Genomic DNA, 40,629 nt, shown 5'->3' on the forward strand with positions numbered 1-40,629 from the left:
CCAGTAATAGTTTCTCTTGAATCAAAAAAGTAAATAATAGGCTTAACTGGAACTCGCCCCGAACCTAGAGAGGGCTTGATTCTAATATGGGGGTACTTTTTTAAAACTCCTGTTTCAGTTATCACTTTTTCTAATGATTGATATAAACCTTGAATACCTTCATTGGAACGAGTGTCATTATCAGAGCGATACCCTTCATGGCTCTTAATAAAGCTATTTATACATTTTGAAATTTTATTCATTTTTATATCCTTATAAAGTAATTCAACACTTACGAATCCACTCTTGTATCTCAGTTAACCGCCAGCCAATACTACCAGCTGTTAGAGCAACACGAGCAGGAAATTTTCCAGCACGCTCTAGACGCGAAAGAGTTGTCCTTGATAACCCAGCATTTCATTTACAGCATTTCATTTATTGGGGTCAGAGTAAACTTTCTGCCCCACGATATTGTCTATGCTATTTCTACGACGAAATTCAGTTATTACTTCCTAGTAATCTTATCCAGATATCCCATGGCGAAGGCCGACAACACAAAAGTGATGTGGATGAGTAGATACCACATGATTTTGTCATTCGCGATATTTTAAACAAGTGGGGTCAGATCAAACTTTTTACCTCACTATTTATAGTATCTGGGTGATTAATATCTTCTATTGCTTAAAAGCATTTAACTATGCTGCCATACTTAAATCTTGGGCGTAAGTGTTAAAAGTAGTAGCTTAGGCTGATTCTGAAAAGGTGAACCATCAGCATTTGTGAGACGACCGTCCATCCCATGGACGGGATGTTCGAGCCCTCATGGATGAGTTTACGGCGTGTCGGTGAGTGAATGTCATGGTGAGCCTGTCATAGTAGTCAATTCGTTACGAAATTATCGTTGTAAACTATTACTAAATTATCTCGAGACAATAATAGTTATTTCCCCTTACCGTTTGCCGTTTTATGCCTTTTTTTGTCTTTTACCCAAATGACTGAGCCGTTGGTTTTTTTCATATCAAAAAGATCTATAGATGCGAATAAATCACTCAGCTTCTTGAAGCCATAATTACGTTGATCAAAGGAGGCATGATTAGAAATATGAGTACCTATAGGTCCTAACATTGCCCATCCGTCATCTTCCTCTACAGCTTCAATAGCTTGCCTCAATAAACTGATGAGCTTTGTGTTCTTGTTTAAGCTTTTAGTGGCTGTAGGTAATGGAATATCTTCACTTGGGTCATCATCGAGAAATAAAAATCGAGAACAACTATTCACAAATGGCATAGGAGCTTTGCGCTCTCCAAACCCGATGATGGTTTTACCATCAGCCAGTGCTCTAGTGACTAAGGGGGTAAAATCGCAATCTGATGAGACTAAACAAATAACATCTACATCTTTTGTATATAAAACATCCATAACATCAATAACCAGTGCCATGTCTGTGGCGTTTTTACCTTTAGTTAAATCGAATTGCTGGATGGGTTGAATTGCATACTCATGCAGCACATCTTCCCAAGTTTTTAAATTAGCGTTTTTCCAATTACCGTAAGCCTTACGTATATTTACCACACCATAGCGAGCAAGTTCTGATAACACTTTATCAATTTTCTTAGCAGGAGCATTATCAGCATCAATAAATACTGCGATTTTATCCTTATCTTTCATGTTGACGTCCTAGTCTGAGGATCAGAGTTAATGATTAAATAATTCGTTTTTCAAATCCACAATCCACACAATTCAATGTGTAGGTTTCTTTGCGCTTAGTGACTTTGGTATTTTTACTCATGCATTGTGGGCATGGTAATTTCATCGATGTATTTTTGCTGCATTGGTTACAGTTGATGTAGTAACCGAATTTGCCATACATGGGTGTATATTGTGTTGATTCACCGCAATATTTACAGCTTAGTATGGGGTGTTGGTCTGGCGCTAATGTGTTTACTGGTACAAGCGGTGCAAGTGTTGCCACACTTGCACCATTAGATTGAGCTAGATGATTAGTGGGCGCTAACGCTGGTTGGAGCTCTGGTTTAAGTTCTGGTGTATTTGGTATCGGCTGGATTTGCTTTAGTTGTACCGGAGCACCGTTAACTTGTTGAATATTTGAATCAATATGCTGACTAATGATGAAGTGACCTATCGAATCGAGTTCTTCTTTGTCGAAGTAAGGTCGGGTGTCATATACATTAACGATTCGTATGAACTTATTTCTAAGTTTCATCATCTTTTTGAGCTTATCTACCAAAAACTCAGATTTTACTAATTGGTCTGATACCACTTTAGGCATGGTCTTTCTATCAATGATGGCATCACTCGATACTACGCACAGATGATCCCAACAACGGCCACCGAACCCTTGTTTTATTCCCAAAAATTTTTCTAAAATTTCAAGTCGATGATGATCGAGTAATGCATGAAATAAATCTTGCTGTAATTCAACTTGCTTGATGGGCGAAGACATACCTGACCATTGGCTGTTATAACTGCGTGTCCATTCGCCTTGTTTGTTCACTTTAACGTGACCTTTAATGCTTTTTGATTCAATTAGCACAAAGCCATAGGTATACACGATCAAGTGATCGATTTGAGCCGTTTCATCATTAAAGCTAAATTTGAAGTCGTTAATAACCAGTACTTCAGGATGATCTTTAAATGCACGGCGTAAGAAGAAAGCTACATCTTGTTCCTGTTTTTGACCCGCAATCGTTTGCGGCGTTTTGGTCATTTGTAGTGTTTTAGTTTTAAGAATCATTTACCAACAGCATCCATTCATAACTTGATAATAATCAAGCTCATAATATCTATGATGCTGATAAAAAAGCCAGTGTTAATTTTAAAAGTAGGGCGTAATCGATTCGATAGTGTAACAACCTACACTTATAACTCGTTTGGCGACTTAGATAATTAAAAAGTGTACTTAGCTACACTTTTTTTGATCTTGACAGGGGAGATTACAATAAAGTGTAGGTTGTTACACTTTGCTGTTGAAATATCAAGCATTCAGGGCTAAAGTGTAGCAAAGTACACTTTGGACTAACGTTATGACACCTGCACTCAATCAACAATCCTTGGGTTTACTCATTAAAGAAACCAGAACAAATGCAGCACTGACTCAAGATGTGGCGGCGATGCTGTGTGGCGTGACCAAAAAGACCTTGATCCGTGTTGAGAAAGGCAATGATGTTTATATTTCGACAGTGTTCAAAATTCTGAATGCTCTGGGGATTAGTATTGATGTAGCGCAGAATCATAATGCTGATCCTAAAGTGTGGTACTAATCGATAGTAAATAAAAAGCCCTGATGCTGTTATGTATCAGGGCTTTTTATTTGGAGATGGATGGTTATTTCCGCGTAATCTTATCCAGATATCCCATGGCGAAGGCCGATAACACGAAGGTGATGTGGATGAGTAGATACCACATGATCTTGTCGTTTTCGATGTTTTCGGCATTCATAAATACTTTGAGTAGGTGAATCGATGAAATCGCCACAATAGAGGCGGCCACTTTGTTTTTAAGTGAACCTGAATCCATCTTGCCTAGCCAGCTGAGCTTTTCACTGTTTTCGCCCACATCAAGCTGTGATACGAAGTTTTCATAACCTGAAAACATCACCATGATGAGCAGGCCTCCGACTAAGGTGATGTCGATGAGTGATAGGGTGATCAACACCAAGTCAACTTCTGCGATGGTGAAAATAATGGGTATGATGTGAAAGATCTCTTGAAAGAACTTTATGCCTAAGGCGAGTAAGACTAAGCTTAATCCCAAATAAATAGGCGCCATGATCCAGCGCGATGCATACATCAATCTTTCAAACACTTTTTCCATAAAAAATTTAACCCTTCAGATAAAATACGCTAGAAATCAATCGAACCACTCATGGTAAAACAATAACATGATGAACTTTAGCTGTGCTTGCATACTGTAGCAAGCATGTTGAGGTGTCATCTATACACTTTGCGCGATGCATAGTGTATTTCATAATGTCTGTAGACGTTAGGTTTTTGTGGGGGTGAGCCTAGGGGGAAGTCATTTTTTTGCCGCAAACCTTATAAGAGCTTGATATGGGTAATGTGAGTTATTCGATGTAGATAACGTTTTTTGTATTTATACACCCCTGTTAATTTAGCTAAAGCGAATAAAACCAATTGATTAATCAGTATGGTTACCGTTAACTAAATCCGTCTTTGCCCCTGTTTTCTAAAGGTTTTAGCATCAAAGTCGATATAAATATTAGCCTGCTATGCAAGGAGCAACCATTGAATATTTTAGGCGTAAACTCAACGACTTCGGTGACAGATAACCTGCAAAAAGTGTCAGTTAGATTACGATCTACTATTGCACCACAGGGGACATTGAACACTCAAGTTGAAGCGACAGATAAGGTGTCTATTTCAAATGAGGCGCAAAAAAAGCTGTCTTCTGAATTAAGTTCTACAATGCGTAATAATGCTCGTGGTGCAACATCACCGCAGACAAAGCAAGTCGATACGCGCACTGAAATAGAAAAGAAAATTGATCAGTTAAAAGAAGATATTAAAGAGTTACAAGCGCAACGTCGAGAGTTGATTGGTGACAATTCAGAAGAAGCTGAATTGCAGCGAAAAGTGTTAGATCATCAAATTACTATGCTTAATACACAGCTCATTTCCTTATTTAAAATACAAAAGGAAGCGCAGAAATAATTTACTGGCGTTAGAGCATGACGTATGTGACAGAGTATAATCGGCAAGCGTAAACGGTATTGCGCCATCCTCATTTATTCTGTTTTACTCCTAAATATTTAATTGATCCATTTAATGTTTTTCTCATTAATGACCTGTAATTCGGCTCGGATATTTTGTTTATGTTCTCCGTTCAAGTGCAGGCGGTTACATATTGTTTACATAAGGTGTTGCGTTTATCATCGGTATTCGCTGACGTATTTATGGAATAACATAATGGAATATCGCAACATGCTGCTGGTCGCCAGCACCTCTCTTCTGTTAGCTGCCTGCAGTCAACACACGTTCAAAATACCTGAAGCTCAAACTCAACATCATCAAGCTAATCCTTCGGACCAAATAGTCTGGGCTATTAATAGTGGCGGCGATGCCTATCTTTCTTCAGACGGGATTCAATATCAGGCTGACGCTATAAAAATGGCCAGTGGCGATGCGAGTCATGTTGTTATCGCCAAGGGGACGATACTTGGCACTCAAGATCCAAACTTGTATTTGTCTTCTCGCCAGGGTGAAACTATTGCTTACCAGCAGCCACTAGCGAATGGTACTTATAGTGTGACGTTACGCTTTGCCGAAGACCAATGGACCCAGGAAGGCAAAAGACAATTCTCGGTGTGGATCGAAGGCCAGCAGCGTATTCCTGTTATTGATGTCGTTAACGATCGCGACGGGCGTAATATGACCTCCTATGACATCAGTGTGCCAAATGTTGAGCTTGAAGATGGTCAATTGAATATTGATTTCAAAGCCGCAACCGGCAAGGCCAGCATTAGTGCCATTGTGGTTCGTAAACCTTATCAGGTAGATAAAGACTGGCAACTGCTTTGGCAAGATGAGTTTAATCAGGATGGCCGAGTCGATGAGACTAAGTGGAACTATGAGCTGTGGGCACCCAAACGTGTTAATGAAGAACTGCAACGCTATACTGATCGCAGCGAAAACGTGCGTCAACAAGGCGGAAATTTGATCATTGAAGCGCGACGTGATTTCTTTCAAGGTGATGAATACTCGTCGGCGCGCATTACTTCAGCCGGTAAAGGTGATTTACTTTATGGGCGAGTGGAAGTGAGGGCTAAACTGCCTGACGGCTTAGGCACTTGGCCAGCGATTTGGATGATGCCAAGTGATTTTGATGCTTATGCCGAATCCTGTGAAGATCCTACCGATGAGCAAAAACTGTGTAATAGCTGGCCCAATTCTGGCGAGATAGACATTTTGGAACACGTTGGTTTTGACGAGGGGCGCATACATTCTACTATGCACAATAAAGCCTTTTTCTGGAAAAACTTTAAGCAACGCAAAGGCGCGCTTTATGAGCCGGATGTTACCCATAACTTTCATCTGTATGCGATGGAATGGAGCCCAGAGCGCATAGATGTGTTTATCGATGACACTCTATATTTTTCGTATATCAATGATCACCAAGGCTGGCAATCATGGCCGTTTGATAAACCGTTTCATGTCATTCTTAATATTGCCGTAGGCGGTGGATGGGGTGGTATTAAAGGGGTTGCTGACGATATCTGGCCGAAACAAATGCTAATTGATTACGTACGTTTGTATCAAAAAAAGTCACTAACCTGAACTCGGACCGATTGATATTTTGAGTGCTCTTTAGCAAAACCTCAACAGATAAAGTGGCATTAACTCAATGCAATTAGATAGGCACATCGAAAAAGTGTTAGATAAAGACTAGCGATAAAATTGAGCGAAGTGATTAATAGACACATCGAATAATAGATACCTTTACCATTAAGAAGAGATCCGTCAGGGTAGACGTTATAGCCATTTAAATAATCTGCTGATTATCGCCGCCATTTTTAATCTAGGCCTCAGGTTGGTTGATTACACTTGTTACTTAGTGATGTATTTTAACTTTAAAAGAAGGACTTATCGTTATGGATAAACATAATTTACACGCAGCTCGTAAAATACCTTGGGTTGCGATAAGTGTCATTGCATCCATAGCCTTGCTGCTTGGACTCTTGCTCATGCTGATGCCCAAGGGTTTTAAAGGTACTCACGAGCAAATCGGTACGGGTAAGCCTGCGGTAGTCTTTGTTTATAATCCTAACCTTGTGTCGAGTACCACCCAGACTGAACAGATGAATGAAGCTCGCTCTCATCTTGGTGATAACGTGTTTTTTCTGCTTGCCAGAGAGGCTACTCCTGAGGGAGAGGCGTTCATCGCTAAATACCGAGCGAGACCTAATGAGCTATTACTCTTTGATCCAGCAGGAGTCCTAATTAAAAGACAAGCTGCGGTGATAGGTGCGAATGAGCTCATGCTGTGGGTACGTTAGTCATTTAACGTCATTGTTATCAGTGATTAATTGAGCGGTTAAGTAAAACGCTAAAAAAAGCCTCGCTATAGAAGGGAAATGGGGGGCTTTTAGCATTTGGGATTATCTTACTGAGCGACGACTTACTTTGTTGTTAACCATTAGAGAATAGTCGTTAGTGATTTCTCATTCCTTATTTCTCAATCGTGCGATTTGATATATGATGCGCCACCCTAAATTTGCCTATGTCGCCGATCCCTTTATATGTCTACCAATGCCCTTTATACCGATTTGTCCGGTTATTACGATTTAATGTGCTGTGACATTAACTATCAGCAGCAAAGCAATAGCATAGTGCGCTTGCATCAGTTTTTGGGTAACAGCGGTAAACAGCATTTAGATTTAGCCTGTGGTACTGGGCCGCACGTGAGGCATTTTATCGATTTAGGGTTTCAAAGCAGTGGTCTGGATATCAATCAACCTATGCTTGATATTGCGATGCGTCGTTGTCCTGAAGCGCAGTTTAGTTTGCAAAATATGACAGAGTTTTATGTTGAACAAAAACTCGATTTGATCACCTGTTTTTTGTACTCCATTCATTACTCTCCAGGTACCGAGGCGCTTAAAGCCTGCATTGCGAGTGTGTATAAAGCATTAAATACTGGTGGCCTGTTTTGTTTCAACACAGTTGATAAACATAAAATCAATAACAAGGCGTCAGTGCGCCACAGCGCCGAGTTTGCGGGCAGCCAGTTTGTGTTTGAATCTGGCTGGCATTATCAGGGGGAGGGTGAAATGCAGTCGCTTAATGTCAGCATTGCCAAAACTGATGCTGATAAGACTCAGCAATGGCAAGATTCCCATGCGATGGTCGCCACCAGTTTTACTGAACTCGAAGCCTTGTTAAGCCCGTACTTCGATGTGCAAATATTTGAACACGATTACGACAAAATCATCCCGTGGGATTTAGCTTCAGGCAACGCCTTGTTTGTGTGTACGAAACGTGAGATTGAGTAGCTAAGGTTTTTAGCGGTCATTCGCTATTGCTAGTGAGCCGGAATACAACGTTGATTTTTAGACAATAAATAAGCGGTTGAGAGTAAAACTTTTATACATGGGCTTTTAAAATGTGAGTGATCTCATTTAATTTTGCCGCATGCCAGTGAATTTTCACCAGTTTCAAGTACCTATTTATATTGGCTTAAGTGCATAAAAATAGGCATTTGAATATGGCCAGCCATCATCAGTAACAATGGCTGTTGATGAGGGATTACTGTGCGGTATCAGTAAATTCTGCTTGAACCTTGTCTAATTCTTGCTGGTTTTTAAGCTCGGTTTGTTGCTGTTTTTTAATGCTGACTTCTTCTACTAGTGCCGCTTGTCTTTGTTTAAGGCTGTATTTCTCATCTTTGGTTAGAAACTTAAACGCTTTTTCATTGGCAAGTGCATACGCAACGACATCTTCGCCTTTTACTCTGCGTTCATCCACTCGTTTTGAAAAACGATCGTTATCTCGAGCTTTGCGCTCTTCGGCATTTAACTTACTCATTGGTGTATCCTCATTAGTTAATCACGGTAGGCTTCACTACGCTCAGTCAAATAAATGAGATGCACATTCATAAAGCTGATCGGCGCATTTTAGCATAAGTTGGCTTGTTAGCCTGTAATACATGGCGTCTGAGTAAACTTTATCATCTGTTGGTGGCTTCTAGAGGCAGTTCAGCTATCCGTTACCTGTAAGGATCAATCATTAAAGCTGTTTAAGGCCATCGCGATATCATGAGTCGCTTTCTTAGCGCGCGCACTGAGTTTTGTGATTGAAATAAAGCCATGCATGCAATCGTCATAATGCTGGTGTTGTGTATTGATGCCTGCTGCTTTTAGGCGCTGGGCATATGCAATGCCGTCGTCTCTTAATGGATCGTAACCTAGGGTTAATATGTAGCTTTTTGGCGATTCGCTGATGTCTTTTGCTAGTAGTGGGCTCACTAATGGCAGGGTGACTTCGTCGAGAGAATTCAAATAATGCAGCCTGAAATAATCCATCAGATCGCGGGTGAGTATTAACTGCTTATTGAAACGGCGATAAGACTCGGTTAAGCCTTGCAAGTCGACCATTGGGTAGATCAAAAACTGAAATGCAGGAGTTACTTTGGCCTGTACTGGTAGTGACGTTTGTAATGAATTTAAGCCGATAATACAAGCCAGATATCCGCCTGCGCTATCACCACCCACACCGATATATTGTGGATTGATATTCAGTTGTTGATGATTGTCATTGATATAGTTCCACGCCTCGATGGCATCACAAATCGGGATTGGGAATTTATGTTCTGGGGCCAGTCGATAACCAACTGAGATGATGTTCATCTTGCCGTGTTTAGCCAGATAGCGGCAAAAGTGATCGTGGGTGTTAATACTGCCAATAACGCCGCCGCCGCCATGAAAGTACACTAAGGTTCTTTGAGGTTTGTTGGCGCTAGGACAGTAAATGCGTAGCTTGATGGTGTTATTGATGTGCAGGTTATCAGCTGTGTCTGTGGCATCGCCGCGATGATTCGTGCTCACTGGAATGACTAACTCGACAATCTTATCCATTTCAATTTTAGTCAGCCCAAGTACTCGATCCATCGCTAGAAATACATACCTGAATAATGTTACTGGCAACTTGTATAACGGCGCTAATGATAACCACTTGGCGACCATTAATTGTTTAGCTTCAAGCTGGGATGCTTGCAGTGGTTTGCCTGGTAGCGGTTCGTTTAGTGATGATGTTGGTTGATTAAGGTTATCCATTTCTATGGCCTTTTTTATTATTGTGAACTGATTAGAACCACATGTTTATCGACTTAACCACTTCATCACCAAGCGATTGATAAACGTAGGTGATACGTTACTTAATCGATGCAATAGGCCATAAAAAACACTGACCGTTCTATGGGTTTTAGGGTGTTTCACTTGTTTATCAATCACAGCGACTACGTGTTCAGCAGTAATGTTCACACCGAGTCGTTGCATGACTTTGGCGGTGTGTTTCTGTGCCTTAAGCATATTGGTTGCCACAAAAGGCGGCATGACATCACATACTCTTATGCCGTACTTTTGCCACTCAAGTTCCAGCGCCTCGGTAAGCGCTTTTACGGCAAACTTACTCGCCGAATAGCTGGCTAATTCTGGTACGCCATAATCGCTACTGGCTGATGACATATTGATAATAGTACTCGTGCCAGTATTTTTTAAATATGGCCATGCAGCATGACACAGATTCATGACCCCGATGACATTGACACTTAATGTGCGCTGATGATGTTCTATAGAGATGTCTTCAAATGGGCCAATTTCCAATATGCCGGCATTGTTAAGTAATACCGCCAAGCAATGATTATGTTCCGCACAAAATTTAGTCATAGCGTGTTGTACTTGTGACACATCAGTGACATCCAGCTGAAACAAGCGTATTCGAGTTCTATCCCATATTTCGGTGGCTTGTGTTAATTGCGCTAAATTGATGTCGGCCATACCGACCCAATAGCCTTTTTTATGAAAGTGCCGAGCAGCGGCTAAGCCAATTCCAGAAGCCGCGCCGGTAATAAATATCGTGTTGTTATTCATGATAAAACCTGGTTGCTTTTAGTACGAGTGAATCAGTACAAGTGAAAAGGTGGCTAAGCCAATTAGAATGACCGGGTATTAAGGTGTTCCATCTGCGGCTGTTTCATTTCATCAACCCAGCGCTGCCAAGTGTAGGGCCATAAAATAGGGTCACCATCGGCATCTAAATACCAGCTTTGGCATCCTCCAACCCAGCTAGTGCCCTTTAACCCTTCTTTTACGTAGGCATTAAAATCGTCAATGGCTTGTTGTTTGGCTTCAAACTCATCAAATTGATGCTCACGCCATTTATCGATCAATTTAATCACGTAGTCAGTTTGAACCTCGCTCATGGCGATAACCGAAAAGTTACCAATAGGTGTGTTGGGGCCGAGCATTAAAAAGAAGTTAGGGTAGTCGCTGAGTAACATTGACCGATATGCTTTAATTTTATGAGCCCACGCCTTATCAATGTGCAAATTGTTGCGGCCAATTAGATTCATTGGGCGCATAAAATTAAATGCATTAAATCCTGTCGACAGCACCAATACATCGAGGTCATGGTGTGTACCGTCTTTAGTGATAATGCCTGTTGCAGTTATGCGTTCAATGGCCTCTGTTATTAACTCAGCATTGGGTTTTTGAATGGCTTTATAAAAAGTGGTGTTGATAATGACCCGTTTGCAGCCTACTTGATAATGAGGTCGCAGCTTTTCGCGTAAAGTTTGGTCTTTAATGCTTAATCTTAAGTTGGCTTTACACAAAAAATTTAACACATGTTTTTGGATAAAGTGTCCAGTTACCGCTTTGGTAAAAAAATGTTCTAGAAAAAACTTACCAGTATTTCGGTGGATTTTGGTAATGATGGGAAAGCGAGCCATCAGTTTGCGGCTGGTTTTTGAAAAGGTAAAATCGGGTAAGTGCATTAACCATTGTGGTGTGCGCTGAAAAACCGAGACCTTAGCACCAGTATTAATCAATTCAGGAATGGCTTGTGCCGCCGTTGACCCAGTACCGATTACCCCAACCCGAGTTGAGGCTGATATATCGACGTCGTGGTTCCATTGGGCGGTATGAAATGTGGTGCCTTTAAAATCAGCTAATCCAGGAATGTCTGGAAATTGCGGATGGTGCAAAATGCCCGTGGCGCAAACAATAAAATCGGCGATATAGGTTTGTTGTTGGCTGGTTTTTACTGTCCATTTGCCATTGGCATAGTGTGCATCGGTAACCGCTTCGTTAAAGCGTATGTCTCGTTTAACCTCATACTTATCTGCCACCTGCTCAAAATATTGTTTAATCTCTGGTCCATGGGCGAAAAATCGGCTCCAATTTGGATTGGGTTCAAATGAATAGGTATACATGTGAGCGGGTACATCACAGGCCGCACCTGGATAGGTATTTTCGCGCCACGTTCCGCCCACAGAGCCTTTTTTCTCCAGTACTACAATGTCAGTAATACCAGCTTGACGCAGTTTGATGGCCATTAAAATGCCCGTCATACCTGCACCAATGATCACCACCGCAGGGTTTCGTTTAACTTGGGTCATGCGGACCTCAATGATTGTTATTTTTAATTATGACTTTGAATGGCTATTTCGCTATACGATCATTCAAAGATTGTTAACCAATGATGTTATCTGTCCAGCATAGGAAATTGGGCTTGATTGATCTAGCGTCTAAATAGACGTATATTTGTGATTTTAAGACATTACGGCCATCAATTATGACATTTCGCAGTATTACCAGTGTGCAGATTATCGTTGCCCATGGCATTGAGCTGGGTATTGATGAGAATGTTTTACTGCAAGGGTCGGGTTTAACCAGTGCTCAATTAGCTGACCATGAGCGGCTGATTGAAGATAAGCAAGAGTTACAGGTGTTAAATAACCTAATGCTTACTACTGAATGCCCAGTTAAAGTAGGAATGGAATTAGGCTGCCGTTATCACCTGACCAGTTATGGCATTATGGGGTATGCCCTGTTGGCCAGCAGTACTGCGAGAAAGGCGATTGAATTTGGCTTGCGGTATCTAGATTTAACCTATGTTTTTTCTCAGATAACATTAACTGAGCTTAACGACGATTTATCCTTAAGGTTCTCGTGCGACATTTCAGGTAAGTTAGGTGAGCTCGTATTAGTAAGAGACATGTTGGGTGCGGCGATGATCCAACGAGAAGTATTTGAACGTAACGGCTTACCGATAAAATTGCAGTTTATGTCGCCTCAGCCAGTAGGCTTGTGCTTAGAAGGTATAAAGCAAAAACTCGGAGCTGAGATCCAATTTAATGCCAGTTATAATGGCTTTTCTGGACTAGCCCCGCTATTGGATTTGCCCTTGGTAAAAGCCAATGAAGCTACCGCCAGATTATGTGAAGCGCAATGCAGCCAATTACTGCAACAAAAACAAAACTGGAAACCTGTCGCCAAGTTGGTTAAAGACACCTTAGTGCACTTAGGCTTAACAGCATCAATGGAAGACATCGCCCAGCATTTAGCCCGTACGACTCGCACTTTACATCGTCAACTCAAACTAGAACAAACCAGTTGGCGCCAAGTACGTGATGATGTGCGTTTTGGCATCGCTGAGGAACTGCTGCTAAAGCCGATGCAACTTGATGAAATTGCTGAGCGACTTGGTTTTAGTGATGGGGCTAATTTTAGCCACAGCTTTAAGCGCTGCAAAAACATTACCCCAAGCCAGTATCGCAAGCAGGCAACAAAACAGCGATAGTCAGCTGTTCTTCATAGCTAAAGGCTAGCTAGAATCTCAAGCCTTAGACTTTAGACCTCAAATCTAAAGACTCTTACCTAGAACCTAGAACAAGTGGCGGTTAGCCAGAACCTGCTTTCTATGACTGCATCACCTCATGTTTAATTACAGAACTGCCTTTCACAGGGGATTCCGTCATTATCACCATCCATTTCCGTACCCAGACAGTTGTTGATATAAAATGTCGCTTCAGCACATGAGCGCATTTGGCTGCAGTGGGTTTTACCAGCTTCGCATCTGAATTGTGGTTGTAGATTGATTGAGCTTGGTTTTGATACGGTTGGTGTCCACTGCATCTGCTCAACATCTTCATTGGTCAGCACTGGCGTAGCGGTCATTTTTTGATATTGTTTATAACCGAAAATACCAACCCCAAGCAGGATAATAAGCATGATTACGCGGCCAATTACTGGGCTTGAGCGGTAGTTGTCGTCATGATGAGATGGGCTTTTTCGATGATGTTGACTGGTGTGAGACGCTGGACGAATGCTGTTGGACACCACTGCGACGCCTTCTATACTGGCTTTTACGGCTTTGACTTTACCGTCGGGCTGGTTCTCACGATGAAATAGGATCTCATCGCCAACAATGGGCTTTCTGGCCATGTGTTTTAAGGTTGAAATGTGAATAAAGACATCTTGATTATCACCGGTTTCTGGCTTGATAAAACCAAAGCCTTTTTCGGTATTCCAACGAACCGATACCAATCCGCATTGAAGTTTGCTCTTTTAGCGAAAATTATTAGTGTGCTATTCGAGACAGTCATTTGAGTGCATGGTTGCTCCACGTCAAAAATGACTAACAAAGAAGAGTGCCCTAATAAATTCGCCCTTCGGGGCGGTGTCATAACACCAATTACTACCTCAAATGCCTTAAATGTAGCTTGCTACACCAGCAGTCATTTGAATTGTACTTGGCACTTTGACGCCGCCTAAAATAGATCACACTTCAATAAGGATTGGTATAATGCCTCTTTCCATGGCGATTCTTTCCTTGATGGTCATTCAGTTATTAAAAAATCATACTTTAGAATCATGCTTTTAAATCAGTAACATAATACCTACAATCACAGTGTTTTAGCCAGTTATTTGATTGGGCTTTCTGATCGGTCGATAAAACATAGTCGATATGTTTACCTACTCAGGGAAAAATGAATTGATATCGACTTGGGCAATGTATCAACTTGCTACAACAAAAACGTGGTGTTATTTAAGATTAAGTTTAACGTGTATATAGACGGGATTATTTTTAATGAATTGACCAACGCAACAATAGAGGGGGCTACTGATGAATGATGAGCAATACCAAAAAGGACTTGAGGTACGTCGCAAGGTGATGGGGGATGCTTATGTCGATAAAGCGCTCAGCAATGTCACTGATTTTACCAAGCCACTGCAAGACTTAGTGACCGCAAATTGTTGGGGAGAAGTCTGGGTTCGTGATGCTATTTCTAAGCAAACTCGCAGTCTTATCACTATTGCCACACTGGCGGCTTTAAAAGCTCCAACTGAATTAAAAGGTCATGTTAGAGGGGCATTACGTAATGGGTGTTCCATTGCTGAAATTCAGGAGGTATTACTGCATTCAACAGTCTATTGCGGCATGCCAGCGGGAATTGAAGCCTTTCGGGCTGCAAAAGAAGCGATAGAGGAATGGGCTATAGAAAATAGTTAGCACTGAGTTATCTATTAACTTTTTAGCCTAAATGATTGTGTAAAAGCACTAATCTTTTTTTAGATTGTTACGTATAACAGGATCTAATACTTATCCAAAAGGACTTAAAATGCGTTATTTAATGATTATTGCAAGCTTATTACTGCTCAGCGCTTGCAGCACGAGTTATCCAAATCAGGCCATTACTGGGCAAACTTTTCCATCGGTGTCAGGCCAAAATCTTGAAGGGCAGTCTATGACCTTGCCTGATGATTTAAAAGGTGAAACTGCGCTATTACTGATCGGTTATAAACAAGATTCACAGTTTGATATTGATCGCTGGTTAATTGGCTTAGACATGACCGAAACGCAAGTATCGGTATTTGAAGTGCCAACCATACAGGGATTGTTTCCTAGAATGTTCAGCACCTTTATAGACAGTGGTATGCGTGCAGGCATCCCTAAGCCACTTTGGAAAGGCGTCGTTACTGTCTATAAAGATGGTGAAAAAGTACAAGCGTTTACCGGTAATGAAAAACCAAACAATGCGCGAGTGGTGCTATTAGATGGCCAAGGTAAAGTGATTTACTTTTATGACCAAGGCTTCTCTGTTGATGCACTTAATCAGTTAAGAGCCTTGCTTTAATCGCGCAAAAGGTAGTGTATAAATCGATCGAGATATCAATTATATCAGCCTCTTTACTGCCATATTTGAGGCCAGTAAGTGACATCTTGATAAAATATGACCTGATATATATCAACAATATGATGGCCGTGATGATTTGTTAAATGCTTTATTGAGTTTGTATCGTTAGAGTTTTGCTCATAAAAGTCTCTGGTCAGCGTTAAATGAGGCTAATGAGGCCTAAATATCTTTGACTGGGTTGTAATCTTATCGGTTATCACTAATTATCTAAGCGCTGCTAAGTTTGCAGCTCTCAATTGAGGACTTTGCCATGCTGTACGATTTGACTGTAGTGCAATTCAGCAAAATGCTGAATAACTTAAATAATATTCTTGATAAGGCCGAGGTATTTGCCGCCTTTAAAAAGGTCGATATGGCAGTATTGCTGAACTCTCGCTTAGCGGCAGATCAATTTAATCTTACTCGCCAGATTCAGATAGCCTGTGACACGGCTAAAGTTGGTGTTGCCAGATTAACCGGTAATTTAGAGACTATGCCTAAGCATGATGATACTGAAACGACACTTGAAGAGTTGCGTCAACGCATTGCTTCAGTCATTGAGTATATTAATGGTTTTAGCGAAGCCGACTTCGCTCACGCTGCCACTATCCATGTGTCACAACCTCGCTGGGCAGGTAAATATCTAACAGGCTATGAATTTGCTATTGAACATGCCATTCCTAATCTCTATTTTCATGTGACTACGGCCTACGCAATATTGCGCCACAACGGTGTTGAAGTGGGTAAAAAAGACTACTTAGGTGATATGCCTTATAAAGTCCCTGTTATTTAGTAAAGTACTCGTTATCGGCTATTGAGGATACATCCACTAATGTAGCGTTTGTATCCTTTAATAGCTGCGCCCAGAAGCCACTGTCTAAGCCATGTATTGATTTGCTTTTTTACACTAGCTTTTGGGCATTTTTGTTTCACTCAGATGATTTAATTCGCTATTACTCTGCTCAATAATCAATTGTTTACTTGCATTTGATGCGGTAATTTTTTGGCGTAGCAACTGAATCAAGGTTGGCGCAATAGAGGCTAAAATCATGCCACACATCAATAAATATTGATGTGGTGTGTATGATTCACCCATTAACACAAAACCACAGGCAATACCTGCTATTGGGTTGGCTATGCCGCCAAAAGTGAAGTCGACAACCGACATACGTTGCAATAACCACACATACATACTGTAACCGAGTACAGTGTTGAGTAATATTATCCAGCTTATGCCGAAGCCATTAGTCAGACTAAATTGCTTGACCACACTGAGATATTGTTCAGGTGAAAATAGTGCCTGAATGCCTGCGGCAACCAATAATAATGCTCCGCCGATAATGAGCTGCCAGGTGAGTATGGTCCACCAATGAATGCGTGAGCCCAGTGCTTTGGTGATCGTGCTGCCGATAATAATACAGCTAATAGCCGCCAGCATCGCCATTAACCCAATAGGATTTAAACTAATGGTGCTGGGGTCAAATAGCATCCACGCTAGAGCAATTAAGATCGCGCCACAAAAGGCTTGCGGCAGATTAGGGCGTTTTTTACTGCTTACCCAATGAAATAGCATCGCGAAAACGGGCACTGAAATCATCCCTATACCAGAGATGGCCGACGGAAGTGTTAGTGCCATAATAAATATCAAACTGAAAAACACCGCAATATTAATCGCACCGAGTTTTATCAAAATAGACCAGTCGGCTTGTTGGGGCTTAGTCGGTTTGATTGCCAATAAAATGAGTCCAGCAGGCAATGCACGCAGAGCACCGAGTAATAACGCTGGCCAGTCAGGTAAAGTGAGCTGAGTCATTGCATAAGTGGTACCCCAAAAAAAGGCTGGGATCATGGCGAGTAAAATATTCATAAACTACCTTAGTGTTAAATATCTTTATATAAAGATAAGTGTTGATTCTGGACTGCTAAGTTATCTTTGTAAAGTATCTTTTTATGAAGTATCTTTATGTTAAGTATTTTATAAGTGATCAATCGTTAAGATTAAGGGTGTTAAATGGAGGATATCGATAGAGTTGTGGCGCAGTGGGGTGAACAGAAGCCGCATTTAGATACTGCACCAATGGCAATACTTGGGCGTTTTTTGCGTTTACAAAAACACATTGAAGCTGAAATATCCACTTGTCATAAATTGTTTGGCCTGACCATGGGGGAATTTGATGTACTGGCTACATTACGACGTGCAGGCCTGCCTTATACCTTAACCCCTTCAGTGCTTTTGTCATCTATGATGTTAACCTCTGGCGCGATGACAAATCGCTTAGATAAACTAGAATCTAAAGATTTAATTGCACGTGTACACAGCACTGAAGACAGGCGTAGCGTATCCGTAGCTTTGACTGAAAAAGGACTTGCCACGATAGATGAAGCGATTGAGGCACATGTCCGCATTCAACATCAGTTGGTAGCAAATCTTTCAGATTCTGAACTGCCCGAGCTCAACCAATTACTCAAAACTTGGTTAGCTGGCTTTGAAGGCAATTAATAGCGGCTGTGATCAGATAAGTGAACCACGGCCAGCATCTTAAGGTGCTGGCCGTGGTTGTTTATGCGTTTTGTAATAGCTTAGCGCTTATGGTTGTAGCTGTGCTTTTGCTGCTTCAACTTTAGAAAAATCTAAGCCAAGTTCTACAACTGCTTCTTTGATTAAAGCTGGGTTTTGCATCACCATGCCCATCAGCTGTTGTAGCTTTTCCGCAGGAATGCCTAATTGACCAATAGTTGCCATTGCTGCAAATGGGTTTTCAGTTAACGTCTGGAACAGCTCATTAATTTGTACGTCACTGATATTGTGTTCTTTGAAGATGGCAATAATAGGATTCATTGCGTTACCTTGTAAATGTTAATTGAGTAAGTTGTGATTTTATCATGATTTAGTCTGTAGAGGGCAAGATAGCAATTGCACAATCGTACTGACAAAATGATTCAGCAGGTTTTGACTTTGGTTAGTCTCTTAGCAAGATTGAACTGAGTGTCGTTTATACGTTACATCATTCGATAAATGATTGAGTTTACTACTCCGGTGTTTATACTGTTCTCGTTTTAGCGTGTTGCTTTGCTGATTTAAGACTACTTTTTATATGGATTTGTTACGGACGTTGATATGGATATTGAAACCCTCTGCACTGTGTTAGTGCTGCTCCAACCCCTTGTTGTATATTATGCCTTTTATAAAAATACTGGCGTAACCACCAAAGATAATGAGTTTAATCAATCTTTTTTGGTAATTTCTCCTAGTTTTGCCTTCTTTTATTTAGACCAATATTGGTATGCACTCAGTTTGCTGGTTGGCGTGGCATTGCTCGGTTTGTTATTGGCAATGATAGTGGATCGTAAAGCCAGTCATCCGATTGATTACGGCGGGCTGGTTTCATTTATGCTTGCTTGGTTGATTATATTTGGTATAGGTCATTGGATTGCAGGTTTCTTCCCCGACTCAAGCAGTACTGAGGTTGACGATACAATAGCGCTGACTGATATCACGCAAGGGGGTTATTCAGCATTAACCAGTTCACTGTATTACTTCTTGATTATGCTGGGAGTGTTTTTTGTCCGTATTATAGAGAAAAAATATTTCACAAAGGATAATCTCAGTAGTTTGTTGTTGTTTATCAGCAGTGTTGTTGGTGGCGTGTTACCTATGGTGGGTGACTATTTTATCTTGAGCATAGTGATAAACTTTTTTATCTTATTTTATATGAGTGTCGCCATTATTCGCTTGGATGATACCGGTCCTTCAAGTGGTTCGGTGACTTTTATATTTAGTTATCTATTTATGATGGGGGCTAGCTTAGCCATCATGATAAAAGGCGGGTATTGGCTTTACAGCTTGATGAGTTAACTGCGGCATGATCGATAGGCTGCATGTTATTAACTAGAGTCGATAGCCCCAAAAAAAAGCCAGAACACATATGTAGATGTGTTCTGGCTTTTTTAGTTAGTTTTAATCAATGGTATTAGCCATCAACTTTGTACAATAAGCAACCTGCTATGGTTTCTCGACCTGACAACGTACTTGCGATAATTTGACCGTCTTGCCGGTTTGTACATGACGTAATAGGCAATTATCGCCTTGTTTTAACAGTTGCACTGCGTCCGGAATTTCAGTGCTGCGCCCCATGATCAATAAGCCGTTAGCATCTTTATGCTGAGCACGCTCAATCACTTCTTGGCTGTATTGAGTAAAAGCCTTATCGGCGATTAATACATTGCTGGCGTCCAGTAAGCTTGCTATCGCTTGTTGTAATTCAGCGTGGGTTTGGCTGCTAGGGTTTGTCAGCATTGCCGCTTGTAACGGTAATGGCGCCTCTTTTGCTGTCGCCCCACAGCCGCTCACTGTCAATACTGCCAGAATACCAATGAATTGCTTTTGCATTATTGCTCCAAAGCCAATGGCGTGAGAATACGGTTGTTTTTCAGTACATTTTGGTTGCGCGTGTCTTGCAACATAAAGCCTGGATCGACAAAGGATTCTCGAGCTGGCGCGCGTGCTACAGCTGAAGCCGTCGCTGGGCAGCGGTTATTATTGCGATAAAACAATGCTGCACTGAGAAGTCTTTCGTTGGTATCACCCAAAGCATGTCCAAGATCATCTTCTAGAACACAACCTGGCACTTCACTGTCTAGGGTAGGATTGGCTGATGGTATAAATCCGTCAGAATACTCACCAAAGCCTTTGTCATTAACCCCTTTAAACTGAATGGTAAAGTAGGTTGTGGCACAGTTACTGGTTGGGTAAAAACCATAAGGCTTACCGCAGGTTGTATCACCCAATTGAATTACCTCAATATTAATGCCGCGAAGGGCATTCATTAAGGCTTCGCTGGCAGAACAGGTGCCAGGGGTTGTTAATACAAATACTCGCTTAAGGTTTAGCGTGGGCAGCGATAATCCACTGCGCAGTAATGAAGTGTTAAAGCCGATTGATTCTGAAATAAACGGCATCGGCGAGAGTGCTTCACGCGTTACTGGGTTAATGTTGGGGTACTTGTTGTTAAAGCTAGTTTGTTCAAACACCCGGTTAGTTGTGGCGTTATCACCCGCAATCATGTAGCCCAGTTGGCTGGCAAGTGCTAATAATCCACCGCCGTTATAGCGAATATCCAATACTAAGTCGTCTACTTGTGCGTTGCTCAGTAACGTCATGGCATCGTATAAGCCTTTTTCGGCCGTCGCGATGTGAGAGTTAAATTGTAGATAACCCACTTTGCCATTAGTCGTTTGAATGGTTTTAGTATTTTGCACTGGCGTTGATACGATTGTGCCTGCCGATAATGTCACTGTGCGGTCGGTTTGGGCATTTAAATCTCGCACGGTAAACACAGTTTGTTTACCAGTGGCATCGGGAAATAAACCTGCATTTAAAGTATCGATACTGTCGCTATCATTGGCATTTGCTACGCTAACACCGTCCACCGATACAATAATGGCACCACGACTAATACCTGCATTGCTTGCCGGCGTGTTTGGCTCGTTGAAGGCCACAGTCACTTGTCGTGACACACCTGCCGATGCATTACGTAAATTTAGCGTCATGCCATAACCAACAGAGGCCCCAGATCCATTGAGTAATTCCCATTCTGCTGTCGGCATAGAAAAGTGGAAGTTATCTTTGAGGTTGCCTGTGTCTGACAATTCGTCGGTTTTAAGTAGTTCAAAATACTCGGCAACGCTATATGGTGCCGGATCGCGATCAATAATTTCGTCATACCAAAGGTAAGTGTCATCGCTCCACGACCGCAACCACAATTTTTGTGTTAAGGGGACACTGCACTGATTGGCTAATGTCGAGTAGTTAGCAAATTGACCAGCAACCCATTGAGGTGACGTTGAGCCAGTATTGCTATTGTTATCGCCGCTTGATGAGCCGCCACCGCCACAGGCTGTTAGTAACAGGCTGGCGCTGATAATGAATGGGGCGAGAGTGTTGCTTGAGAGTAACTGCATAATAATCCTTTATATACTCAAATATCGTGGTTAATGTTTAATCTTACAATTGGCAACTTTATTACAATTGACCTAATTTGTAACTCGGTTTCTTGAGCAATACTAAGATTGATAAACCATGCTATTTGAAGTGTAATGATATTTCTATACGCGGCTACTGGTTGTAATGTTCAGTTCAACCTTAGTACTGTGTTTGTGGTTTCTTGCTACTGTTTTATTGCTTACTCATGTAGATATACTAGATGTCAAAAGCTCCATTTGTATAAAATTGCCACAAGCGGCTGCCAACTTCATTTTGAAAGTTCAACGGCCCTAACCAGAGATATCATTACTATGTTCGACAAATATAAAGTAAAAAAGGCGGGTCAATGCTAATTTCACTTATGCATTTATCTGTATCCCGCCAGCGGCAACATGGCGCATCTGGCATCAAACTACTGTTAATTATTTTACTGACTATGCTGGTCACAATTGGATTAACGTTTTTTATTATTCGCACTTATATTTTTCCGTCGCCATTAACGCCTGTAACGTTAAATGCCCAAGAAGAGCAAAAGCTGGATCAAAAACTGACCCAGCTTGGTTGGCAAGTTGAACCTAGTCGCCAAGTGAGCCAATCACCTAATTCACGCGAACCAAGTAATCGTGGTCATAACAACGCAGAGCTAACCCCGCAGGCATATCGCGAATTTGATGCCGACCGCCAGGTGACTTTTAGCGAAAAAGAAGTGAATTCAATGATTGGCCGTAATCCTGATTTTGCGCAGCGGGTTGCGATAGATTTTTCAGACAATTTGGCCAGTGCAACCTTGCTGATTTCAATTCCTAAGGACTTTCCTCTGATGGCTGGAGAAATCTTGCGGGTTAATACTGGGCTGGACATTCATTTAGATACCAATGGTCGCCCAGTAGTTGCTTTAGTTGGCGTGAGCTTAATGGGTGTGCCTATTCCCAATGCATGGTTGGGTAACATGAAAAACGTCAATTTAGTGAGTGAGTTTGGCGACCGTGGTTTTTGGAATACCTTTGCCGATGGTGTGGATAATATTCAGATTCGTGATGGCGAACTGTCGATCAAACTGCGAAAGTAAATGCTACATATCGGTTTGAAAGCAATGTTATAAGTATGGTGTTAGCAGTGAGCCTGAATATCAAGCTCATTGTTTATTGACCGTTTTTCAGCCCACTCATGTTGAGTGACGCGAATACTTATCACAGCTAACATTATGTTCTGTATAGCACTTTTACAACATGCCAACCAAACTTTGTTTTGACTAGGTGCGGTGTTATTAGCTCGCCATTAAAACAGACTTTATCAAACGGGGGCACCATTTGACCTTTTTTGAACTCACCTAAGTTGCCACCATTTTTGGCTGATGGGCAGCTAGAATGTTTTTTTGCTAGCACATCAAACTTGGCGCCTTTATTGAGCTGCTTGATGATGTCTTCAGCTTGGGTTTGGTGTTTCACTAATATATGTAATGCTGCTGCAGTTTTGGCCATGATATCGGTCTTCGTTTCTCTGTGATTAGCAGATTATTATACCTGTTTCATTAGCTAAATTGGCAGTAGATCCTTGCACTAATGGATCTATTCAATCCCAATATAGGCAAATATTGTAAGGTTTGGACCTGTTAATGCCTAAATCTTGAGGTTTTATTACTGTAATTTACTGATATTAATGATGCTAATAATGATGTCTTTCATTATGTTATATCGCTACAACACGATGAACTGACGCTGAGTGGCCAGAAAATTAGCTAATTGAGTATTACATGGATTACAGTATTGATCAGTTGGTAAAAACGACGAGCACATAACAAAAAGGAAATTTTAATGCTTAAGCGAATCATACCCTTATGTATAGCGAGTGCGATAACTATGGCAATACCTGTTCATGCAGAAGAAGATAAATATATTTGGTTAGAAGATGTTGAAGGCGCTAAGCCAATGGAATGGGTTAAGCAACAAAATAGCTTATCTGCTACTCATATTAAGGCTTATCCAGGTTTTGATAAATTAGTCGCCAACAGCTTAGATATTTTAAACGATAAAGCCCGCATTCCTTATGCAACTCGTATTGGCGATTATTTGTATAACTTTTGGAAAGATGAAACCCACGAGCGTGGCATTTATCGGCGAACTACGTTAGCCGAATATGCTAAAGCCGAACCTAAGTGGGAAACCGTGCTCGATATCGATGCCCTTGGTAAAGCTGAGGACGTTAATTGGGTTTTCAAAGGTATTGAATGCCAATATCCACAGAACGATCGCTGTTTTGTTTCATTATCTCGTGGTGGTGCTGACGCTGCTGAAGTGCGCGAATTTGATTTAACAACGAAAGCCTTTGTCGATAGTGCTCAAAAGCCATTTTTGTTGGCCGAAGCAAAGTCGATGCTAAGCTGGATTGATAAAGACACTGTGTTTGTTGGTACTGATTTTGGCGATGCGCAAAGCATGACCGACTCTGGTTACCCAAGTGTGGTTAAATTGTGGAAGCGCGGCACTCCTTTATCTGCCGCTAAACTGGTCTTTAGAGGGGATAAAAAGTCAGTAGCTGTGTCGGGTTATGTGATGTTCGATGATAAAACCCCACTCAATATCGTCACAGAAAGCTTAACCTTCTACACCGCTAAACATTATGTCTATCAAGATAGTCAGTTAGTGTCGCTGCCTATTCCTGAAGATGCCGATTTGAAAGGTTACTTTAAAGGTCAGCTATATATTGAGCTAAAAAGCGATTTAGTCACCTCAAAGGGTACGTTCAAACAAGGTGCCATTGTTTATACAGCAGTTGATAAGCTCATTGCGCAAAAACCTGAGTTTAGTGAACTGGTATCGCCAACTGCGCACGCTTCAATTTCACAAGTAGCATTTAGTCAGAATGCTATTTTTGTGACTTGGCTGGATGATGTAAAAAGTAAACTCGTCCGATACATGCAAAACGATAAAGGTGAGTGGCAAAGCAAGCCGGTACCATTTGAAGCCAATGGCACCTTAAGTGTGTTTGATGTAGAACGCGATAGTGATGACTTTTTTGTTAATTACACCAGCTTTTTAGAACCCGCCAGTTTATATCGCTTAAATGGCGCGAGCTTAAAAGCCGATAAAATTAAAGCCATGCCGCAACAATTTGACGCTAATAAATTTGTCACCCAGCAGTACTTTGTTAAGTCAAAAGACGGCACTAATGTACCTTATTTTGTGGTGATGGCTAAAGACATCAAACTCGATAGCAGTAACCCTACATTACTTTACGGTTATGGCGGTTTTGAAGTGTCGCGTTTGCCAGCCTATTCGGCCACTATTGGTAAAAACTGGTTAGAGCAGGGCGGTGTTTATGTACTGGCTAACATTCGTGGTGGTGGTGAATATGGTCCTGCTTGGCACCAAGCAGCATTGAAGCAAAATCGTCATAAAGCGTATGAAGATTTCGAAGCCATTGCCGAAGACTTAATTGCTCGCAAGATTACTTCAAGCAAACATCTTGGTATTCAAGGTGGCAGTAATGGTGGTTTGTTAATGGGAGCAGCCTTTACCCGTCGTCCTGAGCTCTATAACGCAGTTGTGTGCCAAGTGCCATTGTTGGACATGAAGCGTTATAACAAATTACTGGCTGGTGCTAGTTGGATGGGCGAATACGGTAATCCTGATATTCCTGAAGAGTGGGCATACATTAAAACCTATTCTCCATATCATAATTTAAAACAAGGGGTTAAATACCCTAAAGTGTTTTTTACCACCTCAACACGCGACGATCGGGTTCATCCTGGACATGCGCGTAAAATGGTCGCAAAAATGGAAGATATGGGCATAGATGTGTTGTACTACGAAAATATTGAAGGCGGCCATGCTGGCGCGGCCGACAATACCCAAGCCGCTCAGTTAAGCTCAATGGTTTACGCTTACTTAATGCAGCAACTTCGTTAAATATAGTCGCTCAGTGATGAGTAAAAAGGGTTTCAGCAGTGCTGAAACCCTTTTTTTGTGTCTGACATTGATATGACTCGGCTCGAAACTCCGCATGTCTCAGTCGTACTCTTTTATGATAAAAAGAGCCGCAGTGTAGTGCTGCGGCAAAATAGCCTGAAGCTAATTGCAAGGGTGCTATTCTCGCCATTAGCTAGGGGGAAGCTAAATGACGATGACTTAATCTGCACTTATCAATTCAATTGCATTACTGGCAAGCGAGCCATTAATTTGAATCGCAACCTTATAAATCATTGCGGCATTGGCCGATGCTTTACTTTGTAAGTCGAGGTCACTGACATTAAAAGTATATTTGCCCGCAGTATCGGTTGCTTCTAATGTTCCGCTACAACTATCACTCCCTGCACCATCGCATTGATAGCTTTGGGTGACATGCCAACGTTTCCAAGCCTTAGGTTTTATCGATAGCGATGCTGGATCAGGAAAGCCAAAATAGACGATATCGTAATTGGCTACATCAATGAGGGCTTCGCCGTCATTATTGGCGACCGTGAATAATAGCGAGCCAGTGGTAGCATTAAATGTATCCAGGGTAACAACTACGCTGCTTGCATCATCAATACTAATGCCATCAAGAACTGGTGGTACAACAACTACTGGCGGCGTCACCACTGGCGGTACAACCACCACAGGGGGATCAATAACCGCTACATCGTCATCATTGTCACTATTACAGCCAAAGATTAGCAATGAACTGGCTAATATGGCGCTAAGATATTTGACATTCATCATGCACTCCTTAATTGTAATGTCCGGTATGGCAGGTCGTGCATTCCATGTCGCTTTTCACACTGGCAGCAGAACCCATCGTTTCGGTGACACCATGGCATGATTGACATGCTTGGGTTGTCGCCGATGGTTTCGCTTCTGCTAATACCGAAATATCCTCGCCGCCATGAGCTCGATTCAATAGATCGACAATGTAATAAGCCATAGTGGCAGATAGGCGTTTACAGCGTTCACCTTTTAATGCGAAAGGCTTTCCTGATGCCGCAGACCAATTACTAATGGAAGAATGGCACAATGGGCTGTTAGCAATAGATGTTGCCCCCACTTCTAATGATTTTTCGGCTGTAGAGCCTATTCCTGCAATGAACTCAGCTGAAGATAAAGGCAAATCGTTGGTTTCATAGTAACGGAATGAAGCCCCAATAATCGCGTTGTTTTGGCCATTAATATCATCAAGAATGTTGATCAGCATGCCTGCTGCATTTAAGTTACCGCAAAGAGTACCTTGGCCTACCACGCCAGCCCAGCCGTAGCCGGCTAATGCTGTTGGGATAGTCGCAAACTTGTCAGCATCAATACTGGCCGATACCGCGAGCATAGTCACAATGGCGTGAAAGACTTGGTGCATACAACCGCCGCCAGTTTCATAGGCTAGCTTGGCAGTAGCCATGGCATCTAACGGTGCATATTTGAGTTTTTCTCCTAACGCTAAACGGTAGTTTCCATCTGCATCTGTAGCAGCAAATGCTGATGTACCTAAGAGGGTTGCCCCGGCTGCGGCGGTGCTTAATCCAATTATTTTTGTTAATGCTTGACGTCGATTTATGCTCATTTTGATCACCCTTATATCATCATTATTGTTGTGTTTAAGCGCTATGACTTCATATGGCTTAGGCTTATTGTCATATTTTTGCTGGTCGGAATATCGACAGCAACTTGATGACCTAACGATAAGCAATGGGGCGATTAAAGGTGTGATTTATGCCAGATAAAACGGCTTTTAAAATAATGTTCAATTGAGTGAATAAACTTGAACTTTGAAGACTAACTAGCCACAAAAAAAAGCCGTCTTTTGTGACAGAAGTCTGATCATTTATAGGATTTACGTACATTTATCTGAGTATTTATTGAAATTAACTGTATGAAATGATGTGACAAATATCGCAATTACATCAATTTTGACCACTATTAATTACAAAGAATAAGGAATTAAAGCGTGAAGATAGCAGGATCACAGATTTTATAAGATTTTCTGCATACACTTTAGCCATTATGTGAAGTATTGAGGCAGTTGGTATGCAATTGGGCCATTGCAGGTTTGATAGCGATAAAGGTGAGCTGATCAATCAGGAAAGTGGTCTGGTGTGGTCTCTTCCCAGAGCAGAGTTACATGTACTGAGATTATTAGTCGAGTATCAAGGCAAAGTCGTTGCTAAACCTATATTAGAGTCTGGCCATAAAGACGGTTCACATCTTAGTTCAGCGTCTGTTGCCAGAGCTATTTTTACATTGCGCTCATTTCTTGGGCCGCAACATGAAACACTTATTGAGACAGTAAAAGGCCAAGGTTATTTGCTCAGACATCACCGTGCCCGCAAAGAAACCCGTTACCAACGAAGACGTTTTACCATCAAATCTTTACCAGTATTGCTGGTGGTCATAAGCCTTTTTAGTGTATTGCTGCTTAGTCTATGGTGGTTTAATCGGCTTGGGCCCTCAATCAGTCCGACTATGCCGCTGAGTATCGACACGGTAACCTTGGATTCTGGTCAGCAAGTTGAAATGATTTTATATTCGCCCTCAAACACCAATAATGAGTTGTTGATTGCTCAAGGGCAGCTGCTCACTCAGAGTCTATTACATTGTCATGAGACAGTATGGAATAAAGTCTTTTTATCTTTATCTCACGATAAGCAGGTGCTGAACATTACCTTCAGAGGCGACTATTTTGGCCAGTCGATTATTCGTAATATCAAAATTAGCGATTTGCGCCAACCCAAGCGTTTTATCAATCCAGAGTGGCTTAAACAGGTGAGTATTTGTGATTCGTCACCAGTCCAGATCGCCTCTTCGCATCAATCTTGGAGGCGTTAGCATAATGGCAAGAAAAGGGTTATGGCTCATCAACAGTGTTATTTTGCTGTGTTTACTGGCTTGTATTGGGACTATTTACTCGCTCACATCTAAGGCGCCAAACTTTATGCTGAGTTGCAGTTCCGAACTGTTTAATCATCAAGCTGGCGAGGCAGACCATAATCATTACTTATTAGTTGATTTGGTCTCTAAAGATGGCTTGGCGCAAATTAACTATCGTTATTTCGACTTATCCGGTAATTCAGCTGGAACGTTAGCGATGACTGGAAAAGTGAACAGAATTGATACTCAAAGGCAAATATACGATATTTCAGTGACCACAAAACAAGAGTATTTAGGCAGTAAAAATGTTTATAAACCAGAGCATTATGAGTATCTATCGTATGTTAGTGGCATTAATTTAAATAAGAACGGTATGCATTCATTAACTATTCAGGTGCTAGAACGTGATGAGGCAAAAGACTATGCAGTGGTATTGTTTAAGCCTAGTAATACCGTATGTGGGTGTCGTTTAGTCAATTAAACCTAATCTAACAGGCCGAGACTTAGTATCGGCCTGTTAGATTAGGTGTTGTATTTTTTATACGTTTATCGAATTTAACCTTACTTTTGGGGTGTGCGTTAACTCACCAACGGGCAAAATAGTACGCCCGTATTCGGCATTCAACACTTGCGCCATCGCAAAGTAAATAGCGCTTGCACCACAGAAAATACCTTCAAATCCGGCAATAGTGCCAAGCAATGCATTATCAGTAAAATCGCGCGCAGCCAGTAAGAAAAACAATATGGTTAATGAGCCAAATATTACTTGTTTTGCTCGAGGGTAGCGTAACGAACCCACAAACATAAAAGCTGTAAATGTGCCCCACAGGGTTAAATACCAGCCCATAAAGTGTGCTGGACTGGCCGCTACACCCATATTAGGCATTAAAATAATCCCCACTAAGGTTAACCAAAATAAGCCGTATGAGGTAAATGCCGTAGTACCAAAGGTATCGCCCCGCATAAAGCACATTATGCCGACAATCACTTGGCCAATGCCCCCGTAAAAGATCCCCATTGCGAGGATCATCGAGTCAATGGGGAAATAGCCAGCATTATGAATGTTGAGCAGTATGGTGGTCATGCCAAAGCCCATTAATCCTAATGGTGCAGGATTCGCTAATTTTGTAACCATGATGTTTCCTTAATGGAAAAATATAACGACCAAATAACGTCGCTAGAGATTAATTTGTACCCCGATTGGGCAAGGCGCGCATTTTAGAGAAAGCTTCAGCGGGTAGCAATAAGTGACAAGGGAGCCATGATGTTAGTAGTAAGATAGATATTATTATTTAAAAACAATAACTTAGTATTGCCTCGTACGATAAGTGTGTTAAGTATATTAATATGTGAGTAATAAATTATTTAAATTCAATTAGATACAGAAAACACCTTCAACTGGTGTGATATTATTCAAGTCGTTGCTATTGCTGTGATGGGCCTCAAATATAAGGCTAAACTGTTGTCAAATCACCTAATGAAGTCGTTACTGCAGCAGGCTAATTTGTGACGTAAGCAACACTAACTGATTAAGTTTGTAGCGGCTTGCAAAAACAATATTTACTGTAAATTAATCGTTAACCTCTGCTCGAATTAACGAATAGGATAAATGCGCTAAAGTCAGTATCTATGACCTATTTTGTATCAAACGTGTGATTTGTGCCCCAGACCACAGACTAAATTTCTACTGCTAGTTAGTCTGTGGTGAGGTGTTAACTAAAACTACATCAAATAGGCCAACATTATTTTGGTTTATTTATCATCGGAGGTTATATGCAGCATAAGTTTATTACGACGGTCTTAGGGACTTTACAGCCCAATCTTTTGCAATCACTTGCTCAGGTAAGCCGTGAAATTGGCGCAAGTTGGGAGACCAGTAAAGTCATTAAACTCGATGGGCAATTTGTTGCAATGATGCGGGTGATGATAGATGCAGATAAAGAAACGCTATTAAAACAAACATTAGAGCAGAAGTTTAGCCAACTAACCTTTGTCTATGCTGAATTTGAAAGTGAATCGATACATTTTTCTCAAGAGTGTAAGCTCACTTTAGATTGCAGTGACCGTTCAGGGTTAACTCATGATATTAATGAAATTTTAGCGGATCTTGATGTCAGTGTTGATCACCAAGAATGCTACCGTGTGCAAGTAACCAGTTTAGGCAAAACGGTATATAGTGCCAAGATGACGTTAAGATTACCTGAGAATGTAACCATCGCGTTGTTAGTCTCTCAACTTGAAACCTTAAGCGACAATATTCGCATCGGCATAGAAGACTAAAATACCTTGAACTAACGTCCACTATGGATTTAGCTCAAGATGTAAACCATCATATTGAAAATAAACATATAGCGAGAAAGACGGTAGCTTTTTGAACAGTACTTGGCTTTAATCACTGCTTTGGCCTTGGGTTAAGGCAGTGATGCTTTATTGACGGCATTGACGATTTTATTGGCTGTGTCGCCATCAGCCAGGCTGCCAATGACAACCTGATTGATGAAGCTCTGCGGCAATTACACCGTTGGACGGTGCAAATCAAAGCGTAAATTTTCAGCAATACCATAATAAGCCGATGGGCCGCCGGCTCTAAATACCGGATCCGCTAATGCGGTTTGGTAGATACCTTCAGCGCTGAGTAAGTGCTTGTCAATGTGCACTGCCACAACCTCTCCGAGCACTAACCAGCTATCAATTTTGTCACCATTTGCTGCCGTTAGTTGGATGCATTGCGACAGTTTACATTCGAAGCTAACAGGACTTTGTGCAATAAGATCGGCCTTAACAATATTACCTGCTATTGGCGTTAATCCGGCAAATTCAAATTCATCCGTACCATGAGGAAGTGCGGCAGATGTTTGATTCATTTGCACTGCTAGGTTACGGGTAGTGAGGTTCCATACAAATTCGCCAGTTTCAACGATATTAGCCACGCTGTCTTTCCAGCCGACACTGGCAAAACCGATAATTGGCGGATCATAGTTAAAACAGTTAAAGAAGCTATAAGGTGCAAGGTTGCGTTGGCCCTGAGCATTACGAGAAGAAATCCACCCTATTGGTCGCGGGCCTATAATGGCATTGAGTGGATTATGTGGCAGACCATGGCCTTTGCTTGGTTCATAAAAGTAGCGGTTATCAGTACTCATATCTTACCTTGTTTTATTGTTAAACGTGTCTGATGGTATCAAGTAGGTTAATGGCAATAATATCAGTAAATCAGCCCCATTAAATTCATACTATCAGATCCATATGATGACTTTATTAGCCTAATGTTGACCTTTACTATCACGGGTTAAATGCCGTCCATAGTAATCGCAAACCAACGATGATCATTAAGCTAAGAATGATTTTTTTAAACTGTTTTTCGTCAAATTTATCCTGGATGCGTAGTCCCAATTTTACGCCAATCCAAGCGATAGGCGCTAACGATGCCGAGATTAATAAATTGCTCAGGTTAATTTGCCCCAACATACTATAGGGAATTAACTTAACTAAATTTATCACCGCAAAAAACACTACGGCAGTTCCCAAGTATTCTGTTTTAGCTAAACGCAGTGGGATCAGATAGGCATTTAATGGTGGTCCTCCCGCATGGGCAACAAAGCTGGTAAAGCCTGCAATGGTGCCGCACATTCTACCCATTAGCGCGGATGGTTTTCGTTGTGACCATTCACCTAATGTGAGGCCGTAGATGCCAAACCCTAATGAAATCACGCCAAGTATACCGCGTAAGTATTGTTCATTCAGTTGATCAAATAATAGATAAGCCACCACAATACCGACGATAGCAGCAGGCAATAAAATCCACAGTTGTGCTGTATTTTGTTTCCCCCACCACGAGCGTACACTTAAAAAGTCCATATAAACGAGCAAGGGTAGCATCACTGCCGCAGCGGTTGCGGGGCTAATCGCTAATGCTAATAACGGCACTGTTAACCCGCCAGCACCGCCAGCAAAACCTGATTTTGACATACCTGTGATTAATACTGCTGGAATAGCCACTAACCAAAATAATGGATCTGTTAACACCGACACTCCTGCGCCAATCATGATTATTGGCAATTAATAGTAGATAGTTAGAATTGGCAATTTGGATTATTAGGGGAAAGATAATATCACTGCCTAATGGTATATGCTCAGCTGGTGAATAGCATATTTAATCTCAACTTAGGAGAAATGCGCGATGATCTAATTGAGCGAATAGTTACCCTAGGGCGATATTGTACTGATCAATAATTATCTATTTACCCTTGTGGGTGCAATTAACTTATTATGATGTGAGACAATAATGTTGGTTAATTTTAGTTTTATGTTGAAAAGCGTTATTGCCTGATATCCTATTGCAAAATAACGTGATAATTTACGAATAAATGGAATTCACATCGTTAATGGAGGAACAATGCTGGCATTTTTGAGCGCTCATGGAAATGTGCCTTTTTCAATTGCACTGGTAATAGTGATCATGTTGGGCACGTTTGAGCTTATCGCAATGATTGCTGGTTTAAGCATTTTTAGCGCGTTAGACAACTCGTTATCAGTCGATATTGATACTGATGTCGATATGGATGCTGAAACGTCTATCACCGGCATGACAGGTTTATTGGGCTGGTTGTGCCTTGATCGTTTACCGCTGCTTATTTGGCTGGTGTTGATATTAAGTAGCTTTGCGATTGCAGGCTATGTGATTAACTTTACTAGCTTACAAATCTCAGCAGCACTACTGCCGCAACTTATCACTGTGCCTATCGCGTTTATTATTACGCTTATTTCTAGTCACTTCCTTGGCAATGCTGTTGCTAATATTCTTCCTAAAAATGAAACCTCGGCTATTTCTGTTGACTCTCTTGTCGGTTGCGTCGCTACCATTACTCAGGGGCGTGCAGTTAAAGGCATGCCTACAGAGGCGGTGGCACGTGACGAATTTCAACAAAAACACTATGTATTAGTTGAGCCAGAACGCCTAGGTATTGAATTTGTCCGAGGCGCGGAAGTTGTACTGTTAGCTCGCAAAGGCAAGGTGTGGACGGCTGCACAAATTTAGTTAACTTAATAATAATCACTCTATATTCTCAAACGGTCATGCCATTGCATTGTGCTGACATGATCGAATTACTCTGTTGTATTTAAAAGGACATTAAATGGAAACCTTAACAAGCTTTGATTCTGGAAGCAGCTTTATCTTATTAATTGCAGGCCTAGTTATATTAGGTTTGATTGTAATAGGACTTATTTTTGCCAAACTGTATAAACGCGCCAGCAAAGAAATGGCATTTGTGCGAACAGGCTTTGGTGGTGAGAAAATCATTAAAGATGGTGGCGCAATTGTGTTGCCAGTGCTGCACGAAACGATTTCGGTCAACATGAATACCTTGCGTATTGAAGTTGAAAAAAACCAAAAAGATGCCCTGATCACCAAAGACAGAATGCGTGTGGATGTCAAAGCCGACTTTTATTTACGAGTCGCGCCGAATGCCGAAGGGATTTCTATGGCGGCACAAACCTTAGGCACTCGTACTAATCGTGTTGAAGAACTGAAAAAATTAATGGAATCAAAGTTTGTCGACGTATTACGTACCGTGGCAGCCGAAATGACCATGACCGAAATGCACGAGCAGCGCGCTGACTTTGTTCAGCGAGTGCAGAATAATGTCGCCAACGATCTTGAGAAAAACGGTTTAGAACTCGAATCTGTATCGCTGACGGGCTTTGATCAAACTGACTTGCAATTCTTTAATGAAAATAATGCTTTTGATGCCGAAGGTCGGGCACGTCTAGCTAAAATCATTGAAGAAAAACGTAAAGAAACCAACGATATTCAACAAGAAAACCGCATCAAAATTGAACAGCGTAATCTTGAAGCAGAAAAAGAATCGTTAGAGATTGAAAAGTCGGAAGAAGAAGCACGCCTCGCGCAGCAACAGTCACTTGAATTTAAACGTGCCGATCAAAAAGCTGAAATCATTAAACAAAAAGAAAACAAAGCCCGCGAAGAGCGTGAAGCCGAAATTGCTAAAGAGCGTGCAATTGAAACCGCTGAAATTGAAAAAACCAAAGACATCGAAACCCGTGAAATTGAAAAATATAAGTCTATTGAACAGTCACGCATTCAGCAGCAACGCGATATCGAAGTATCAGAACAAGACAAACGCATTGCCGTAGCCGCTAAGTCAGAAGAAGAGTCAGCTGCCCGTGCTCGCGCCGCAGAAGCGGAAAAAACTAAGGTAGAAAAAGAAGAAGCGGTGATTACTGCGCGCCAAACTGCTGAAGCTAATCGTCGTAAAGACATCGAAGTTATTGACGCCCGCAAAGAAGCTGAGCGCGACGCAGTGGGTGTTACTGTTAGAGCGGAATCAGAAAAAATTGCCGCGGAAGATAGAGCGAGTGCCATTTTAATTGAAGCGCGTGCCAGTGCAGACGCTAAGATGCTCAAAGCCTCAGCCGATGAGAAAATCTATGCAGTAGAAGCGGCAGGTAAGCGGGCGCAGTACGAAGCTGAAAACGTACTGAGCAACGAACAAATTGCCTTACAAAGATCATTAGCGATATTAAAAGCCTTACCTGAAATTGTCGCACAAGCGGTTAAACCACTGGAAAACATCGAAGGCATTAAGATTTTACAAGGCTATGGTACGGGTAATCAGTTTGGTAATGGTGAGAGTAACCCATCGCAAGGTGGTATTGCTGAGCAAGTGACAACCGCGGCATTAAATTATCGTGCCAATGCGCCTGTTGTCGATGCCATGCTGCGCGAGTTGGGGCTAGTTAATGCAGAGTCAGGTAATTTAAACGACCTACTGACAGGCAATAATACACTGACATCTGAAGCGATTAATGCTATTCAATCGGCCAAAACAGACTTTAGTGTCGATGAAGTTACCCCTGGGGTTAATCCAGCCCAATAAGCTGATTAACCTGTGGGTTTACATAACAGAGTGTTGTTATCTTCCTCTATTAATCATAAAAAGCGTCAATAGACGCTTTTTATTATTTACCTGACTGATGAGCATCACACCGCGATAAACCATAAATCAGTCACGCGGGTAAAATGGCTTTACTTTAACTTTGTGATACCAATTAACACGCAAATGATACCCCCTGCCATTCCTGCCCATGCTTCTATCGGTGTATCACCACTTAATGCCCTAGTAAATTGAGAGCTCGCTGAATCATAAATATTGTAGCCCCACAAAGCTAAAAAAATACCCGCAATGACAATCACAATTCCGATAATTTTATTATTCATTCTTACTCCAGACTCTGATGACGTTACCCTTGATGGACCTAGTTGAATAGACCAATGTTAATAGCCTCTATTATTAGCCATAAGACTGACGCTGCAAACGAAAAACGGACATTTAAGAGGTACATTTACAGATAGCTTTCGTTAATGAGCAGATAAATGCTCGCGTGTATCGAGTTTATTGTCGTTCAAATAATACTGCTATAAGCTAAGTCATTGCTGGCTTTATCAATACCTCTATAAATGACCTTGATAATTTTTATTGTGGTTTAAAGGCATTAAATTCACCTCTAATTTTTTCTATTCGCTCACGATTCACCCCAAAATCAGAACTGCCAATACGCGAAGCTGATCTAACATGTATGGTTATTTTATCCGCTGCGGTTGATGGGAAGTAAAACTCCACATCATCGACAAAGCGCATTATCTGCGAGGTAAACTCTACGCGAATATAATCGTCCTCAACCACAACGATATTGGCACGCTCTGCAGTCTTGAGTATGTGTAACAGGCGCACTTGTGCTTGCTGCTGGGTTCCGCTGAAATACAGCGGTGCAATAGCATGCTCTTCATCTGCTGAGGTTTGTTGGCTATTAACGCAGTTTGGCGAATTAGGGCAGGGGGTCAATTGGCTATTATTGATGCCTAAGGTCGGTACAGTGTCAGAGCAGCCCATTAACAGCATCATGCTGAGTGTGATAATTGAAATCTGTTTGTACATTATTAATATCCTTTTATTTATTTTCACGGTGACCGTAACTTAATACTCGAGTTATTTGCCATTTGTCGTCTACTTTACGCCAAACCATGACAAAGTCAGCTTTACCTTCGCATTGGTTGGTTTTATTGTGACAAAAGATATGTTCCCCTTCGGTAATCGCCCCAAAATCTTTAATCGGGTGGACGTTAAAAGAGCCCTCAACCAGCTTTCGAGTGTAATGGCCACAGGCATTATTTTTCGTATTGGCGATCATGGTGTCACGATCCCAGGTTACTCCGCCATTATCATGATAAAACTCGACATCAGTGGCAAAGTAGCTCGCATGTTTCTGCAGTTCTTCAGGATTTTCACAATGATTAAATGAGTCAAACACCGCGGTATCAAGCGCTTTCATTTGGTCAGCTAAGCCGCCATCATCTGCAACCGATGACATCGAAACCAAGGTTAATAAAACTAAGTAGATTTTTTTCATTACTATCGACTCCTTGAGAGTAAGTCACCTGAACTCAGGATATGTACTAATGTTGAGTTCGGACAGCATAACATTGAGCTTAATATTATTGGCCGGCTAACATCGCCGCCAACCTTTAGGTCATTAACATAACGGCTTTTAGGTTAAGTAACGATAGCCTTTTATGACAATTTACAGGGGAAAGAGGCTGATTTAATGACGGTAGGTTTTTTAATATGAGTTAAGTCATAAAAAAACTGCCGATGAGCATGGCTTATCGGCAGTTGATTTTTATTCAATAAAGCTTTGTCAGCTCGGCATTACTGCTCGGCTTTTACATCACGTAGCGATGCTGCTGCACTGTCACCAACATCATCAATAACTGTGTTATGTGAGTTGTGAGTCTCCGTCAGGCGACGCATCAGCGGTAATACGGCAAGGGCGATAAAGGTACAAACCACGGCTGCGATACCCAGTTTATTAAATAGGCTGGTATACACAGGTAAGGTTTGCAGTGGATCAACTAAATCTTTCGGCACACTGGCGAAGTTAGCGACCACACCGCCCAGATACTGTGAAATGCCTGAGGCGACGAAATAGGCTCCCATCATAAAGCCGCCCATACGCGCTGGCACGTAGCGGGCAATCATCGCAAGACCAAGGCCACTCACCAGCAATTCACCTAAAGAATATGAGGCATAGCCCCAGATCATGATCCATGAAGAGGTTTTACCATTGACAGCAAATTGATCGGCAAAGCCATAGATAAAGAAGCCGATAGCCACTACTGCAAAACCGAGGGCAAATTTCGCTGCGATAGAGAAGTCTTTATTATTGCGACCCGCCCACGAATAACTCCACGCAAGTACAGGGCTTAACACCATGATCCATAATGGGTTCAATGCTTGGAACTGGGCTGGTGACCAAGTCCATAAATGAGTACCAAAGAATTGGAAATCCCAGTCCACATTACGCAGGGCAAACAACGCTAATGAAGTCGACATTTGCTGATAGAAAATAAAGAAGAACACGGTTTGCACTGTGAGGATCAGCGCTGCGATCAGTCCTGCTCGTTCACTGGTTTCGCTGGTGCGGATCAAGTGAAAGAAGATTGCCAATACCGCTACACCAGCGGCGTAAACGAAGACACGGGCAACCGCTTCATATTCAAGAATAATAGCTGAAGCGACTACCGACAATGCAGCTAGCGCCAATACGATGGCAAGGCTTTTTTTGTTTACAGGGCGCGTATCAGGCTCTGAACCAAAGTGGGCTAAACTTTTACGCATGAGTGCATAATTGCCTAAACCTACCAAAATACCGACACAACACACGGCAAAGGCCGCATGCCAGCCAAATTCGTTACCATACTCGGCATTAACGTAATCTTTAATCCAAGGTGTCAGTAACATAGAGAAGGTCGAACCGACGTTTACCGCCATATAATAGATGGTAAATGCACTGTCGATTTTAGAGTCATCACCTTCGTAAATCTTACGAACTAAGTTACCGGCATTTGGTTTGAACAGGCCATTACCGACTACAATCACACCGAGCGCTGAAAACATAAACCACGTATTTTCAGTGGGTACGGCCATTAGCGCATAACCCAGAGACAGAATCCCTGCGCCCAGCAGCATAGTGCGTTTAGTGCCGAGGATCTTATCCCCAACCCAGCCACCAATCGCCGGTGATACATAAATGAGTGCCGCACAGGCACTCCACACTAAGTTCGCGCGAGAGTCATCAAAGCCAAGTCGCTGCACCATAAAGTACACAATCAGCGCTTGCATGCCGTAATAGCCAAAGCGTTCCCATAATTCAATAAGGGACACAGTCATAAATGAATGTGTTTTACTTACCGGAGCAGTCCCAATAGTCATATCGCTTGCTTCCAACATTGTTGTTTTAATATTTGAGCTCAAAAGTATAAGGCGATAACCAAAGCAAACCAATGGTAGATAATGGTAAAAACAGATTTTGTTACAAATCAACTTTTCAATTTCAGTTAATCTTAAGGTTTTTGTTAGTTCAATTTTAATAGATAGAAACTTCTGGACTCAAATGGCTCAATCCAAAAAACAATGTTCACAACTGAGCTCTCTCGATAAATGTGGCGGAGGGATAGCTTGCTTACATAAAAAGGAACCCATGGGTTAAAAGTCCTATCTTTCGTCAAATGAAAAAAGGCTCATCATTGCTGATGAGCCCTTCGTCTTTAATGCGGCGAATCGGGGGAGGTGTTTCCTATTTCTAAGACGCATGTATACGTGGGCGGCAGGGGTATTGAATGAGTAAATTGTCTATCTAATGTCGCCATAAAAATGATGTTCAGTCAGAAATGCTAAAGCTGAATCATAGTGATAGTTATTGAGCCATAGTCTCTTGTTATGTGTTGTTTTCTGGGAGTTCTTTGATTACAACAAAGTAATAAACAAAATACCCTATCCAGGATATAAAAAACGACATTAGAAACCAAATTACTTTCTGTGCACCTTTTGCTTTCTTAGAAACTAAAGCTAGTATCCAAGGCAACATCCATATTATAAAAACAGGAATAATCAAAATTTGCCAAATACTTATACCTCCCATAATAAATTCCTTTTTAATTGAAACTACAAAAAACATAATGCTTAAAGCAGCTGCACGATGCGCGTCAGTTGCCTTTACTTGTTAGTGTTTGTCCAGCTTTTGCATCAAGGCTAAAAGCTCATTTACAACTAGCTCAGGTTCATCCACCTGAACAAAATGGCCACTTTTTTCTGTTAGAACAGTTTTCCCCTGTGGAAATGCACCAGCCCAAGTTTGCCACAGTTCCCCCCACATTTTTCTGCCTTCATCGGTAAAAAACAAGTTAGCAGGATTCTTTGTTTTCCTGACCGAGGCAATAACTGTTACGGGTATATCTTTGATCTGTGGATAATCAGGAAGCGGTCTTTTACTCCAAAAATCGAGATATTGGTTTGACATACCATTAGCCATATCATCTAGCTTGATTTGAGCAATTTCTCGGTTCGCTTTTTCTAAATCAATGGCCCGCAATATATCAACATCATGTTCAGAGGACGGATCTAACAATAAGAGCGCTTTTATTTGTTTTGGATAAGCAGTTGCAAAGTCTCTTGCGATGCTGCCACCATATGAATGAGCGACCAAAATGACAGGCTGTTTAATATTCAAATTAACTAAAAGTTCACTAGCGTAGTCTGCATAATCATTCGACGTAAAATGACGCTTAATAACTGTTGATTTGCCATTACTAACTCTAGAATAGCGAATGACCGTTGCATGCTCTGCTATTCGGTTGAAAACAGTATCCCAATCAGACATGCTTGCACCACCACCAGCTTCCAATAAAACGGTATGCTTACCCAGCCCAGCAACTTCGTATTCAAGTTGAAACTCATTAACGCTAATCAGGTTAGGTTGTGCCGCTAGTGAGAACGATAATGCAATGCCAATTAATGAAATGAATTTCAAATCTGCTCCTCAAAACAGTAACGCCCCTCTAATAAGTGAACCATGTGCTGGCGGGCGATTTGCTCAGCAAATGGTATGACAGACATGGTAAATCTTAATTTAGAGTCTTGTGTACGCCCAGCATGGGCATGAACTAATGAGGTGAAAGTCCTCTGTAGGAAGGTCACCGTTACTCTTATTAATTAGAGAATAACATACTGTTATTAAACGTTAACTACTAGTGAATGGCAA

The 40,629-nt window shown here is 41.5% G+C and carries 43 protein-coding genes and 1 pseudogene; 18 read left to right on the plus strand and 26 right to left on the minus strand.

Annotated elements, in window-relative coordinates; all coding sequences use genetic code 11:
- The 4 genes and pseudogenes from H5185_RS07330 to H5185_RS07345 form a co-directional block, all read right to left on the minus strand.
- A partial coding sequence (locus H5185_RS07330; protein ID WP_182741720.1) for a hypothetical protein occupies positions 1 to 242 on the minus strand: 242 nt, incomplete at its 3' end.
- A gap of 22 nt (positions 243 to 264) precedes the next feature.
- Positions 265 to 378 (minus strand): annotated as a pseudogene (locus H5185_RS23425) (helix-turn-helix transcriptional regulator); the annotation flags it as partial.
- 540 nt (positions 379 to 918) lie between these two features.
- Positions 919 to 1,647, minus strand: a complete 729-nt coding sequence (locus H5185_RS07340) for an NYN domain-containing protein (protein WP_182696841.1) — start codon at positions 1,645 to 1,647, stop codon at positions 919 to 921.
- A gap of 34 nt (positions 1,648 to 1,681) precedes the next feature.
- Positions 1,682 to 2,734 carry a nuclease-related domain-containing protein gene (locus tag H5185_RS07345; protein WP_182741721.1) on the minus strand — a complete coding sequence of 351 codons (1,053 nt, stop codon included), beginning with the start codon at positions 2,732 to 2,734 and terminating at the stop codon, positions 1,682 to 1,684.
- Positions 2,735 to 3,023: 289 nt separating this feature from the next.
- On the opposite strand from H5185_RS07345, the gene H5185_RS07350 reads away from it, so the two are divergent.
- Entirely contained in the window at positions 3,024 to 3,260 is a 237-nt protein-coding gene (locus tag H5185_RS07350) for a helix-turn-helix domain-containing protein (protein WP_182741722.1), read from the plus strand.
- A gap of 64 nt (positions 3,261 to 3,324) precedes the next feature.
- Here the strand turns inward: H5185_RS07350 and H5185_RS07355 are convergent, their stop codons facing one another.
- Entirely contained in the window at positions 3,325 to 3,813 is a 489-nt protein-coding gene (locus tag H5185_RS07355; protein ID WP_124015240.1) for a TIGR00645 family protein, read from the minus strand.
- Positions 3,814 to 4,244: 431 nt separating this feature from the next.
- Here H5185_RS07355 and H5185_RS07360 point away from each other — a divergent pair, with 431 nt between their 5' ends.
- The 4 genes from H5185_RS07360 to H5185_RS07375 all read left to right on the plus strand — a co-directional run bounded on the left by H5185_RS07360 (position 4,245) and on the right by H5185_RS07375 (position 8,008).
- On the plus strand, positions 4,245 to 4,670 hold the full coding sequence (locus tag H5185_RS07360) for a hypothetical protein (protein ID WP_182741723.1): 426 nt from the start codon (positions 4,245 to 4,247) through the stop codon (positions 4,668 to 4,670).
- Between the two features lie 255 nt (positions 4,671 to 4,925).
- Complete coding sequence (locus H5185_RS07365; RefSeq protein WP_182741724.1) at positions 4,926 to 6,293, plus strand: malectin domain-containing carbohydrate-binding protein; 1,368 nt, start codon at positions 4,926 to 4,928, stop codon at positions 6,291 to 6,293.
- Between the two features lie 314 nt (positions 6,294 to 6,607).
- Entirely contained in the window at positions 6,608 to 7,012 is a 405-nt protein-coding gene (locus H5185_RS07370; RefSeq protein ID WP_182723614.1) for a hypothetical protein, read from the plus strand.
- Between the two features lie 243 nt (positions 7,013 to 7,255).
- Positions 7,256 to 8,008, plus strand: a complete 753-nt coding sequence (locus H5185_RS07375; RefSeq protein WP_182741725.1) for a class I SAM-dependent methyltransferase — start codon at positions 7,256 to 7,258, stop codon at positions 8,006 to 8,008.
- 253 nt (positions 8,009 to 8,261) lie between these two features.
- On the opposite strand, the gene H5185_RS07380 is transcribed toward H5185_RS07375, so the two are convergent.
- The 4 genes from H5185_RS07380 to H5185_RS07395 form a co-directional block, all read right to left on the minus strand.
- Entirely contained in the window at positions 8,262 to 8,540 is a 279-nt protein-coding gene (locus H5185_RS07380) for a DNA polymerase III subunit epsilon (protein ID WP_182741726.1), read from the minus strand.
- A gap of 194 nt (positions 8,541 to 8,734) precedes the next feature.
- Complete coding sequence (locus H5185_RS07385; RefSeq protein WP_182741727.1) at positions 8,735 to 9,787, minus strand: alpha/beta hydrolase; 1,053 nt, start codon at positions 9,785 to 9,787, stop codon at positions 8,735 to 8,737.
- A 45-nt stretch (positions 9,788 to 9,832) separates the two neighbouring features.
- Positions 9,833 to 10,603, minus strand: coding sequence for an SDR family oxidoreductase (locus H5185_RS07390; protein WP_182741728.1), 771 nt, complete (start codon positions 10,601 to 10,603; stop codon positions 9,833 to 9,835).
- 62 nt (positions 10,604 to 10,665) lie between these two features.
- Positions 10,666 to 12,132, minus strand: coding sequence for an NAD(P)/FAD-dependent oxidoreductase (locus H5185_RS07395; protein WP_182696831.1), 1,467 nt, complete (start codon positions 12,130 to 12,132; stop codon positions 10,666 to 10,668).
- Positions 12,133 to 12,308: 176 nt separating this feature from the next.
- Here H5185_RS07395 and H5185_RS07400 point away from each other — a divergent pair, with 176 nt between their 5' ends.
- Positions 12,309 to 13,316, plus strand: coding sequence for an AraC family transcriptional regulator (locus H5185_RS07400; RefSeq protein WP_182741729.1), 1,008 nt, complete (start codon positions 12,309 to 12,311; stop codon positions 13,314 to 13,316).
- A gap of 140 nt (positions 13,317 to 13,456) precedes the next feature.
- Here H5185_RS07400 and H5185_RS07405 read toward each other — a convergent pair whose 3' ends face one another.
- Positions 13,457 to 14,062, minus strand: a complete 606-nt coding sequence (locus H5185_RS07405; RefSeq protein ID WP_182741730.1) for an excalibur calcium-binding domain-containing protein — start codon at positions 14,060 to 14,062, stop codon at positions 13,457 to 13,459.
- A gap of 580 nt (positions 14,063 to 14,642) precedes the next feature.
- Between H5185_RS07405 and H5185_RS07410 the strand changes: the two genes are divergently transcribed.
- The 3 genes from H5185_RS07410 to H5185_RS07420 all read left to right on the plus strand — a co-directional run bounded on the left by H5185_RS07410 (position 14,643) and on the right by H5185_RS07420 (position 16,486).
- Positions 14,643 to 15,029 carry a carboxymuconolactone decarboxylase family protein gene (locus H5185_RS07410; protein ID WP_182696828.1) on the plus strand — a complete coding sequence of 129 codons (387 nt, stop codon included), beginning with the start codon at positions 14,643 to 14,645 and terminating at the stop codon, positions 15,027 to 15,029.
- Between the two features lie 109 nt (positions 15,030 to 15,138).
- On the plus strand, positions 15,139 to 15,654 hold the full coding sequence (locus tag H5185_RS07415; RefSeq protein WP_124015228.1) for a hypothetical protein: 516 nt from the start codon (positions 15,139 to 15,141) through the stop codon (positions 15,652 to 15,654).
- Positions 15,655 to 15,964: 310 nt separating this feature from the next.
- Positions 15,965 to 16,486, plus strand: coding sequence for a DUF1993 family protein (locus H5185_RS07420; RefSeq protein ID WP_124015227.1), 522 nt, complete (start codon positions 15,965 to 15,967; stop codon positions 16,484 to 16,486).
- Between the two features lie 114 nt (positions 16,487 to 16,600).
- Here H5185_RS07420 and H5185_RS07425 read toward each other — a convergent pair whose 3' ends face one another.
- Complete coding sequence (locus tag H5185_RS07425) at positions 16,601 to 17,560, minus strand: DMT family transporter (RefSeq protein WP_259396185.1); 960 nt, start codon at positions 17,558 to 17,560, stop codon at positions 16,601 to 16,603.
- Positions 17,561 to 17,704: 144 nt separating this feature from the next.
- Here H5185_RS07425 and H5185_RS07430 point away from each other — a divergent pair, with 144 nt between their 5' ends.
- Positions 17,705 to 18,193: a MarR family winged helix-turn-helix transcriptional regulator gene (locus tag H5185_RS07430; RefSeq protein ID WP_124015226.1), complete on the plus strand. Its 489-nt coding sequence runs from the start codon at positions 17,705 to 17,707 to the stop codon at positions 18,191 to 18,193.
- 87 nt (positions 18,194 to 18,280) lie between these two features.
- Here H5185_RS07430 and H5185_RS07435 read toward each other — a convergent pair whose 3' ends face one another.
- A complete protein-coding gene (locus tag H5185_RS07435) occupies positions 18,281 to 18,532 on the minus strand; it encodes a DUF2999 family protein (protein WP_124015225.1) in 252 nt (83 codons plus the stop codon).
- A gap of 279 nt (positions 18,533 to 18,811) precedes the next feature.
- Between H5185_RS07435 and H5185_RS07440 the strand changes: the two genes are divergently transcribed.
- Entirely contained in the window at positions 18,812 to 19,549 is a 738-nt protein-coding gene (locus H5185_RS07440) for a hypothetical protein (protein WP_124015224.1), read from the plus strand.
- 147 nt (positions 19,550 to 19,696) lie between these two features.
- Here H5185_RS07440 and H5185_RS07445 read toward each other — a convergent pair whose 3' ends face one another.
- A complete protein-coding gene (locus H5185_RS07445; RefSeq protein WP_182696824.1) occupies positions 19,697 to 20,083 on the minus strand; it encodes a hypothetical protein in 387 nt (128 codons plus the stop codon).
- Entirely contained in the window at positions 20,083 to 21,654 is a 1,572-nt protein-coding gene (locus H5185_RS07450; protein WP_182696823.1) for a S41 family peptidase, read from the minus strand. The genes H5185_RS07445 and H5185_RS07450 overlap by 1 nt, the downstream gene beginning before the upstream one ends.
- Positions 21,655 to 22,022: 368 nt before the next feature.
- On the opposite strand from H5185_RS07450, the gene H5185_RS07455 reads away from it, so the two are divergent.
- Entirely contained in the window at positions 22,023 to 22,745 is a 723-nt protein-coding gene (locus H5185_RS07455) for an arginine N-succinyltransferase (protein ID WP_182741731.1), read from the plus strand.
- A 133-nt stretch (positions 22,746 to 22,878) separates the two neighbouring features.
- Here H5185_RS07455 and H5185_RS07460 read toward each other — a convergent pair whose 3' ends face one another.
- Positions 22,879 to 23,157 (minus strand): peptidylprolyl isomerase, encoded by a 279-nt coding sequence (locus H5185_RS07460; protein WP_182696821.1) that lies wholly within the window; start codon positions 23,155 to 23,157, stop codon positions 22,879 to 22,881.
- Positions 23,158 to 23,490: 333 nt separating this feature from the next.
- Between H5185_RS07460 and H5185_RS07465 the strand changes: the two genes are divergently transcribed.
- On the plus strand, positions 23,491 to 25,584 hold the full coding sequence (locus H5185_RS07465; protein WP_182741732.1) for a prolyl oligopeptidase family protein: 2,094 nt from the start codon (positions 23,491 to 23,493) through the stop codon (positions 25,582 to 25,584).
- Between the two features lie 219 nt (positions 25,585 to 25,803).
- Here the strand turns inward: H5185_RS07465 and H5185_RS07470 are convergent, their stop codons facing one another.
- Both H5185_RS07470 and H5185_RS07475 read right to left on the minus strand, forming a co-directional pair.
- The gene (locus H5185_RS07470; RefSeq protein WP_259396186.1) at positions 25,804 to 26,376 is read right to left on the minus strand and encodes a hypothetical protein; all 573 of its coding nucleotides are present in this window, start codon (positions 26,374 to 26,376) and stop codon (positions 25,804 to 25,806) included.
- A gap of 7 nt (positions 26,377 to 26,383) precedes the next feature.
- Complete coding sequence (locus H5185_RS07475) at positions 26,384 to 27,205, minus strand: cytochrome C (RefSeq protein WP_124015216.1); 822 nt, start codon at positions 27,203 to 27,205, stop codon at positions 26,384 to 26,386.
- 464 nt (positions 27,206 to 27,669) lie between these two features.
- Between H5185_RS07475 and H5185_RS07480 the strand changes: the two genes are divergently transcribed.
- On the plus strand, positions 27,670 to 28,467 hold the full coding sequence (locus H5185_RS07480) for a helix-turn-helix domain-containing protein (RefSeq protein ID WP_182741733.1): 798 nt from the start codon (positions 27,670 to 27,672) through the stop codon (positions 28,465 to 28,467).
- Positions 28,468 to 28,471: 4 nt separating this feature from the next.
- A complete protein-coding gene (locus H5185_RS07485; RefSeq protein ID WP_124015214.1) occupies positions 28,472 to 28,990 on the plus strand; it encodes a hypothetical protein in 519 nt (172 codons plus the stop codon).
- Positions 28,991 to 29,047: 57 nt separating this feature from the next.
- On the opposite strand, the gene H5185_RS07490 is transcribed toward H5185_RS07485, so the two are convergent.
- Positions 29,048 to 29,644 carry an acetate uptake transporter gene (locus H5185_RS07490; RefSeq protein WP_182741734.1) on the minus strand — a complete coding sequence of 199 codons (597 nt, stop codon included), beginning with the start codon at positions 29,642 to 29,644 and terminating at the stop codon, positions 29,048 to 29,050.
- Positions 29,645 to 30,282: 638 nt separating this feature from the next.
- Here H5185_RS07490 and H5185_RS07495 point away from each other — a divergent pair.
- Positions 30,283 to 30,789 (plus strand): glycine cleavage system protein R, encoded by a 507-nt coding sequence (locus H5185_RS07495; RefSeq protein WP_182696816.1) that lies wholly within the window; start codon positions 30,283 to 30,285, stop codon positions 30,787 to 30,789.
- A gap of 233 nt (positions 30,790 to 31,022) precedes the next feature.
- Here H5185_RS07495 and H5185_RS07500 read toward each other — a convergent pair whose 3' ends face one another.
- On the minus strand, positions 31,023 to 31,652 hold the full coding sequence (locus H5185_RS07500) for a flavin reductase family protein (RefSeq protein ID WP_182741735.1): 630 nt from the start codon (positions 31,650 to 31,652) through the stop codon (positions 31,023 to 31,025).
- Positions 31,653 to 31,791: 139 nt separating this feature from the next.
- The gene (locus H5185_RS07505; RefSeq protein WP_182723598.1) at positions 31,792 to 32,535 is read right to left on the minus strand and encodes a sulfite exporter TauE/SafE family protein; all 744 of its coding nucleotides are present in this window, start codon (positions 32,533 to 32,535) and stop codon (positions 31,792 to 31,794) included.
- A 370-nt stretch (positions 32,536 to 32,905) separates the two neighbouring features.
- Here H5185_RS07505 and H5185_RS07510 point away from each other — a divergent pair, with 370 nt between their 5' ends.
- A complete protein-coding gene (locus H5185_RS07510; protein WP_124015209.1) occupies positions 32,906 to 33,547 on the plus strand; it encodes a YqiJ family protein in 642 nt (213 codons plus the stop codon).
- Positions 33,548 to 33,644: 97 nt separating this feature from the next.
- Positions 33,645 to 35,408 carry a flotillin family protein gene (locus H5185_RS07515; protein ID WP_182723597.1) on the plus strand — a complete coding sequence of 588 codons (1,764 nt, stop codon included), beginning with the start codon at positions 33,645 to 33,647 and terminating at the stop codon, positions 35,406 to 35,408.
- A gap of 149 nt (positions 35,409 to 35,557) precedes the next feature.
- Here H5185_RS07515 and H5185_RS07520 read toward each other — a convergent pair whose 3' ends face one another.
- From H5185_RS07520 to H5185_RS07545, 6 genes are all read right to left on the minus strand, one after another.
- Positions 35,558 to 35,749 (minus strand): DUF3185 family protein, encoded by a 192-nt coding sequence (locus H5185_RS07520; protein ID WP_182741736.1) that lies wholly within the window; start codon positions 35,747 to 35,749, stop codon positions 35,558 to 35,560.
- Positions 35,750 to 36,005: 256 nt separating this feature from the next.
- Entirely contained in the window at positions 36,006 to 36,467 is a 462-nt protein-coding gene (locus H5185_RS07525; RefSeq protein ID WP_182741737.1) for a DUF1499 domain-containing protein, read from the minus strand.
- A gap of 13 nt (positions 36,468 to 36,480) precedes the next feature.
- Complete coding sequence (locus H5185_RS07530) at positions 36,481 to 36,939, minus strand: nuclear transport factor 2 family protein (RefSeq protein WP_182696810.1); 459 nt, start codon at positions 36,937 to 36,939, stop codon at positions 36,481 to 36,483.
- A gap of 299 nt (positions 36,940 to 37,238) precedes the next feature.
- Positions 37,239 to 38,801, minus strand: a complete 1,563-nt coding sequence (locus tag H5185_RS07535) for a peptide MFS transporter (protein WP_182696809.1) — start codon at positions 38,799 to 38,801, stop codon at positions 37,239 to 37,241.
- Positions 38,802 to 39,306: 505 nt separating this feature from the next.
- Positions 39,307 to 39,510, minus strand: a complete 204-nt coding sequence (locus H5185_RS07540; RefSeq protein WP_182696808.1) for a hypothetical protein — start codon at positions 39,508 to 39,510, stop codon at positions 39,307 to 39,309.
- A gap of 81 nt (positions 39,511 to 39,591) precedes the next feature.
- A complete protein-coding gene (locus H5185_RS07545; protein ID WP_310741662.1) occupies positions 39,592 to 40,389 on the minus strand; it encodes an alpha/beta hydrolase in 798 nt (265 codons plus the stop codon).
- Between the last annotated feature and the right edge of the window lie 240 nt (positions 40,390 to 40,629).

The sequence above is a fragment of the Shewanella sp. SG44-6 genome (genome assembly GCF_014164185.1).
GTDB classification, from domain to species: Bacteria; Pseudomonadota; Gammaproteobacteria; order Enterobacterales; family Shewanellaceae; genus Shewanella; species Shewanella vesiculosa.

Excerpts from the sequence above, each read along its gene's own strand:
- H5185_RS07515 (WP_182723597.1), top strand. The coding sequence starts at position 33,645 with ATGGAAACCTTAACAAGCTTTGATTCTGGAAGCAGCTTTATCTTATTA.
- H5185_RS07470 (WP_259396186.1), bottom strand. The coding sequence starts at position 26,376 with ATGATGAATGTCAAATATCTTAGCGCCATATTAGCCAGTTCATTGCTA.
- H5185_RS07385 (WP_182741727.1), bottom strand. The coding sequence starts at position 9,787 with ATGGATAACCTTAATCAACCAACATCATCACTAAACGAACCGCTACCA.
- H5185_RS07460 (WP_182696821.1), bottom strand. The coding sequence starts at position 23,157 with ATGGCCAAAACTGCAGCAGCATTACATATATTAGTGAAACACCAAACC.
- H5185_RS07410 (WP_182696828.1), top strand. The coding sequence starts at position 14,643 with ATGAATGATGAGCAATACCAAAAAGGACTTGAGGTACGTCGCAAGGTG.
- H5185_RS07365 (WP_182741724.1), top strand. The coding sequence starts at position 4,926 with ATGGAATATCGCAACATGCTGCTGGTCGCCAGCACCTCTCTTCTGTTA.
- H5185_RS07395 (WP_182696831.1), bottom strand. The coding sequence starts at position 12,132 with ATGACCCAAGTTAAACGAAACCCTGCGGTGGTGATCATTGGTGCAGGT.
- H5185_RS07390 (WP_182741728.1), bottom strand. The coding sequence starts at position 10,603 with ATGAATAACAACACGATATTTATTACCGGCGCGGCTTCTGGAATTGGC.
- H5185_RS07500 (WP_182741735.1), bottom strand. The coding sequence starts at position 31,652 with ATGAGTACTGATAACCGCTACTTTTATGAACCAAGCAAAGGCCATGGT.
- H5185_RS07400 (WP_182741729.1), top strand. The coding sequence starts at position 12,309 with ATGACATTTCGCAGTATTACCAGTGTGCAGATTATCGTTGCCCATGGC.
- H5185_RS07495 (WP_182696816.1), top strand. The coding sequence starts at position 30,283 with ATGCAGCATAAGTTTATTACGACGGTCTTAGGGACTTTACAGCCCAAT.
- H5185_RS07540 (WP_182696808.1), bottom strand. The coding sequence starts at position 39,510 with ATGGGAGGTATAAGTATTTGGCAAATTTTGATTATTCCTGTTTTTATA.
- H5185_RS07375 (WP_182741725.1), top strand. The coding sequence starts at position 7,256 with ATGTCTACCAATGCCCTTTATACCGATTTGTCCGGTTATTACGATTTA.
- H5185_RS07530 (WP_182696810.1), bottom strand. The coding sequence starts at position 36,939 with ATGAAAAAAATCTACTTAGTTTTATTAACCTTGGTTTCGATGTCATCG.
- H5185_RS07520 (WP_182741736.1), bottom strand. The coding sequence starts at position 35,749 with ATGAATAATAAAATTATCGGAATTGTGATTGTCATTGCGGGTATTTTT.
- H5185_RS07440 (WP_124015224.1), top strand. The coding sequence starts at position 18,812 with ATGGATATTGAAACCCTCTGCACTGTGTTAGTGCTGCTCCAACCCCTT.
- H5185_RS07350 (WP_182741722.1), top strand. The coding sequence starts at position 3,024 with ATGACACCTGCACTCAATCAACAATCCTTGGGTTTACTCATTAAAGAA.
- H5185_RS07380 (WP_182741726.1), bottom strand. The coding sequence starts at position 8,540 with ATGAGTAAGTTAAATGCCGAAGAGCGCAAAGCTCGAGATAACGATCGT.
- H5185_RS07420 (WP_124015227.1), top strand. The coding sequence starts at position 15,965 with ATGCTGTACGATTTGACTGTAGTGCAATTCAGCAAAATGCTGAATAAC.
- H5185_RS07535 (WP_182696809.1), bottom strand. The coding sequence starts at position 38,801 with ATGACTATTGGGACTGCTCCGGTAAGTAAAACACATTCATTTATGACT.
- H5185_RS07465 (WP_182741732.1), top strand. The coding sequence starts at position 23,491 with ATGCTTAAGCGAATCATACCCTTATGTATAGCGAGTGCGATAACTATG.
- H5185_RS07340 (WP_182696841.1), bottom strand. The coding sequence starts at position 1,647 with ATGAAAGATAAGGATAAAATCGCAGTATTTATTGATGCTGATAATGCT.
- H5185_RS07415 (WP_124015228.1), top strand. The coding sequence starts at position 15,139 with ATGCGTTATTTAATGATTATTGCAAGCTTATTACTGCTCAGCGCTTGC.
- H5185_RS07370 (WP_182723614.1), top strand. The coding sequence starts at position 6,608 with ATGGATAAACATAATTTACACGCAGCTCGTAAAATACCTTGGGTTGCG.
- H5185_RS07345 (WP_182741721.1), bottom strand. The coding sequence starts at position 2,734 with ATGATTCTTAAAACTAAAACACTACAAATGACCAAAACGCCGCAAACG.
- H5185_RS07475 (WP_124015216.1), bottom strand. The coding sequence starts at position 27,205 with ATGAGCATAAATCGACGTCAAGCATTAACAAAAATAATTGGATTAAGC.
- H5185_RS07425 (WP_259396185.1), bottom strand. The coding sequence starts at position 17,560 with ATGAATATTTTACTCGCCATGATCCCAGCCTTTTTTTGGGGTACCACT.
- H5185_RS07485 (WP_124015214.1), top strand. The coding sequence starts at position 28,472 with ATGGCAAGAAAAGGGTTATGGCTCATCAACAGTGTTATTTTGCTGTGT.
- H5185_RS07430 (WP_124015226.1), top strand. The coding sequence starts at position 17,705 with ATGGAGGATATCGATAGAGTTGTGGCGCAGTGGGGTGAACAGAAGCCG.
- H5185_RS07355 (WP_124015240.1), bottom strand. The coding sequence starts at position 3,813 with ATGGAAAAAGTGTTTGAAAGATTGATGTATGCATCGCGCTGGATCATG.
- H5185_RS07450 (WP_182696823.1), bottom strand. The coding sequence starts at position 21,654 with ATGCAGTTACTCTCAAGCAACACTCTCGCCCCATTCATTATCAGCGCC.
- H5185_RS07435 (WP_124015225.1), bottom strand. The coding sequence starts at position 18,532 with ATGAATCCTATTATTGCCATCTTCAAAGAACACAATATCAGTGACGTA.
- H5185_RS07525 (WP_182741737.1), bottom strand. The coding sequence starts at position 36,467 with ATGTACAAACAGATTTCAATTATCACACTCAGCATGATGCTGTTAATG.
- H5185_RS07445 (WP_182696824.1), bottom strand. The coding sequence starts at position 20,083 with ATGCAAAAGCAATTCATTGGTATTCTGGCAGTATTGACAGTGAGCGGC.
- H5185_RS07480 (WP_182741733.1), top strand. The coding sequence starts at position 27,670 with ATGCAATTGGGCCATTGCAGGTTTGATAGCGATAAAGGTGAGCTGATC.
- H5185_RS07510 (WP_124015209.1), top strand. The coding sequence starts at position 32,906 with ATGCTGGCATTTTTGAGCGCTCATGGAAATGTGCCTTTTTCAATTGCA.
- H5185_RS07490 (WP_182741734.1), bottom strand. The coding sequence starts at position 29,644 with ATGGTTACAAAATTAGCGAATCCTGCACCATTAGGATTAATGGGCTTT.
- H5185_RS07455 (WP_182741731.1), top strand. The coding sequence starts at position 22,023 with ATGCTAATTTCACTTATGCATTTATCTGTATCCCGCCAGCGGCAACAT.